The sequence below is a fragment of the Bacillus sp. SH7-1 genome (genome assembly GCF_008042405.1).
GTDB classification, from domain to species: Bacteria; Bacillota; Bacilli; order Bacillales; family Bacillaceae_G; genus Bacillus_A; species Bacillus_A thuringiensis_N.
The window spans coordinates 115,343-173,013 of the sequence record NZ_QNUD01000009.1; the positions used below are offsets into that span (position 1 = coordinate 115,343).

The window sequence follows — 57,671 nt, forward strand, 5'->3', positions numbered from 1 at the left end:
ATGCCTCTTCTAAAATTTCACGAGATAGACCATCGATTTTAATGTCCATTTGTAGTGCAGTTACACCTTGTGCTGTACCTGCTACTTTAAAGTCCATATCACCTAAATGATCTTCCATACCTTGAATATCAGATAAAATTGTGTAATGCTCACCAGTTTTAACTAGACCCATTGCAATACCTGCAACTGGAGCTTTAAGTGGAACACCAGCATCCATCATCGCTAAAGTACTACCACAGATACTTGCTTGTGAAGTAGAACCGTTTGATTCTAAAACTTCAGATACAAGACGTACTGTGTATGGGAAATCTTTTTCAGATGGAATTACAGGCTCAAGAGCACGTTCTCCTAGTGCACCGTGACCAATTTCACGACGACCTGGTCCACGCATCGGTCTTGTTTCACCAACACTAAATGATGGGAAATTGTAATGGTGCATAAAGCGTTTTGATTCCTCAACACCAAGACCATCTAAAATTTGTACATCGCCTAGTGCACCTAATGTACAAATACTTAATGCTTGTGTTTGTCCACGAGTGAACAAACCAGAACCGTGTGTACGAGATAAAATGCCAACCTCTGATGCTAATGGACGAATTTCATCACCTTTACGGCCATCTGGGCGGATTTTTTCAACTGTAATAAGACGACGTACTTCTTCTTTTACAATTTTATATAAAATCTCACTTACTTGTCCTAATGTATCAGCGTCAGCTTCCTGCGCTTCGTAATGCTCAATTACACGCTTTTTCACTTCGTTAATTGCATCTTCACGTGCATGTTTCTCATGTACTTGAATTGCAGAGTGCATATCCTTCTCAGCCATTTCACGTACAGCTTGGTTAAGATCAGCGTCAACTTCATAAAGTTTCACTTCTGATTTCTCTTTACCTACAGCTTGTACAATCTCTTCTTGGAATGCAATTAGACGTTTAATTTCGTCATGACCAAACATAATTGCTTCTAACATTGTTTCTTCAGGCACTTGATCTGCTCCTGCTTCAACCATGTTAATTGCATCTTTCGTACCAGCTACAACAAGGTGAATATCACTTTGTTCTTGCTGTTCTACTGTTGGGTTGATAACGAATTCGCCGTTAATACGACCAACTGTTGCACCCGCGATTGGACCTTCAAATGGAATATCTGAAATCGATAACGCTAATGAAGAACCAAGCATAGCTGCCATTTCAGAAGAACAATCTTGATCAACACTCATTACAATGCTGACAACTTGTACTTCGTTACGGAAACCATCTGCGAAAAGTGGACGAATTGGACGGTCGATTAAACGACTTGCCAAAATTGCTTTTTCACTTGGACGACCTTCACGTTTAATGAAACCGCCAGGAATTTTTCCGACTGCATATAAACGCTCTTCATAGTTTACTGTAAGTGGGAAGAAATCTACATTTTTTGCTTCTTTTGATGCAGTTGCTGTAGATAGAACCGCTGTATCGCCATATCTTACTAATACTGCTCCGTTTGCTTGCTTCGCAAGCTGACCTGTTTCAACTGTTAGCTGACGACCAGCTAAATCTATCGAGAAGACTTGCTTTTCTTGACTCATTTAAGTACCCCTCTCAATTTAAAGTATTCAATTCTTCTATGTAAATGGATAGTATATCACAATATTCTACCTCTAGTATTACCGAAAATGAAGTAAGCTATAAAGAGTAGAAGATATATTTTTACCTAACAAAAAAGCGGGAATATTCCCGCTTCTTTGACTATCGACGTAAGCCAAGCTTTGTGATTAATTCACGGTAACGTGTGATATCGCTATTACGAAGGTAAGTTAGTAAGTTACGACGTTTACCAACCATCTTTAATAGACCACGACGTGAATGATGATCTTTCTTGTGAGTACGTAAGTGCTCGTTTAGAGTGTTAATTTGCTCCGTTAGGACAGCAATTTGAACCTCTGGAGAACCAGTATCAGTCTCATGAGTTCTAAATTGTGCAATGATTTCATTTTTACGCTCTTGTGTTAAAGCCATCCTATTTCACCTCCTATTAATTAAACCCCCAATTACCTAGCAAGCGTCGGTGAGTCGCAATGCCAAGCAATGGTTGTCATAAAGTACATAACATAGAATACTACTTTTCATTTGAAAAAGCAAGTATATTCTTTTCGTTCGCAAAATATTCTTGTGCTGTTTTCTTATCTTTTGCGATTTGTTCAACTAACTCATCAATGCCATTGAATTTCTTCTCTTCTCTTATACGTATATGCCACTCTACCGTAACATTTTGATCATATATGTCGTTGTTAAATTCAAATAAATGCACTTCAATAGATAATTGACGCTCATCTTCTTTAAACGTTGGTTTATATCCAATATTACATACACCGTCGTACCATTCACCGTGAACTTTTAATCTCACTGCATAAACACCTACAGGTGGTAATAGATACTCATCACTTAAACCTACATTAGCTGTCGGAAAACCAATTTGACGTCCACGTTTATCACCGTGTACAACCGTTCCCCCTACTGTATATGCTCTACCTAAAATAGATGGAATTTGTTCCATTTCGCCATTTCGAATTAATTTTCGTAATGCTGTAGAACTTACTTTCTCTTCTTGAAATTCAACTTTTTCAATCACAGTCTGTGTAAACTCCCCTCTTGCATGAAATGGTAAAGTCTCCATCTTTCCTTTTCCTAAACGTCCATATGAATAATCAAATCCTGCTACTACATGCTTTACATTTAAACCAATAATATAATCATCTACAAATTGTTGTGGCAATAAGCCTGCAAATGATTCTTCAAATTTAACAACATATAATATATCGATTCCTAGGTTTTTGACTATTTTTTCTTTATCACACATTGGTGTAATATACTCGGCATGCGCTTCTTTTTTACCTAAAACAACAGATGGATGCGGGTAAAATGTCATAACTGCACTTTTATATCCTCGTTCATCCGCTATTTGTTTCGCAGTTCGAATTACACATTGATGTCCTAAATGAATGCCATCAAAAAATCCTAATGCCATTACAGTAGGTGGTAATTCTAATTTATTTTGTTCATGTGGATGAGTTAAATGAATAAGTTTCACGCTTGAATTCACCTTTTTCTGTAATAATCCTTCCAATAATTCATTATAGCTTTAGTTCTTGATTATTCACAAGTACTTTCATCGGCTTTAGCATACCAGGGTGTTTTGGATGGTGCTCATAAATTGCAAGACAGCGATCATTTTTATCAAACACTGTTATAAATGGCTCAGTTATTTGCAATTCATTTTTTAAAAACATACCATTCTTTATTTTCTCTGCTTGCTTTTCATCTACAACCATTTTCGGGAACTTACTTAATGCTTCATCAATTGAAATAAAGATAGACTCTACTGTTCCATTTTGCACGTTTTCTTCAATTTCTTCAAATGATATGCAATCTTCTAATATAAATTCACCAGAAGCCGTTCTTACAAGGTGAGACATATGTGATGGAAAACCAAGTTTTTCACCAATCATTACTGCTAGCGTTCTTACATATGTTCCTTTACTACACGTTACACGGAAACGGAATGAAATATTTTCTCCTTTAAATACTTCTCTATCGTCTAATAATACAAATTCATGAATTGTAATTGTACGAACTGGACGTTCAACCTCTTGTCCTGCTCTCGCATATTCATATAATTTTTTCCCGTTAACTTTTACAGCCGAAAACATCGGAGGCATTTGCTCAATCGTACCTGTTAATGCCGCAAGAACCTCTTCCACTTCCTTACGAGTAATAACACGATCTACATGTTTCGTTTCCACAACTTCACCAGAAGCATCTTCAGTTGTTGTTGAAAAACCTAATGTCACTTCGCCTTCATATGTTTTCGTTTCACTTGTTAAAAATTGTGCAATTTTCGTTGCTCGTCCAACACAAATAGGTAATACTCCTGTTACATCTGGATCTAATGTTCCTGTATGACCAATTCGTTTCTCGCGCAATATCTTTCTTAGTTTAAATACACAATCATGTGATGTCATGCCTTTTGGTTTATGTAATAATACTACACCTTCCATATATGTTCACCTCATCATAATTCTTTCATAGTAAATATCCAAAACTTATTTTGCATTGAAAAAATGGATAGACAATTGTCTATCCATTATTCTTCACGTTTACCTTCTTTATTAATTTCATGTAAAAGTGTATCAATTCGATGACCGTACCCAATAGACTCATCAAATTCAAAGGAAATTTCTGGTGTCTTACGAAGACGAATACGTTGGCCAATTTCTGAACGAATGAAGCCTTTTGCCTTCGCTAAACCTTTTAATGTATTTTCTTTCTGTTCTTCGTCACCTAAAACAGAAATATATACTGTAGCAATTTGTAAATCTCCACTCACTTGTACTTCTGTTACTGTAACAAATCCAACACGTGGATCTTTAATTTTACGACTGATAATGTCGCCTAATTCTTTTTTCATTTGCTCGCCTACACGGTTTGCACGTAATTTCATAACTCTTCACCTCATTCAGTACCATTCCAATTGTGTTATCGTACGTTCAATTTCAGGAAATGAATCGATGTACTCAAGTACACGATTCATTTCTTTTTCACAAATAACACGATTTGAGGATACGGAAACAATTGCAATTTCTGTACGTTGCCATACATCTTGATGCCCTACTTCTGAAACAGCAACGTTATAACGTTGCTTCACACGAGTTAGCACCCTTTGTAAAATTGCTCGTTTCTCTTTTAAAGAATGCACATCGTAAATCATACACTCGAATGAGAGTGAAGCGATAATCATCGCTTCACTTCTTCCATAATGTACGCTTCAATGATGTCCCCTTCTTTAAGATCATTATATCTCTCAATTGTAATACCACACTCATAGTTTTGTGCAACTTCTTTTACGTCGTCTTTGAAACGTTTTAACGTATCAAGTTGACCTTCGAAAATTACAATACCATCACGGATAATACGAACACCACTATCACGTGTAATTTTACCGTCTATTACGTAACAACCTGCGATTGTTCCCACTTTTGTTACCTTGAATGTTTGACGAACTTCCGCTTGACCGATTACTTTTTCTTCGAATTCTGGATCAAGCATACCTTGCATTGCTAATTCAATTTCTTCAATTACTTTATAGATAATGCGGTGTAAGCGAACATCAACGTTCTCTAATTCAGCTGTACGCTTCGCGTTCACATCTGGACGTACGTTAAATCCAATTACAATTGCATTAGATGCAGAAGCTAAAATAATATCAGATTCTGTAATCGCACCTACACCAGTGTGAATGATTTTAACTTTTACGCCTTCAACATCAATTTTACGAAGTGATGCTGCCATCGCTTCAACAGAACCTTGTACATCTGCTTTTACAATTAAGTTGATTTCTTTTACATCGCTCTCTTGGATTTGTTGGAATAAATCTTCAAGGCTTAATTTTGATTTCTCACCACGTTGTGCAACTAACGCTTCTTGTGCACGTGATTCACCAATTTGACGAGCTTTCTTCTCATCAGCGAATGCCATGAAACGATCTCCAGCCTGTGGTACTTCATTTAAACCTGTAATTTCAACAGGAGTTGATGGACCAGCAACTTTTACACGACGACCAATATCACTTACCATTGCACGAACACGTCCGAATGATGTTCCAACAACAATTGGATCTCCAACTCGAAGTGTACCGTTTTGAACAAGTAACGTCGCGATAGTTCCTTTACCTTTATCAAGCTGTGCTTCAATTACAGTACCAGTTGCATAGCGATTTGGATTTGCTTTATATTCTTCTACTTCACTTACAAGAAGAATCATTTCTAGTAAGTTGTCAATTCCTTCACCTTGAATTGCAGAAATTGGTACGAAGATTGTATCTCCACCCCATGCTTCTGGAACTAATTCATATTCTGTTAATTCTTGCATTACACGATCAGGATTTGCCGCTGGTTTATCCATTTTATTCACAGCAACAATAATTGGTACTCCCGCTGCTTTCGCATGGCTAATCGCTTCAACTGTTTGTGGCATAACGCCGTCATCAGCTGCAACAACAAGGATTGTAATATCAGTTACTTGCGCACCACGAGCACGCATCGTTGTAAATGCCGCGTGACCAGGTGTATCTAAGAATGTAATCTTCTTATCATTTACTTCAACTTGGTATGCACCAATATGCTGAGTAATTCCACCTGCTTCGCCTGCAGTTACTTTTGAGTTACGGATAGAGTCAAGTAATGTTGTTTTACCATGGTCAACGTGTCCCATGATTGTAACTACAGCTGGACGTTCTTTTAAGTTCTCTTCATCATCTTGCTCATCGATGAATGTCTCAAACTCAGTCTCGCTTACAATTACTTCTTCTTCTACTTCAATACCATAGTCCGTAGCAATTAACTCAATTGTATCTTTATCTAAATCTTGGTTAATTGTTGCCATAATTCCAAGCATGAAGAGCTTCTTAATAATTTCAGATGGCTCTTTGCTTAATTTTTTAGCAAGCTCGCCTACAGTAAGGCTTCCAGAGAAAGTAATTTTATCTGGTGTTTCTACTATTTGCGTTTGTTGTCTTCCAGCAAAGTTATCCTGACGTTTGTCTTCGTTTCCTTTGCCTTTTTTCTTTTTCTTATTGCTGTTCTTTTTACTACGAACAACTTTTTCTTCTACTTCAAACTCATCTGCAACAGAAGGTTTTTCAGTTTGGTATTCATTATCTAATTTGTTTACTACTTCATCTTCTAACATTGTCATATGATTCGAAACCTCGATATTCATCTCTTTAAGTTTTGTCATAAGATCTTTACTTGAGATATTATTTTTTTTTGCATATTCATGTACTCGAATTTTACTCATACCTTCACCCCCGGTAATTTGTATCGAGCATGCTACGTAGCTTTTTCGCAAAGCCTTCATCTAACACAGCTACAACGACTCGCTCGTCTCTCCCAATCGCATGCCCTAATTGTTGTCGATTTTCGACTTTTTTCATTGGTACATTGTAGTACGTCGTTTTATCAGTAATACGTTTAGTAGTGTTCGCTGACGCATCTTCAGAAAGCAATACGAGCTTTGCTTTACCACTTCGCACTTCTTTTAAAACGAGTTCTTCACCCGAAATAATTTTTCGAGCGCGATTTGCTAGTCCTAAAAACGATTTCCAATCGGACACTTATTTCGACTCCTTCTCAACAAGCTCGAGAAGCTCTTCGTACAGAGAACTGTCGATTTTCGCTTTTAGATGATGTTCCAAAATGTTTTTCTTTTGGGCTTGCATAATGCATTCTTTATCTTTTGACAAATATGCACCTCGTCCTGATTTTTTTCCAGATAAATCAATAGACACTTCGCCTTCTTTGGAACGAACAATGCGAACGAGCTCTCGTTTTGATTTCATCTCTTGCGTCGCAATACATTTTCGTAACGGAACTTTTCGATTGCTCATACTCATCACCTCTATTCGATTTCGTCTTCAACTGAATCGAATCCGAATGCGATTACGCTATCTTCTTCTGTCACAATTCCAAGTTGTTTCGCATCAGACTCACTTTTAATATCAATTTTCCAACCTGTTAATTTAGCTGCAAGACGCGCATTTTGTCCACGCTTACCAATTGCTAATGACAGCTGGTGGTCTGGAACAACAACAGTTGTTGCTTTTTCATCTTCATCTACAAGTACTTTAACAACTTGTGATGGGCTTAAAGCATTTGCAACATATTCAACTGGATCATTTGACCAGCGAACGATGTCAATCTTTTCACCTTTTAGTTCATCTACAACGCGTTGTACACGTTGTCCTTTCGGTCCTACACAAGAACCAACTGGATCAACATCAATGTTTTCTGCATGCACAGAGATTTTAGAACGATCTCCTGCTTCGCGCGCTACAGAGCGGATTTCTACAGTTCCATCATAAATTTCTGGAACTTCCATTTCAAATAAACGTTTTAAAAGACCAGGATGTGTACGTGATACGTAAATTTGTGGTCCTTTTGTTGTCTTTTCTACTTTTGTAATAAATACGCGAATACGATCATGTGGCTTATATTGCTCATTCGGCATTTGCTCACTTACAGGTAATAAAGCTTCTACTTTGCCTAAGCTTACGTAGATGAAACGAGCATCTTGGCGTTGTACAATACCAACCATAATGTCTTCTTCACGATCACTAAATTCTGAGTAAATAACACCACGTTCTGCCTCACGAACTCGTTGTGTTACAACTTGTTTTGCAGTTTGCGCTGCAATACGACCAAAATCTTTTGGCGTTACTTCAATTTCTAGTACGTCGCCATCTTGGTAGTTTGGATTAATTTGTCTTGCCTCTTCTACAGAGATTTCAAGACGTGGATCAAACACATTATCAACAACGTCCTTACGTGCTAAAACTTGGATTGTTCCCACTTCTGGGTTAAAGCTCACACGAACGTTTTGTGCTTGGTTAAAATTGCGTTTATAAGCAGAGATTAACGCTGCTTCAATCGCATCAATAATAATATCTTTGCTAATTCCTTTTTCTGACTCTAATACGAGCAAGGCATCTAACAACTCAGTGCTCATGAAGATCCCCCTTCTAACTAAAACGTAACAGCAAGTCGCGCATTTGCAACTTTGTCCATTGAAATTTGGATTTCTTTTTTACGTGTTTTAATTGTTAATAATAGTGTAATTGTAGTACCATCGTAGGAAAGTAGCTTTCCTTCAAACATCTTTTCACCATCAATCGGCTCATATGTTTTAATTGCCACTTGTTTTCCTACCGCTTGCTGGAAGTCTTTCTCTTTCTTTAATGGGCGTTCCGCTCCAGGAGATGATACATCCAAAAAGTAAAGATGAGGAATTGGATCCTCTTTATCTAAAGCTTCGCTTAAACGTTCACTTACCGCACCGCATTCTTCAATGTCGACTCCCTTTTCAGAATCGATGAATACGCGTAAGAACCAGTCTTGTCCTTCTTTCACATACTCTACATCTACAAGTTCAAGATTTAACTCTTCAACGATTGGCTGCGCAAATGCTTCTACAACTTCTGTGACTTTCTTATCCATAAACAGCCTCCTTCCTGCCGCCATGTACCATTTACAAGAAAAGACCCCGTCCACAGAACGGTCTATCTTATTCTTTCTCGTTAGCTAACAAAAGCCCCTGCCGGTTAAGCAGGGAATATCTGTCTTAGTATTACCAAATTTAAGAAGTAAAACTTGTAACAAAATATGTATATACGACAGAAATTTCTTACCTCTCTACATCAATAAAATGTAGAGAGTAACACGAAAGAGTGGGTTTCCCCACTCTTTTTTTCACACAATATACATGACATGGTTATCTCGGTTAATAGTATACCATAGCAAATATTGATTTGCAAAGACTTTTCCTACCTATTAGAACAGTGATAACTGGTTTTGATCCGGCAAATCTCCTAAACAACCTTGACTATCTAAATACTCAATAATTGTTTTCGAAACCTTACTGCGCTGCTGCAAGTCTTCTTTTGATAAGAAGTCTCCATTTTTGCGCGCTTCCACAATACTTAAAGCTGCGTTTGTACCAAGACCAGGTACGGCATTAAATGGCGGTATTAATGAGTCTCCATCAATAATAAAGTCTGTTGCATGCGAGCGATACAAATCAACCTTTTGGAATGAGTATCCACGCTCACACATTTCAAGTGTCATTTCTAGTACCGTTAATAAACTCTTCTCTTTCGGCGCTGCATCCAAACCTTTTTGCGCAATTTCATCAATTCTTACACGTATAGATGCTGAACCTTTCGCCATTGCCTCCACGTCAAAGTCATCTGCACGAACTGTAAAGTATGCCGCATAGAACAGAAGCGCGAAATGCACTTTAAAGTATGCGATACGTACGGCCATAAGTACGTAAGCAGCCGCATGGGCTTTAGGGAACATGTACTTGATTTTCTTACATGAATCAATATACCAACCTGGGACGTTATTACTTTTCATGTCCTCTTCCCATTCTTCTGGTACACCTTTACCTTTACGTACCGACTCCATGATTTTGAAGGCTAATGATGGATCTAAACCTTGATAGATTAAATAAACCATGATGTCATCACGACAACCGATAACTTCACTCAGCGTACATGTACCGTTATAAATTAACTCGTTTGCATTACCAAGCCATACGTCCGTACCATGTGATAATCCAGAAATTTGGACTAACTCTGAGAATGTCGTAGGTTTCGTCTCTTCTAACATCTGCCTTACGAATTTCGTACCAAACTCGGGTATACCAAGTGTACCTGTTTTACAGTTAATTTGTTCTTCCGTTACACCTAACGATTCTGGTCCGGAGAAAATTTTCATTACTTCTGGATCGTCCGTTGGGATTGTTTTCGGATCAATACCACTTAAATCTTGTAACATACGAATAACAGTCGGATCATCGTGTCCTAGTATATCAAGTTTCAATAAATTATCATGAATCGAGTGGAAATCAAAGTGTGTCGTTCTCCACTCAGCTCCTATTGAATCTGCTGGAAACTGTATTGGTGAGAAATCAAAGATATCCATGTAATCTGGCACAACGATAATACCACCTGGATGCTGTCCAGTTGTACGTTTTACACCGGTACATCCTGCTACTAAGCGGTCAATCTCTGCATTTCGAATCGTTAAATTATGATCATTTGCATAACCTTTTACATATCCATAAGCAGTTTTTTCCGCAACTGTACCAATCGTCCCTGCACGATATACATAATCTTCACCGAACAGTACTTTCGTATAGTTATGGGCACGTGGTTGGTATTCCCCGGAGAAGTTCAAATCGATATCGGGTACCTTATCTCCTTTAAATCCAAGGAACGTTTCGAACGGAATATCATGTCCATCTTTCACATACGGAATATTACATGTCGGGCATTCTTTGTCTGGTAAGTCGAAACCAGAACCTACCGAACCGTCATTAAAGAACTCGGATTGCTTACAATTCGGACATACATAATGTGGTGGTAATGGATTTACTTCTGTAATTTCCATCATCGTTGCAACGAATGATGAACCTACCGATCCACGCGAACCTACTAGATAACCGTCTACTAATGATTTTTTTACGAGTTTATGTGAAATTAAATAAATTACGGCAAATCCATGCCCAATAATACTTTTCAATTCTTTTTCTAAACGCGCTTCTACAATTTCAGGTAACTCTTCACCATAAATGCTACGGGCCATTTTATAACTCATATCACGCGTTTCATCATCCGCACCTTCAATTTTCGGTGTATATAAATCATCTTTTACTGGATGAACATCTCCAATTAATGACGCAACCTTTTGCGTATTCGTTACAACAATTTCTTTCGCTGTATCTTCACCTAAAAATGAGAAACACTCTAGCATTTCATCTGTTGTACGAAAATGTACAGGCGGTAATGAATGTCTGTTTAACGGATTTGCTCCGCCCTGTGAACTAACTAAAATTTTACGATACATTGCATCTTCTGGATCTAAGTAATGCACGTTCCCTGTAGCGACAACCGGTTTATCTAACGTCTCACCTAGTTTTACTAAGTTAGAAATAATTGTTTTTAATTGCCCCTCATCTCGAACAAGTTCACGCTCTACTAAATGACGCAACACCTCCGGAGGCATTACTTCAATGTAATCATAGAACTGTGCAATTTCTTCTACCTCTTCAGGAGCTTTTTGCATCATCGCCTCAAACACTTCACCTTTATCACAAGCCGTTCCTACTAAAATTCCTTCACGATATTTTTTTAATAGGGATCTCGGTACACGTGGTACACGGTAAAAGTAATTCAGGTGAGAATATGAAACAAGTTTATATAAATTTTTCAATCCAACATCTGATGTAGCAAGTAATGTCATATGACTTGGACGTCCGCGCTTGTACGCATCTCCTTGTCCCATGCTATCGTTTAATTGATCATGGTATTCAAATCCTTTTTCAATCACATCTTTTAACATTTTCACTAGTAAGTATCCCGTTGCTTCTGTATCATAAATCGCACGGTGATGCTGAGTTAATTCAATATCAAGCTTTTTACACATCGTATTTAATCGATGATTTTTCATTTCCGGGAATAAGAATCGCGCAAGTTCTAACGTATCAATAACTGGGTTATTCGTTTTTTCTAACCCCGCTTTTTTAAAACCTACGTTAATGAAGCCCATATCGAAACTTGCGTTATGAGCAACAAGTGTATGATCGCCCATCCATTCTTCAAACTTTTTAAACACTTCGTCTACTTCTGGTGCATCCGTTAACATATCATCTGTAATACCCGTTAATTCAATAATCGTCGCTGATAATGGTTGATGTGGATTTGCGAAAGATTCAAAGCGATCAATGATTTCGCCACCCTTTACTTTTACGGCAGCCAACTCAATGACTGTATCGTATACAGCTGATAAACCTGTCGTCTCAACGTCGAAAACAACATACGTTTCCTCTGCAAGTAAACGATGCGCTTCGTTATACGCTATTGGTACACCGTCATTAACTAAATTCGCTTCTACACCGTATATAACTTTAACTCCAGCCTTTTTACCCGCAGAATATGCTTCCGGGAACGACTGAGCCACCGCATGGTCAGTAACCGCAATAGCCTCATGCCCCCATTTACCTGCTTGGGCAACAAGTCTAGAAACAGGAGTAACAGCATCCATTTGGCTCATCGGAGTATGAAGATGAAGTTCTACTCGTTTTTCACCTTCTGGCGCTTTATCTTTACGAGACGGTCCTGTTATTTCATTAATATCATTTGCAATCATTACTAAATCTCGAACGAATGTATCATTTTGGACAGAACCACGAGCCTTCACCCACATTCCTTTTTTCAAGGATTGTAGCATTGGAATATCTTCTTTATCACGTGAGAACATTTTGATCATAATAGAATCTGTATAATCCGTTATTTTTAAAGTTAATAACGTACGTCCACTACGAAGCTCTTTTGTTTCCACATGGAAGACATATCCTTGAACCGTTTTTCTTCTTTCTTCATCTTGAATTTCTCGCATCGGTGTAATCTCTTCATCTGGCTTAATAAGATATCCGAGTGTGATCGGTCCTTCATGCACAACGCTACTTTCTTCAGCTTGCTTCTTCGCCATTTCTTCCATAGCTTGTATAACACGCTCACGGTCTTCTTGCTGCGTTTGCTCACGAAACTTTTGCATTTCTTCTGTATTTTGCTGTATATGTGTGTCTAACTGAAAACGTGGGAATCCAAAAGCTTCGTATTGATCCCCTACTGGTTTCGCAACATTTTTCTTTAAAGCAGTAGATTCTAGATCATTATTCACATTTATTAGCAACTTCACTCCATTCACCTGTGGAAGCTGTTTCTTTAAGTAAGCAAACATAGGTGAAACTGTAATTCGTTCCGTACAAAGCGGCCAATACGCCCTCACTTCTTCTTCTGTAAATTGTTTATTCTCTGTTTCTAATGCAAATGTTGTGCTTGCAATATGAGAAAATGATTGCTTAAGCTTTGTTTCTAGCAATTCATATAATTCTGTAGGCAAAATACGTGGCACTTGTAAATCAAAATGCCAACTTTTATTCGCTTTATCGATAACGAGCCTTTCAATACCACCGCCTTGTAAATATTGATTTATAAGGTCGTCTGGTATTTGCAACTGCTGGAGCAAAATTTGAAATCGCTCTTGTTGTTCATTTGTTAAAGACATAAGCACTCTCCTTCCATTTGCTATTATAAATTGAAACGTACTACAAAGAAAGATTTCTCCCTTCTTCTTTTACAAAATACGTTTACAAAGAAAGAGAAGGTACCCCGTTACGAGGTACCTCTTCTTATTTTAAAATATTTGCAATATATGTTTGAAGTCCTTCTACTTTTACTTCTTCAGACTCGCCTGTAGCGCGTACTTTCACTTCTACAATACCTTCGTCTGCTTTTTTACCAACTGTAACGCGAACTGGAAGGCCGAATAAATCTGCATCTGCAAATTTAACACCCGCACGTTCTGCACGATCATCTAGTAATACTTCATATCCTTGCTCTTGTAATGAGTTATAGATGTTTTCACCCATTTCACGTTGTGCATCAGATTTCATATTTACTGGAATTACATGCACATGGAACGGTGCTACAGCTTTCGGCCAAACTAAACCGTTCTCATCATTAAACTGCTCTGCAATTGCTGCCACTGTACGAGATACACCAATGCCGTAACAACCCATAATAAGTGGTTGTGTTTTTCCATTTTCATCCAGGAATGTTGCATTCATTGCTTCACTATAACGAGTTCCTAATTTGAATACATGACCAACTTCAATTCCGCGTGCGAAAAGAATTGTTCCGTTTCCATCTGGAGATTGGTCTCCTTCTTGAATGAAGCGTAAATCTGTATATTGATTTACTTTAAAGTCACGTTCTGGATTTACATTTACATAATGAAATCCTTCTTCGTTCGCTCCTGAACATCCGTTAACAATTGATGCTACAGCGTGATCAGCAATAATTTCGATATCACCTATTACACCAATCGGTCCTAATGAACCAACTTCACAATTTAATAATTCTTTTACTTCTTCATGAGAAGCAAGCTCAACAACTGAAGCGCCGTATACATTTTTCACTTTCACATCGTTTACTTCGTGATCACCACGAACAAGTACAACTACTAATTTCTCATCTACTTTAAATACCATAGACTTAATGCACTTGTCAGCTGCAATGTTTAAGAATGCAGATACTTCTTCAATTGCTTTTTGGTCTGGCGTTGCTACTTTTTCAAGTGCTTTCTCTTCTTCGTCACTCTTCGTATACGTAGCTACAACAGGAGCCATTTCGATGTTCGCTGCATAATCAGATGTATCAGAGTATGCAATTGTATCTTCACCAACATCAGATAATACCATAAATTCATGTGTATCTTTCCCGCCCATTGCTCCAGAATCAGCAATAACCGCACGGAAATTCAAACCACAACGAGCAAAAATGTTAGAGTATGCTTTGTATAAACGATCGTATACTTCATCTAAGCTCTCTTGTGTAGCATGGAAAGAGTATGCATCTTTCATTAGAAACTCTCTTCCACGTAATAAACCGAAACGAGGTCTTTGCTCATCACGGAATTTTGTTTGAATTTGGTATAATGTTAACGGCAATTTTTTATATGATTTCACTTCATCACGCACAAGATCCGTAATTACTTCCTCATGTGTCGCTCCTAATGCGAATTCACGAGCGTTACGATCTTTCATACGCATTAATTCAGATCCGTAAGAATACCAACGACCTGACTCTTGCCATAATTCTGCAGCTTGCATTGCTGGCATTAATAATTCTACCGCGCCTGCGCGTTCCATTTCTTCTCGAACGATTCGTTCTACTTTGTGTAGTACTTTTAATCCAAATGGTAGAAAACTATAAATACCAGAAGCATTTTGACGCATAAAACCTGCGCGAAGTAATAACTGATGACTTTTAATTTCCGCATCAGCTGGAACTTCACGTAATGTAGGACTGAATACCATACTTTGTTTCATTATTCGCACCTCTTCATTTTACTCTTACACGCAGTAAAACCCCTCACCTCGAGTTAGGTGAGGGATTTTATTCTACGAGCTCTATTTCATTATAAGTTTCACTTTATTTTACAAGAAAAACTTACGAATGTCATTCCAAGTTACAACTAACATAAGTAACATTAATAATGCAAAACCAATAAAATGAACCATTCCTTCTTTTTGACGGTCAATTGGTTTCCCGCGCAATGCTTCAATTAAGAAGAAGAACAAACGTCCACCATCTAAAGCTGGAACTGGTAATAAATTAAATAAACCAAGGTTAATACTTAATACTGCCGCTAAACTTAATACACGCGTAAATCCATAATCTACAACTTGATCTGTTAGATTATAAATCCCTACTGGACCTGACAACTCATTAATAGAGAATTGACCAGTTACTAATTTCACAAGAGACTCAAAAATTAGTTTCGTCCAATAGTATGTTTGTTCAAAACCTGATTTAATAGAACCCATTACTGTTTTCTCTACTGGAGTGTAAACACCAATTCTACCAATTTCTTCTTTACCTTCTTTATCAAGCGTTGGCGTTACTTTCACATTAAACTGTTCGCTATCACGCTTTACTTGTAACGTAATTTCTTTATTCGGATTTTCACGTACAATGGTAACAACATCTTTCCATGTGCTTGTGTTTTTCCCATCAATAGCTTGAATTGTATCATTTTCTTTTAATCCAGCTTGCTCTGCTGCACTATTCTCCATTACTTTTCCGACCATTGGCTTGTCAATAGGAACCCCTTGTACAAATCCAAGAATCACAAAAATAACAAATGCTAAAATGAAGTTCATTGCAGGACCCGCAAAGATCGTTAAAGCACGTTGACCTAATTTCTTAGAGCCAAACTGCCTATTATACGGAGCAATTTGAATTTCTTCACCGGCAGTAATGATACGAGCCTTCTCATTCACTCGAAATGTTTGCAACTCTTCCTCGTACTCTTCATAACCCGAAATTGTTAAGTTATGCTCTAAATCAGCTTGTTCGACTTCAATAACGCGAACATTTGGATACTTTTCATATCCATCAAAAACTAATTTTACAACTTCGTCTTTTTCGTTTAATACAAGGCCAACCTTTTTCCCAGGCTTTAACTCAACTGTATCTGCATCCTCGCCAGCCATTCTTACATAGCCACCAAGGGGCAGTAATCGAATCGTATACACCGTTTCATTCTTTTCAAATGAGAATATTTTCGGACCAAAACCAATCGCAAACTCACGGCATAAAATACCTGCTCTTTTTGCGAAATATAGATGCCCTAGCTCATGGAAAAATACGAGTGCACCGAAAATTAATATAAAGGCAATCGCTGTATTCAATTCCATACCACCTTTGCTAAATTTGTTCCATCACAAACCGTCTTGTGGTTGCATCAATTTCCAGAATTTCCTCTAAGCTCGGACGTGCAATGACATTGTGATGGTTCATTGCTTTTTCAATGAGGTCTTCCACTGTTAAGAAACCAATTCTCTTTTGTAAAAAAGCTTCAACAGCTACTTCATTCGCTGCATTCATTACAGCTGGCATACTTCCACCTGTTTTTCCAGCTTCATACGCAAAGCGCAAGCAACGGAAACGTTCTTGGTTCATTTTCTCAAAATGCAATGTACCCATTTCCCATAAATTTAACTGCTTTGTGTCTGAAAGAGGTAATCGATCAGGATATGTAAGTGCGTATTGAATTGGTACTCGCATATCAGGTGAGCCAAGCTGTGCCATCACACTACGATCTTCAAATTCAACCATAGAATGAATAATACTTTCTTTATGTAAAACAACATCGATTTGCTCATAAGGGATACCAAAAAGCCAATGTGCTTCAATTACTTCTAGCCCCTTATTCATCATTGTAGCAGAATCAATTGTAATTTTCGAACCCATTGACCAGTTTGGATGTCGAAGCGCATCTTCTACGGTCACATGATGCAATTCATCTCTCGTTTTATCACGGAAACTTCCACCAGAAGCCGTTATAATTAGTCGAGAAATTCTTTTTTCATTTTCACCATTCAAGCATTGAAAAATAGCTGAATGTTCACTGTCTACTGGAAGTAACGAAACATTATGTTTTCGCGCTGCTTCCATTACAAGATGCCCTGCAGTTACTAACGTTTCTTTGTTTGCAATTCCAATTGTTTTTTTCGCCTCAATTGCACGAAGTGTTGGTAACAACCCTACGCTACCTACAACAGCATTTACTACTATCTCCGCATCTGGATGTAATGCTACTTCTAAAAGTCCTTCACTACCATATACAATTTTGGTATTACCAGAGACAGCTTGTAATTTTAAAACATCTTCCTCTCTTTGCACAGAGACAATTTGCGGAGAAAATTCTTGAATGACCTTTACTGCGTAGTCAATATTTTTCCCTACAGAAAAAGCAACGAGACGGAATTGGTCTGGGTGCGAGCGTAATACATCTAAAGTTTGTGTACCAATTGATCCGCTTGCACCTAATAAACTAATGTTTTTCATGACTCCAACCCCTCGTTCATTTATTAATTGTATTGTAATAAGAAGTAGAGAATTGGTAAAACGAATAACCAACTATCTGTTCGATCTAATATACCACCATGTCCAGGTAAAATTGTACCTGAATCTTTTACACCATAATGACGTTTAAATGCGGATTGTACTAAATCACCAATTTGTCCAAAAATAGAAATGATAATTGTCAACACAATTAAAATTCCTACATTAGCCTCAACTGGGAAGAAAATATTGTAAACAAGTGCCACAACAATTCCACAAACGATACCGCCTAATGAGCCTTCAATCGTTTTATTTGGACTAATTTCTGGCCATAATTTTCTTTTTCCTAATGCTTTTCCTATGAAATATGCGCCTGAATCAGTAGCCCATATAACAAATAATGCGCAAAACACATATTTAATTCCTAATATTCTCGTTTCATTCAAATATAGGAATCCCATTGCAACATATGTCGTTGCCATTAGTAAAAATGAAGCATTGTCAAAAGTAAATGTATTCTTAGAAAGGACTGTATATGATAAAAGTAATAAAACAATCACAAATGTGATTTCTAATTTACCTAATCCAATCCAAGTAAACAGTTCTGATGCACTACTTGGAATTAAAATAACCCATAATAATACTGCAGCTAAAACTGTTGGTACTGAAATAAGCGTAAGCTTATTCATACGAATTAATTCATATAAACCTATAGAAGCCAGTGCATACACTAAAACCGTAAAAGGCACGCCACCGTAAATTACGATGGGAATGAATAGCGCGGCAGCAACCACTCCAGTAATAATTCTCTGTTTCACTACCAAACCCTCTCTTTCTACACGCCTCCGAATCTGCGCCCTCTATGTTGAAAGTCTGTGATCGCATTTAGCAAATGTTCTTCCGTAAAGTCTGGCCAATACACATCTGTAAACCAAAATTCCGAATATGCAATTTGCCATAACATGAAATTACTAATACGTAACTCTCCACTTGTACGGATTAACAACTCAGGATCAGGTAACGAGCTCGTCATTAAGTAGGAAGAAAGCATTTCTTCACTTACATCTTCAATACGAACCTTTCCTTCCTCACTATCTTTCATCATATGTTGCACAGCAGAAACGATTTCATCTCGACTTCCATAGTTTAACGCGAAATTAAGAATTAATCCCGTATTCTCTTTCGTGTCTTCCATGGCCTTCTCCATCGCTCTGCGTGTATGCGTAGGAAGACGATCTTGTTGCCCTATTACTCGGACTTGTACGTTCTCTTCAATCAATTCTGGTAAAAATGTACCTAGAAATTCTTCTGGAAGCCTCATTAAATAGTCAACTTCCTTTTTCGGTCTTTTCCAGTTCTCAGTTGAAAAAGCATAAAGAGTTAATACTTTCACATTAAGTTTGCTTGCAAATTTTGTGATTTTCTTTACAACTTGCATGCCTTCATGATGTCCCGCAATACGAGGCATCGCTCTCCTCTTTGCCCATCTTCCATTACCATCCATAATAATGGCAATATGTTCTGGGATGTATCCTTTTTTCACTTCTTCAACGAGATGATCAAACGATGCGACCTTTTTACTTTTAAAAAAAGGAAAGTTTTTAAACATCATTCATACCCTCCAGCAAGCAGACATATGCCTAAAAGTGTAAAAAGACCCCCTTAAGAAGAGGGTCATATTTGCGAAGGTATCGCTATTACACTTCCATGATTTCTTTTTCTTTGTTTTTTGCGATTTCGTCAACTTTTGCAATATATTTATCTGTTTCTTTTTGGATATCTTCAGTATATCCTCTTAAATCATCTTCTGTAATATCGCCAGCTTTTTCAAGCTTCTTAAGATCATCATTACCGTCACGACGTACGTTACGAACAGCAACTTTTGCTTCTTCAGCATATTTTTTCACAACTTTTACAAGATCACGACGACGCTCTTCTGTTAATGCAGGGAATGCAATACGAATTACAGTTCCATCATTAGAAGGATTTAAGCCTAAATCTGCTTTTAAGATTGCTTTTTCAATATCACCGATAGAAGTTTTATCATAAGGTTGAATTACAAGTAAACGTGCTTCTGGAACTGTAATGTTCGCTAATTGCACAACAGGTGTTGGTGCACCATAGTAATCAACTTGTACCTTATCTAATACAGACGAACTTGCACGACCTGCACGAACTGTTGCTAATTCACGAGAGTAAGCAGCAACTGCTTTTTCCATTTTTTCATTTGAAGACTTCAATACTTGTTGTCCCATATTTATTTCCCCCTTACAACTGTTCCAATATTTTCGCCTAAAACGGCACGTTTAATATTACCTTTTTCCATAACTGAGAATACAATTAATGGAATGTCGTTATCCATACATAAAGAAGAAGCTGTTGAATCCATTACACCTAAACCTTCTTTTAATACATCTAAGTAAGTAAGTGTTTCGTATTTCGTAGCTGTTGGGTCAAGAGATGGATCAGCATTATATACACCATCTACATTGTTTTTCGCCATTAAGATAACGTCTGCTTCGATTTCCGCTGCACGTAGTGCTGCTGTTGTATCTGTAGAGAAATATGGGTTACCTGTACCTGCTGCAAAGATCACAACACGTTTTTTCTCTAGATGACGAACTGCTTTACGACGAATGTAAGGCTCTGCTACCTGACGCATTTCGATTGAAGTTTGAACACGAGTTTGAATTCCAATGTTCTCTAGGCTATCTTGAAGAGCTAATGAGTTCATAACTGTCGCTAACATACCCATGTAATCTGCTCCAGCGCGATCCATTCCCATTTCACTTCCGATTTTTCCACGCCAAATGTTTCCGCCACCAACAACAACAGCAACCTCTACATCAAGTTCTGCAATTTCTTTCACTTGTTCCGCAACTGATTTAATAACAGCTGGGTTAATTCCAAATCCTTGCTCGCCAGCTAAAGCTTCTCCACTCAGCTTTAAAACGACACGATTATATTTCGGTTTACTCATAATGAACCTCCAATTGCTTACATCTTTATTTTAAAAAAGGGAACACAATGTGTTCCCTAATCTGTATTAGTTACTACCTTTTACTTGGTTCATTACTTCTTCAGCAAAGTTGTCTTCGCGTTTTTCGATACCTTCACCAACAGCGTAGCGAACGAATCCTTTTAATGTTCCGCCTTTAGACTCAACGAACTGACGAACTTTCATATCAGGGTTTTTAACGAATGCTTGGTCAAGTAAGCAAATCTCTTCGAAGAATTTGCCAAGACGGCCTTCAACCATTTTTGCAACGATTTTTTCAGGCTTGCCTTCGTTTAATGCTTGTTGTGTTAATACTTGACGCTCATGCTCAACTTCTTCAGCTGTTACAGCATCGCGGTCGATGTATTTAGGGTTAACTGCAGCGATGTGCATTGCAACATCTTTAGCAGCTGCTTCATCAGTAGAACCTTCAAGAACTGTTAGTACACCAATGCGTCCACCCATGTGTAGGTAAGCACCGAATGCATCTGCATCAGTTTTTGATACGATTTCGAAACGACGAAGTGTAAGTTTTTCACCAATCTTAGCGATTGCTTCGTTGATGTGCTCTTCAACTTTTTTACCGTTTTCCATCGTTTGAGCCATAGCTTCTTCAACGTTAGCTGGTTTGTTAGTTAATAAGTGAGCAGCTAATTCTTTAATTAATGTTTGGAAACCTTCGTTTTTCGCAACGAAATCAGTTTCAGAGTTTAATTCTAAGATTAAACCGTCGTTACCGTTTGTTTCGATGAAAGTTAAACCTTCAGCAGCGATGCGGTCTGCTTTTTTAGCAGCTTTCGCAATACCCTTTTCACGTAAGAAGTCAATTGCCTTCTCCATGTCGCCATTAGTTTCTGTTAAAGCTTTTTTGCAGTCCATCATACCTGCGCCAGTTTTTTCACGTAATTCTTTTACCATTTGTGCAGTGATTGCCATACTTTTCATCCTCCTAAAATATGTATTTATACCTTTTATAAAGGTGTTTATACCTTAAAAAAGGTGATAAAAGGCCGAACCCCTTATCACCTTTCCAACTTTGTTACGCAGTAACAGTTTCTTCACCTTGTTTTGCTTCAAGGATCGCGTCTGCCATTTTAGATGTAAGAAGTTTTACAGCACGAATTGCATCATCGTTTGCTGGGATAACGTGATCGATTTCGTCTGGATCACAGTTTGTATCAACGATACCGATGATTGGAATGTGTAATTTGCGTGCTTCAGCAACTGCAATACGCTCTTTACGAGGGTCTACTACGAATAATGCACTTGGAAGACCTTTCATATCTTTAATACCGCCTAAGAATTTCTCAAGACGCTCTAACTCTTTTTTAAGTTGAACAACTTCTTTCTTAGGTAGTACTTCGAAAGTACCATCTTCTTGCATTCTTTCGATGTCTTTAAGACGCTTGATACGCTTTTGGATTGTTTGGAAGTTTGTTAAAGTTCCACCTAACCAACGTTGGTTAACGAAGTACATACCAGCACGAGTTGCTTCTTCTTTAATAGCTTCTTGTGCTTGTTTTTTAGTACCTACGAATAAGATGTCTCCACCTTCAGCAGCGATGTCACGCATCGTTCTGTAAGCTTCCTCAACTTTTTTCACAGTTTTTTGTAAGTCGATGATGTAGATACCGTTACGCTCTGTGAAAATGTAACGCTTCATTTTTGGGTTCCAACGACGAGTTTGATGTCCGAAATGAACACCAGCTTCAAGCAATTGCTTCATAGAAATTACTGACATAATATAGTTCCTCCTAAATGGTTTTTGATATCCTCCGTTTACTTCATCTCTAAGCGAAACTACAAACGTAGCACCAACACTTAAATCAGTAAACGTGTGTACTTTGTACTGACACCACTGCTTACTATATCATACTGAAATATTACAATCAAGTCGAAAATGCGAACAATGTAAAACTTTCTTTATTCACACTCGAATTCTAGTATTACCAGCCTGTATTTCTTTTAAGCAAAAAAGTGAAATTCAAATAATAGTTTCTAAAAAACATGATTATGGCGCTGTTCACAAACAACATCAACCTCTTATATACAAAAAAACTCTCCTCAAGGGAGGAGAGTTTTTATAAATTAGTTTGTTTTTAATTTAGCAAGTTCTTGTAGAAACTTGTCGTTTAGCACTTTAATGTATGTTCCTTTCATACCTAAAGAGCGAGACTCAATAACACCAGCACTTTCTAATTTACGTAGTGCATTTACGATTACAGAACGAGTAATTCCTACGCGATCAGCAATTTTACTTGCAACAAGTAATCCTTCTGTTCCATTTAATTCTTCGAAGATATGCTCGATTGCTTCTAACTCACTGTAAGACAATGAGCTAATCGCCATTTGAACAACAGCTTTACTACGTGCTTCCTCTTCGATTTCTTCTGCTTTTTCACGTAAAATTTCCATACCTACTACAGTTGAACTGTATTCAGCAAGGATTAAATCATCGTCTAAGAACTCTTGACCAAGACGAGCTAACACTAATGTGCCTAGACGCTCACCGCCACCAACGATTGGTACGATTGTAGTTAAACCTTGACCGAATAATTCTCTATTTTCTACCGGGAATGCTGTGTAAGCACTGTTTACATCTAAGTTAGAAGATGTTTCTGTAATGTTGAATAAGCTTTGTGTGTATTCTTCCGGGAATTGACGCTCTGCAAGCATTTGTTTCATACGCTCATTCTCAATTTGTTGGTGAATTGCATAACCTAGTAATTTACCACGACGGCTTACTACGAATACGTTCGCTTCGATTACTTCACACATTGTGTCAGACATTTCTCTAAAGTTTACAGGCTTTCCTGCTGCGCTCTGTAATAAAGCATTTAATTTTCTTGTTTTTGCTAATAATTCCATTTCAAAAGTTCCTCCTACATGTTACTCACATATTTTTTCATCACTTGGAAACTAGGGCGAGTCACCTGATGACACAATTACAAAATAAACTGGCTCACATCTTTATTTTTAGCAATCGTTGCTAATTTCTCCTCAACGTATTGAGGTGTTATCGTTATTTTCTCTAACGTAATTTCAGATGCTTCAAACGATAAATCTTCAAGGAGCTTCTCCATAATCGTATGAAGTCTTCTTGCTCCAATATTATCTGTATCCTGATTAACTTGATAAGCAATCTCAGCAATCTTACGAATAGCTTCGTCTGAAAATTCAATTTCTATACCTTCAGTCGCTAATAAAGCCATATATTGTTTAATTAACGCATTGTCAGGTTCGATTAATATTTTAACAAAATCATCTGTAGACAATTTTGTTAATTCTACTCGAATCGGAAATCTCCCTTGCAGTTCCGGAATTAAATCCGACGGTTTAGACATATGAAACGCTCCAGCTGCAACGAATAAAATATAATCCGTTTTTACTGATCCGTATTTTGTCGCAACATTCGATCCTTCTACAATTGGTAAAATGTCACGTTGCACACCTTCACGTGATACATCTACGCTATTCGACTGCTTACCAGCAATTTTGTCAATTTCATCGATAAAAATAATCCCGAGCTGTTCAGCACGATAAACAGCCTCTTGTGTAACTTCATCCATATCAATTAAGCGCTGTGCTTCCTCATTTGTCAAGAGTTTTCTTGCTTCTTTCACAGAAAGTTTACGTTTTTTTGTTTTTTTCGGCATAAAACTTCCTAATGCATCTTGGAAATTCATTCCCATTTGTTCCATGCCAGTTCCTTGTAACATATCGAACATAGAAGACTGTTGCTCAGTCACTTCAATCGATACAATCTCATCTTCAAGAAGTCCTGCAGCTAGCTTTCTTTCTACATCTTGACGTTTCTTTTCAATTTCAACATCTTCCTGCTCATCTGATGTTTGATTCGAATTTTGAGCACCGCCAAATAGCATTTCTAATGGGTTTTTAAATCCAGATTGTTTCTCCGGACTCGGCACTAAAATTTCAACAAGACGTTGGTTCGCTTGCTCTTCTGCTTTGTCTTGTACTTTAATTACCATTTCTTCTTTCACGATACGAACTGACGTTTCTACAAGGTCACGTACCATCGATTCTACATCTCTACCTACATATCCAACTTCTGTAAACTTCGTAGCTTCAACCTTAATAAAAGGTGCTCCAACGAGTTTTGCCATTCGTCGTGCGACCTCTGTTTTACCAACACCTGTCGGTCCAATCATTAAAATATTTTTAGGTGCAATTTCATCACGTAGATTTTCAGCTAATTTACTTCGGCGGTAACGATTTCTTAAAGCTACAGCAACCGCTTTCTTCGCATCTTTTTGACCGATAATGTATTGATCTAATTTTTCCACAATTTGACGCGGAGTAAAATGTAAATGCATATAAAATGCCTCCCTTACGATTCTACAATTCTTCCACAATTATATTGTGGTTTGTATAAACACAAATATCGCCAGCAATGTCTAAACTCGCTTTCGCAATTTGCTTCGCTGTTAAATGTTCACTTGCATATTGCTTTAAAGCACGACCTGCAGAAAGCGCATAATTCCCGCCAGATCCAATTGCTAAAATACCATCATCTGGTTCAATCACTTCTCCTGTACCTGAAACAAGAAGCATAGTTGTTTTATCCATGACAATGAGCATCGCTTCTAGCTGACGTAACATTTTGTCGCCACGCCATTGTTTTGCCATCTCAACTGCAGCACGCTGCAAGTTCCCATTGTACTCTTCTAATTTCCCTTCAAACATTTCAAAAAGAGTAAATGCGTCAGCAACGGAACCTGCAAAACCAGCTAAAACTTTCCCTTGGAAAAGTTTACGGACTTTACGAGCTGTATGTTTCATTACAACCGCATTTCCCATTGTCACCTGGCCATCTCCAGCCATTGCACATTCTCCATTATGATGAACTGCAAATATCGTTGTAGCGTGGAAATTCCCCATAGAAAAAACTCCTTTATATGTTTTTATAGCTTTAAAAGCAATTTATGCCCGTGGGTGATGCTTCATGTAGACAGAACGCAATCTTTCTTTAGAGACATGCGTATAAATTTGTGTCGTCGACAAATTCTCATGACCGAGTAGCTCCTGTACAGTACGTAAATCTGCCCCTTCATCTAATATGTGTGTAGCAAATGTATGCCTTAACATATGGGGACTTATCCGCATTGTCAGTGAAGCCTTCTTAATGAGTTCATTTAATACATAACGTACCCCTCGACTTGTCAGCGGCGTGCCTTTCGCATTTAAAAATACCATATGAGAGTGTTCTTCAGTTTTTTGAGCTAACTGTTTTCTCCCGTTCTCTATATAAGTAATTAAAGCATCCTGCGCATAACTCCCGAACGGAATATATCTTTGTTTTTTTCCTTTTCCCATTACTAAAATTGTTCCCACCGCAAAGTCAATATCGGTAAGTTGTAAATTAACACATTCACTCACACGGATCCCAGTCGCATACATCAACTCTAATAAAGCTTGATTCCTTTGACCTAGCGGCGTTTCCGTGTCAGAAACTTCAAATAATTCCTCTAATTCTTCAGCATATAAAAACTTTGGGATTGACAATTCTTTTTTGGGGAGTGACGCAAGTGCAAACGGATTATCTTTCCGATAACCTTCACGCATCAAAAAACGATATAAACTTCGTAAGCTTGATACTTTTCTTGCGACAGATTTACGGGCTAACTTTTCATCGTGCAACGTCGTTAAGTACAAACGAACATCCGCGTATGTAATATCTAAAAAAGAGGATATGCCTTCTCGCTCCATAAATTGCACAAAATGTTCTAAATCATTTTGATAACTTGCAATTGTATATTTTGAATAATTTCTTTCAATTTGTAAATATCCAACGAATAATTGTAACAATTTCTTCACATTCACACAATTCACCTCAATAAAGGCTACTAAATCGTATCACAACTTAGTAGCCTTTGCAAGAAATTTAACTAAATATTTACAAAATTTTGAATCGTTTCTAAAGCGCGTGTTGCATAGGCTTCATTACGTTCTGCTTTCCTTTTAATTTTCTTCTCTAACGGTGCAAACAGACCGAAGTTTGCATTCATTGGTTGGAAGTTTTTCGCGTTTGTCGCAGTAATATAGTTCGCCATACTTCCCATTGCAGTTACAGGCGGTAATACAACTGGCTCTTCACCTTTCACAAGTCGAGCAGCATTAATACCTGCTAGTAATCCTGACGCCGCCGATTCAACATACCCCTCTACTCCAGTCATTTGACCAGCAAAGAATAAATCATCACGTTGTTTATATTGATATGTTGGACGAAGCAAGTTAGGTGAATTAATAAACGTATTGCGATGCATTACACCATAACGTACAATCTCTGCGTTTTCCAGTCCTGGAATCAACTGTAACACTTCTTTTTGTGGTCCCCACTTTAAATGCGTCTGGAAACCTACGATATTGTATAGCGTTCCCGCTGCATCATCTTGACGCAACTGAACAACAGCATATGGCGTTTTCCCTGTTTTCGGATCTTCTAATCCAACAGGTTTCATCGGTCCAAATACTAGTGTCTGTCTTCCTCTACTTGCCATAACTTCTACCGGCATACAACCTTCAAAGAAAATTTCTTTTTCAAATTCTTTTAAAGGTACTGTTTCAGCAGCGATTAAAGCCTCGTAAAAACGATCAAATTCCTCTTCTGTCATCGGGCAGTTTAAATATGCCGCTTCACCTTTATCATAACGAGATTTTAAATACACTTTATTCATATCAATGCTGTCTTTCTCAACAATCGGTGCTGCAGCATCATAGAAATAAAAATAGTCTTCACCTGTTAATTCTTTTAATTGTGCAGCAAGATCAGGAGACGTAAGTGGACCTGTCGCGATAACAGTAGGACCTTCTGGAATTTCAGTGATTTCTTCATTCATCACAGTTACGTTCGGATGGTTTTTCACATATTCCGTTACTTTTGCCGCAAATTCATGACGATCTACAGCTAAAGCCCCTCCTGCTGGTACAGAGCACTCATCAGCTGCACGAATAATAACTGAATCCATTAAGCGCATTTCTTCTTTAATAACACCAACAGCATTGGTTAAAGTGTTTGCACGAAGTGAGTTACTACATACTAATTCAGCAAATTTATCTGTGTGATGAGCTGGCGTTTGCCTTACCGGTCTCATTTCATATAATCTAACTTGGACACCACGTTTTGCAATTTGGTAAGCTGCTTCACTTCCTGCAAGACCTGCGCCAATGACGTTTACTACTTGTGTTGTCATTTATATCACCTTTCCTTTTCTTCCCGAAAAAAATGTGAGCAGTTACGCTCACATTTGTTGTTCTTCTTCATAATCGCACGAAATACATTGTACTTGCACGCCTTTTTTCAACTTCTTCTCTACAAGCATACCTTCGCACTTCGGACATTTACGGCCAATCGGCTTATCCCAAGATACAAAGTCACATTCTGGATATGTACCGCACCCATAGAAAAGACGTTTCTTTTTATTACTACGACGTTCAATAATTTGACCTTTATCACATTTCGGACAAGTAACACCGATTTCTTTCACAATCGGTTTTGTATTACGACAATCTGGGAAATTCGAGCAAGCCATAAATTTCCCGTATTTACCCATTTTAAAGACCATTGGGTGATCACATAATTCACAGTCTTCCCCAGCTGGTTCATCTTTAATTTCCACTTCACGCATTTCTTTTTCCGCTTTTTCTAAACGCGGTTCAAAGCCTACGTAGAAATCATCAACAATTTTCACCCAATTCGCATTTCCTTCTTCTACTTCATCAAGACTTTGCTCCATGTTAGCAGTAAATTCAATGTTAATAATTTCTGGGAAAAACTCTAAAATAAGTTCAATTACTATTTCACCAAGTTCAGTTGGAACGAAGCGTTTATTATCCAAACCTACGTATCCACGTTTTTGAATCGTTTCAAGTGTCGGTACGTAAGTCGACGGTCTCCCAATTCCAAGCTCTTCAAGTGTTCTTACTAGACGAGCCTCTGTATAGCGCGGCGGAGGTTGTGTAAAGTGTTGCTTCGGTTCTAAATCCTTAGAAAATACTGTTTCCCCTACTTCTAAAGGTGGTAACATCTTATCCTTTTCTTCAGCCCCGTCATCTTTCGATTCTACATACACTTTCATAAACCCTGGGAACTTTACAACTGATCCACTTGCACGGAACTGAACATTATTATTAATGAGCCTCGCTGTCACAGTATCCATTATAGCAGACGCCATTTGACTTGCAACAAATCGCTCCCAAATCAATTTATACAACCGAAGTTGGTCACGACCTAAGAAACTCTTTAGTTCCTCTGGCTTTCTCATTACCGAAGTAGGACGAATCGCCTCATGCGCATCTTGTGCATTTGATTTTTTCGTTTCTTTCTTCTTTTCTGTTCCTGTTCCTATGTATTCCGTACCATACGCCTCAGTAATGTAAGTACGAGCCTCTGTTTGAGCCGTTTCTGAGATACGAGTTGAATCGGTTCTCATATACGTAATAAGACCTACAGTTCCTTGTTTTCCAAGATCGATTCCTTCATACAATTGCTGCGCAAGCATCATTGTTTTCTTTGCTCGCATGTTTAACTTACGCGCTGCCTCTTGTTGCAAGGAAGATGTTGTAAATGGTAATGCGGGATTACGTTTTCGCTCTTTTCTCGTTACATTTTCAACTGAAAACGCATTTTCTTTCAGCTGTTCAATTATTTCATTCACTTGCGTTTCATTCGTTAATTGAACTTTTTCTCCATCTACACCGTAAAAGCTTGCTTCAAATGTGTCTTTCCCTTTCACAAATTCTGTCTTAATTGTCCAGAATTCTTCAGGTTCAAAGCTTTGAATTTCTCTTTCACGTTCGATAATTAAACGAACTGCTACAGATTGTACGCGTCCTGCACTTAATCCTTTTTTTACTTTCTTCCATAATAAAGGACTAATATTGTAACCAACAAGACGATCTAGTATACGTCTTGCTTGTTGTGCATCTACTAAATCCATATTAATCGCACGAGGATGTTTAAATGATTCTTTTATTGCATCTTTTGTAATCTCATTAAACACAACTCGACAATCTGATTCAACGTCCACATTTAACGTATTTGCTAAATGCCAAGCAATTGCTTCCCCTTCGCGGTCTGGATCGGCCGCGAGATAGACTTTCTTTGCTTTTTTTGCCGCTGATTTTAAGTCTTTTAAGACGGGACCTTTACCACGAATGGTAATATATTTCGGGGTGAAGTTGTTCTTTACTTCTATCCCCATTTGGCTTTTAGGTAAATCGCGAACGTGTCCCATAGACGCGACAACTTTGTATTTTTTCCCTAAATATTTCTCAATGGTCTTCGCCTTAGAAGGCGACTCCACGATTACGAGGTAATCTGACATGCTAGTGCCTCCTTAAGAGGTGGATTCAAGTCTTCATTAATCTTATTGATTTCTCTTGTTTTTGTCAATCAAGAATGAATATACCATACAGCGCCTATCTACCATTTGTCAATAATTGTTTAATAAAAACATAAAAATATAAGGTTAATTTAAAATCTCTTCTAGGATATCTTCTGCATTTCTTACTAGTTTCGCTCCTTGTTGAATTAGATGATTCGTTCCTGATGCACTCTCTATAAATATAGGTCCAGGAAGTGCAAATACCTCTCTATTTTGCTCTAAAGCAAGGTCCGCAGTAATAAGTGTTCCACTTCTTGATTTCGCTTCTACAACTAAAACCCCTTTACTTATACCACTAATAATTCGGTTCCTTTTTGGAAAATACCATTTTTTCGGTGCATAGTGCGGAGGGTACTCTGTTAATAACAATATATATTCATTCCACGCCTCATATAAATATTGATTCTCCTTTGGATATATATACGATAAGCCATGTCCTAGTATCGCAATAGTTGGGCAATGTCGTCTTACTGTAATTTCATGTGACATCGTATCTATCCCTCTTGCAAAACCACTTACAATAAGCCATCCTCTTTCTAATATTGGGTGTAAAATAAATTCTAAACTCTCCTGTCCATATAAAGTCGGTTCTCTCGTTCCAACAACCGCTAATTTATTCGATTTATTGAGAAAATCCTTCTTTCCTTTTCCATATAACACAAAGGGGGGATCTTGTATTTCACGTAAAAGTTGTGGATAATCTTCATCCCATATAGTCATATAAAAGATTCGATTTTTCTTTAAATAAGATATATATTGTGGGAGACTTGAACTTTGAAGAAAATTTACTAATTCTGAAGATTTTTGTGAGGATATTCCAGTATAATATTCAATTTGTTTTGCATTAAAAGCGTATATTCCTTTCAATTCTGGATCGACATATAATAGTCTTTCCATCCCCTTCCAATGATCTGCTAACAAGTAATGAAGATGTAATAATCGTTCTCTTTTCATCTCAAATCTCCTTACCCATAATTTTTATTATGTAAACAATAATTGTGTAAAAAGACACCTTCAAGCAAGAAGGTGTCTTTCAAAAGATTAATAGTTTTTACAAGTCTCAAATAGACCTTTTTCTTTTAAGACAGAGATTAGCGTTCCACCCATAACCGCTGGAGTTTCCGCTACTTTAATACCACAAGCTTCCATTGTTTTAATCTTTTCTGCAGCAGTTCCTTTACCACCAGAAATGATTGCCCCAGCATGGCCCATACGTTTGCCTTCAGGCGCAGTTTGACCACCAATGAAGCCTACAACAGGTTTTGTCATATTAGCTTTTACCCACTCAGCTGCTTCTTCTTCCGCTGTACCACCGATTTCACCAATCATAATTACAGCATGTGTTTCTTCATCTTCGTTAAATGCTTTTAACGCATCAATAAAGTCTGTACCGTTAACAGGGTCCCCGCCGATACCTACAGCAGTAGATTGGCCAATACCTTCTTGTGTTAACTGATGTACAGCCTCATACGTTAATGTACCAGAGCGAGATACGATACCTACATGGCCTTTTTTATGAATGTATCCTGGCATAATACCGATTTTACATTCATCAGGCGTAATAACACCCGGGCAGTTTGGTCCAAGTAAACGTGTATGTTTACCCGCCATATATCTCTTTACGTTTACCATATCTAATACAGGAATTCCTTCAGTAATACATACTACTAAATCAATTTCTGCATCAACTGCTTCCATAATTGCATCAGCCGCAAAAGCGGGTGGAACGTATACAACTGAAGCATTTGCGCCTGTTGCCTTCACTGCATCTTCTACTGTATCAAATACTGGTACACCTTCAATATCAGTGCCACCTTTACCTGGTGTTACACCACCGACAATTTTCGTACCGTATTCAATCATTTGCTTTGTGTGGAATAACCCTTGAGAACCTGTAATACCTTGAACAATAACTTTTGTATCTTTATTAACTAATACGCTCATTTTTCTCCCCCGCTTTCTATTAGCCCACTAGTGAAACAATTTTTTGTGCACCGTCTGCCATAGATTCTGCTGCAACAATATTTAAGCCAGACTCATTTAAAATTTTCTTACCTAACTCTACGTTTGTACCTTCAAGACGTACAACTAAAGGCAACTCAAGGCCAACTTGCTTTGTCGCTTCAATAACACCTTCTGCGATAACATCACACTTCATGATGCCACCAAAAATGTTAACGAAGATACCTTTTACATTTTTGTCAGAAAGGATAATTTTGAATGCTTCTGTAACTTTTTCAGCTGTCGCACCGCCACCAACATCTAAGAAGTTAGCTGGATCACCATGGTAATGTTTAATGATATCCATTGTAGCCATCGCTAAACCTGCACCATTAACCATACAACCGATATTTCCATCTAAAGGAATGTAGTTTAAGTCATATTTAGAAGCTTCAATTTCTTTTGCATCTTCTTCTTCAAGATCACGAAGTTCTAAAATGTCTTTATGGCGATATAATGCATTAGAATCAAAGTTTAATTTCGCATCTAATGCCATAACTTTACCGTCACCTGTTGTAACAAGTGGATTAATCTCAGCGATAGAGCAATCTTTTTCGATAAACGCACGGTATAAGCCCATCATAAACTTCACAGCTTGTCCTACAAGCTCTTTTGGAATATTAATGTTAAATGCGATTCGGCGCGCTTGGAAGCCTTGTAAGCCTACTGCTGGATCAATATATTCTTTAAAGATTTTTTCAGGTGTTTTTTCTGCTACTTCCTCAATTTCTGTTCCGCCTTCTTCAGACGCCATTAAAACAACTTGAGAAGTTGCACGATCTAACACAAGACCTACATAATATTCTTTTTTAATATCGCAACCTTCTTCGATAAGTAAGCGTTTTACTTCCTTACCTTCAGGACCTGTTTGATGTGTCACAAGTGTAGTTCCTAAAATGCTCTCTGCATATGTACGAACTTCATCTAAATTTTTTGCAACTTTTACTCCGCCAGCTTTGCCGCGTCCACCAGCGTGAATTTGTGCTTTTACTACACATACATCCGTTCCTAATTCTTTCGCTGCTTCTACAGCTTCTTCTACTGTAAATGCAACCTTCCCGTTCGGAACGCTAACCCCATAGCTTCTAAGGACTGCCTTACCTTGGTACTCATGGATATTCATGGTCCCATCCTCCCCTGTTTTCCTGTTTTACTCGAAAAGTTTTTTAATGTTTAAAAAACATTACATTGCCATTGTATAAGATGATTGGCACGCTGTCTACAATAAAGTGTCAGAAAACTGAAATCGCTTTATTCTTTTTTGAAAATAGTAATGTTTATATGTCAAAATAAAAAATAAGCTGCAAAAATACAGCTTATTTTTGAATCATATCTTTAATTGGCGCAAACGATTTCCGGTGTTCTTCTAATACTCCATGCACTTCAATCGCTTCTAAATGTTGTTTCGTGCCATATCCCATATGTTGTTCAAATCCATATGCAGGATACTTTTCTCCAAGCTCTTTCATCATACGATCTCTCGTTACTTTCGCAATAATAGATGCAGCTGAAATAGAAATACTTTTCGCATCACCTTTAATGATGGATGTTTGCGGAATTGGTGTAGGAAGTTTCATCGCATCAATTAATAAATGTTCTGGTGTACAAGATAAATTTGCAACAGCATCTAACATCGCTTGTTTCGTCGCTTGATAAATATTTATCTCATCAATAACTTGTGGTGATACAATTCCAACTCCAATCGCAATTGCTTGTGCTTTAATTTCACCATAAAAACGCTCTCGCTTCGCCTCACTCAGCTTTTTCGAGTCATTTAACCCTGGAATATAAAAACCTTCCGGAAGGACAACAGCTGCCGTCACGACAGGCCCAGCTAACGGTCCACGACCTACTTCATCTATACCTGCAATATATGTGTGGCCTTTTTCACGTAACGCATTTTCATACTTAGACATTTCTAGAAATTTTTCTTTTTCCTTTTGTGCTAACTCTTTTTGTTTATACCACCTCAAAATGAGTTTTTGTACCCCTTTTCGCTCATCCTTCATTAATACTTGAAAGCGGTCGTCCTCTTCATTCATAATTTCTTGCAGTAAATGTTCCGCTTCTTGAATCGTCACTTTTTGCATTCATGCCACTCCCTTTATATACAAAAAAGAAAAGACGTACAAACGCACGTCTTATACTTATTCTACTTTTTCTGCATCTTCTGTCTGCTCTGCAAACTCTTCTGGTGTTTCAAACGTCATTTTTCCAAGTTTGCCACCACGAAGCTCACGAAGTACAAGTTCAGATGTTTTATCATAATCAATCATTCCGCCGCCCATTAAGCAACCTCTGTTTTTTCCAATCGCATCAAATAACTCCACAATCTCTTCTGGAATGTCATTTAAATTATAGCGCTCTTTCAAACGTTCCGGATAATGTTTCTCCATAAAACGTAACGCATAAATAGCTACATCTTGCAGATTTAAAATAGAGTCTTTAATTGCACCCGTAGTCGCTAAACGAAGACCCACTAATTGATCTTCAAATTTAGGCCATAAAATACCAGGTGTATCTAATAATTCCATTTCTTTCCCAACTTTAATCCATTGTTGAGCTGTTGTCACACCAGGGCGATCTCCCGTTTTAGCAATATTTTTCTTCGCCAATTTATTAATCAACGTGGATTTACCAACATTCGGTATACCGACAATTAATGCACGAATCGCTCTTGGTCTAATACCTTTCGCAACCATTTTATCAAATTTTTCTTTCACCAACACTTTACAAGCTGCTGCAATTTCCTTCATACCTTGTCCAGCTTGTGCGTTAATTGAAATTGCCATATGGCCTTTTTCTTTAAAATATGCGATCCATTGCTTCGTTAAATGATCATCAGCCATATCAGCTTTATTTAAAACAACAAGCCTCGGTTTATGTGTAATAATCTCATCGATCATTGGATTTCGAGAAGATAAAGGTAATCGAGCATCTACAAGCTCAATTACAACATCAATTAACTTTAATTTTTCTGTTACTTGGCGTCTAGCCTTTGCCATATGTCCCGGGAACCATTGAATTACCATGTTGCCACCTTCTTTTTCTTTTATTTCACAATACGTGCATCTTTTAACGGCCAATATAGTATATTTGCTTTTCCAATTACTTGGTCCATTGAAATTGTACCAATTGAACGACTATCTTTACTAAAACGACGATTATCGCCTAAAACAAATAATTGACCTTCTGGAACAGTTTTCTTCCCTGTCATTTCTTCAAGAGTAAAATCATATGTAAGCGGTCCGTCAGCAATTTGTTTTTTCTGCTTGTCTAAATACGGCTCCTCATAAGGCTTTCCGTTAACATATAGTTTATCATTACGATACTCTATTTCATCGCCTGGCAGGCCGATAATGCGTTTAATATAATCTTTATCTTCCGTTGCTCGGAATACAATAATATCAAATCGTTTCGGATCTCCTATGTGATAACCAATTTTATTGACAATCATTCGATCGCGATCATGTAAAGTAGACGCCATCGATACCCCATCTACGAGAATTGGCGCAAAGAAAAACTGTCTAATAACACCCGCTAATACAACTGCAATCAAAATTGCCTTGATCCATTCCCAAAGTGAACTCTTTTCTTTCTTCATGCTTTTCCCCTCCACGATTATGTAAGCTGCTCGTATTATATCAAAATTTTATATAGATTGGAAAAAGGGAGCTTGTGCATTTACAAGCTCCCATACATGTCTTATCGAATTTCTTTAATACGTGCTTTTTTACCGCGAAGGTTACGTAAGTAGTATAACTTAGCACGACGTACTTTACCACGGCGAAGTACTTCGATTTTCGCGATTCTTGGCGTGTGAACTGGGAATGTACGCTCAACACCTACACCGTAAGAAATCTTACGAACTGTGAATGTTTCACTGATTCCGCCACCACGACGTTTGATTACAACACCTTCGAAAAGCTGAATTCTTTCACGAGTTCCCTCAACTACTTTTACGTGTACACGTAAAGTGTCTCCAGGACGGAATGAAGGAAGGTCAGTTTTTAATTGGCCTTTTGTAATTTCTGCGATTAATTGTTGCATATTAAATTCTCTCCTTTAAACAGATGCTCTTATAAAGTCTAAATAAATTACAGCGGAACATCGTTAATACGGCTACTGATTTCAGTAGCACAAGTGTTATAATAGCATATTGCTAGAACTGTTGCAATAGCAAATATATCAAGTCCTTATTTGCCTTCTTTAATCTGTTCTAACCATTTCTCTTCTTGCTTAGACAACTCTCGTTCTTCCAATAAATCTGGTCTACGCGTGTACGTACGACGTAGTGATTCTTTATGTCGCCATTCATCAATATTTTTATGATTTCCCGACATTAATACATCCGGCACCTTCATACCACGAAAATCAGCTGGACGTGTATAATGAGGATGCTCTAATAAACCTGTACTAAATGAATCCTCGACTTGCGAAGCATGATTCCCTAATACTCCTGGCAGGAGACGTACAACACTATCAGTAATAACCATAGAAGCTAACTCTCCACCGGTTAATACATAGTCACCAATAGAAATTTCATCTGTTACGAGATGTTCACGAATTCGTTCGTCATATCCTTCATAATGCCCACATACAAAGATTACATGTTCTTCCTCTGCAAGCTCTTCCGCTTTCTTCTGAGTGAATCTTTCACCCTGCGGACACATTAAGACAACTCTCGGCTTACGCTCTGTCTCTTTCGTTAAATCTTCTACAGCATCAAAAATAGGCTGAGGGGTTAATACCATCCCAGCACCACCACCATACGGATAATCATCTACGCTATTATGCTTACTCGTTGTATAATCGCGGAAATTGACAACACGAAGCTCTACCGCTTCTTTTTCTTGTGCTTTCTTTAAAATTGAAGATCCAAACACACCTGTAAACATATCTGGAAACAATGTTAAAATGTCAATTTTCATTATAGCAACCCTTCCATTACATGAATGGTTACTAATTTATTCTCAATGTTAACTTGAAGCACAACATCATCAATATAGGGAATTAACAGATCTTGACCTTTTGGACGTTTAATTACCCAAACATCATTCGCACCAGGTGATAAGATTTCTTTGATCGTTCCTAATGCCTCTCCCTCTTCTGTTACAACGTTACAACCAATAATTTCATGATAGTAGTATTCTCCCTCAGCTAGTTCACCTAACTGCTCTTCTGGTACTTTTATTAAAGAACCTTTAAATTTCTCTACTTCATCTACATTGTTGTATCCTTCAAATGTTAATAAATCAAATGTCTTATGTTGACGATGAGAAGTTACTTTCACTGGAAGGTAATCTGTACTTTTCTCATTCGATATGTATAAAGTGTTTCCTACTTTATATCGCTCTTCCGGAAAATCAGTACGAGAAATCACACGAATTTCTCCTCTTACGCCATGAGTATTTACAATTTTTCCTACATTAAACCATTTTGTCATAAATAGTATGTCCCCCCTGGTTTCCATATAAATTAAGCATCTCCATTTCACATATGGAACATGCAATTTGTCTTTAAATGTTAAAAAAGGGAGAGGATATAACTCCTCGCCCTTTTTACGTTTATTGAATTTCCAGTGTTACTTTTTCATCGTTATGATGTCCCACTGAATACAAGAGCATTCGAATTGCTTTCGCAACTGTCCCTTGCTTTCCAATGACTTTTCCAACATCCTCAGGATGTACAGTTAATCGATACTTTATCTCTCCGTTGTAAAGTTCCTGTGTAACTTTTACATCTTCAGGATGATCGACAAGAGGCTTGACAATCGTCTCGACTAACTTCTTCATAGTCATTGCCTCAATTACTTACCTTGTTTAGATAAGTGGAATTTCTCCATGATACCTTGGTTAGAGAATAAGTTACGAACTGTATCAGATGGTTTAGCACCATTTCCTAACCATTTTAATGCTGCTTCTTCGTTGATCTTAACTTCAGCTGGTTGAGCAACCGGATTGTAAGTACCGATTTCCTCAATGAAACGTCCGTCACGAGGAGAACGAGAATCTGCAACAACTACACGATAGAAAGGAGTTTTTTTAGCTCCCATACGTTTTAAACGAATTTTAACTGCCATTTATAAAGCACCTCCGAATTTATTTCACACAGATAATTATATTAGCAAAAAGACTATTGCTTTGTAAAGTATTTTTTCTTAACAGAGCCATCTTTTTTTCCTTACATGAATGGAAACTTCAATCCACCTAGTCCTTTTTTCTTACCTTTTTGCATTCCAGTCATCGTCTTCATCATTTTTTTCATATCATCAAATTGCTTGATTAGACGATTGATTTCTTGTACCGTTGTACCGCTACCTTTGGCAATGCGCTTTTTGCGACTAGCATTGATTATTTCCGGTTGTTCTCGCTCTAATTTAGTCATAGAACGAATAATTGCCTCAATATGCCCAATTTGTTTTTCATCAACTTGTGCATTTTTCAGCCCTTTAATTTTATTTGCACCAGGAAGCATTCCTAACAATTCGTCAAGCGGTCCAAGTTGACGTACTTGTCCAAGTTGTTCTAGGAAATCGTCAAGCGTAAACGAAAGCGTACGCATTTTTTGCTCAAGTTCTTTTGCTTTCTCTTCATCAACTGTAGCTTGCGCTTTTTCAATTAATGTTAAGACGTCTCCCATCCCTAAAATACGGGATGCCATACGTTCTGGATGGAACGCTTCAATTGCATCTAGTTTTTCACCCATACCAGCAAATTTAATAGGTGTGTTTGTTACAGCCTTAATAGATAATGCCGCACCACCGCGCGTATCACCATCTAATTTCGTTAATACAACACCTGTTAAACCTAACTGCTCATGGAAACTTTGTGCTACATTTACCGCGTCTTGTCCCGTCATCGCATCGACAACTAGGAAAATTTCATCCGGTTTCGCAACTTCTTTCACTTTCGCTAATTCATCCATTAGTTCTTCATCAATATGCAGACGACCTGCTGTATCAATTAAAACATAATCGTGATGATCTTCTTTTGCTTTTGCAATCGCTTGTTTCGCAATTTCAACTGGACTAACTTGATCTCCTAAAGAGAAAACAGGCATGTCCAATTGCTTCCCTAATGTTTCAAGCTGTTTAATCGCTGCTGGACGGTAAATATCCGCTGCAACAAGCATTGGTTTACGATTATGCTTTTTACGCAGTAAATTCGCAAGTTTACCTGTTGTTGTCGTTTTACCTGCACCTTGCAGACCAACCATCATTATAACAGTCGGTGGCTTATTAGCAACAGCAATTTTGCTTTGCTCTCCACCCATAAGTTCTGTAAGTTCTTCCTGTACAACTTTAATTACTTGTTGTCCAGGTGTCAAACTTTTCATTACATCTTGTCCGACAGCACGTTCAGACACACGCTTTACAAAATCTTTTACTACTTTAAAGTTAACGTCCGCTTCTAAAAGAGCTAGACGAACTTCTCTCATCATTTCTTTCACATCGGCTTCAGAAACTTTTCCTTTGCCGCGGATTTTTTGCATTGTCTGTTGAAGTCGGTCGGCTAATCCTTCAAATGCCATATTGCCGCCCTCCTAATCTAATTTTTCGATAGCTTCAACAACTTGTTTCATTTCTTCATTCACATGCTCTTCTTCGCTGATTAGCTGTTTTAGCTTTGCAACAAGTCGCTGTCGCTCTTGAAACTTTTGAAGTAATACTAATTTATCTTCATATTCTTCAAGCATCGCTTCAGTCCGTTTAATGTTATCATACACGGCTTGGCGACTTACATCAAATTCTTCCGCAATTTCACCAAGAGATAAATCATCTAGATAATAAAGCGACATATAACTTCTCTGTTTTTGCGTTAACAACGATTGATAAAAATCAAATAAATAGTTCATTCTCGTTGTTTTTTCGAGCATGTTGGATCATCCTTTGTTAAGTGATTTCCCTTTACATCAATTAGTTTACATGGAGTACAAAAGAGTGTCAAGTTTTTTTCTTAACATCACATATTTTTATAGAAAAAGAAGCGGGAAATACCGCTTCTTTCACTTATACTTCTTCTGTTTCTACTAAGTTCGCAAATAAACCATACACATATTGTTCTGGATCAAACTGTTGCAGATCATCCATTTGTTCCCCTAATCCAACGAATTTCACCGGTACATCCATTTCGTTTCGAATCGCTAATACAATACCACCTTTAGCAGTACCATCTAACTTCGTTAAAACAATACCAGTAACATTCGTTGCTTCACGGAATGTTTTCGCTTGACTTAAACCGTTTTGTCCTGTTGTAGCATCAATTACAAGTAATACTTCATGAGGAGCTCCTGGTACTTCGCGCTCAATTACACGCTTTACTTTCTCTAACTCTTTCATTAAGTTCACTTTATTTTGTAAACGTCCTGCTGTATCACATAGTAATACGTCTACTTTACGTGCTTTTGCAGCTTGTACAGCATCATACATAACCGCTGCTGGATCAGACCCTGATCCTTGTTTAATCACTTCTACACCAACGCGATCGCCCCATACTTCTAATTGTTCAATCGCTCCAGCACGGAATGTATCTCCTGCCGCCAATAGAACAGATTTACCTTCCGATTTAAATTTATGTGCTAGTTTACCAATTGTCGTCGTTTTTCCTACGCCGTTAACACCGACAAATAAAACAACTGTTAATTGATCCTCTTGCACATTAATTTCGTTACTAAAGTCACTGTCACCTTTGTAAATCCCTACTAATTTTTCTGAAATAACAGCTTGTACTTCTTTTGGATCTTGAATGTTACGACGTTGCACTTCTTCTTTCAATTGATCAATCAATTCCATTACTGTCGAAACGCCAACATCCGCACCGATTAAAATTTCTTCTAATTCTTCGAAAAAATCTTCATCTACTTTACGGTAACGAAAGACTAAATCATTTACTTTATCTGCAAACGAATTTCTCGTTTTTTCTAATCCGTGTTTAAACTTCTCTGTTACCGTATCTGTTTGTTTTGAAATTTTTTCTTTTAACTTTTTAAAAAAGCTCATACTGTCCCATCCTTCCTATTTGCTTGCAACTAGTTCTTCTCCATCATCTAAACGAACCGAAACAAGTTTGGATACCCCTGACTCTTGCATTGTTACACCGTACAATACGTCAGACTCTTCCATTGTACCTTTTCTATGTGTAATTACAATAAACTGTGTCTCATCACTAAATTTCTTTAAATACTGAGCAAAACGGGCAACATTCGCCTCATCAAGAGCCGCCTCTACCTCATCTAGTACACAGAATGGGACTGGGCGCACTTTTAAAATACCAAATAACAGCGCAATTGCTGTTAAAGCACGCTCTCCACCTGACAGTAAACCTAAGTTTTGCAGTTTCTTCCCTGGTGGTTGCGCTACTATATCAATACCCGTATTTAATAAGTCTTCTGGATTCGTCATGACTAAATCCGCCCTACCGCCTCCAAATAATTCAGAGAATACCGATTGAAACTCCATTCGAATTCCTTCAAACGTGGTAGAAAAGCGTTTTTTCATTTCTTCATCCATTTCAGTAATTAGTTGGTGCAATGTCGTTTTCGCTTCTTCTAGGTCATCTTTTTGCTCTAGTAAGAATGTATGACGCTCTGCTACACGCTCATACTCATCAATTGCTCCCAAGTTTACTGTTCCTAGCTCTTCGATGGATAGTTTAATTAGTTTCACCTTTTTACGTGCATCCTCGGCAGGCATCGTCATTGTATACTTCAGTTTTGCTGCTTCAAACGAAATCGTATATGTTTCACGTAAATGTTGTAATCTATTTTCTAACTCTACATCAAGTCGGTTTATTTTTACTTCTTGATCCTTCAACATCTCAAGAATGTATTTATGTTTACCTGTTGTTTCTTTCAGATTACGCTCTAAATGTTCTACTCTCTCTTGTAAAGATATACGTTGTTCACGACGAGAGCGAATTAACTCTGAAGTTTGATTACGATCATATGCTTTCTTCTCAATCATATTCGTAATTTGTTCTTCACCACTTGAATTCGATGTCATTTCTTGTTTTAAGAATGCTAAATCCTCTTTCGTTTTGACAAGCGTTGCATCCGTCTCTTCTTTTTCCTTCGTCAATCGTTCAACTTTTTCTTTCTGATTAGATAAGCGTTGTTGCTTTTCAGCCGCCAACACTTTTAATTCAGTCATTTCTTTTTGAACTTTTTCTTTCGAAGAATGCTGCTCACTTTTTTGTTTTGTTAAAGCTGCGATTTTGCTATCTAATTCTGTAATCTCTGCTTGAAGAGTCGCTAAAATCTTTTCTAGTTCTTCTTTACGCCCTTGTATTTTCACTTGATCTTGTAAGAAGCCTTCAATCTCTAAATCGTAAATAGATAAGCGATCATTAATACGGTGTTCTTCTAATTCTAAACGATTAATTTCTTCTCTTAAATTCTGCTCATCTACACGCTCTGTTTCTACACTTTGCCTTAGTTCGCGTATTTGCACTTCTTTTTCTTGAATCTCTTGTTTTACGGCTTTAACAAAGTTCTCTAACTTCGTTGTTTTTTCTTCCATATCAGTTAACTTGTTCGTCCACTCTTCTAATTCACGTTGACGTCCTAATAAAGAAGATTTCGCCTGTTTTACCGCTCCACCTGTCATAGAACCACCAGGGTTCACTACATCACCTTCGATTGTTACAATGCGATAACGGTATTGTAGTTGTTTCGCCAACTCATTCGCCCCGCGTAAATCTTTTGCAACAATAACAGTACCTAATAAATTCGAAACTACATTTTCATATTTATTGTTATATTGCACAAGTTCTGCCGCCACACCTACAAACGATGGGTGTTGATTTACAATACGTAATTGCTCAAATGATAACGATCTACCTTTAATAACAGCTTGCGGTAAAAACGTTGCTCGTCCATGTTTATTTTGTTTTAAAAACGCAATTGCATCACGAGCATGCTCTTCTTTTTGTACGACAATATGCTGCATAGCTGCACCTAGAGCAATTTCCATTGCAATTTCATATTCTTTCGGTACCGTTAGCAGTTCTGCCACAGCACCCTCGATACCTTGCAACTTATTTTCTCTAGCTTTTAATACTTCACGTACCCCTTGATAGAAACCGGAGTAGTCTTCTTGCATCTCTTCTAGCATTTCTTTTCGAGAACGTGCCTGTTGTACAAATTGATACGCTTGGTACAGTTTTGTTTCATTTTCACTATACTGTGCCTTGCATTTCCCAAGTGCTGCTTCTGTCTTTTGTATGTTCGAAAGGATACCAGCTACCTTTTCTTTCACTTGTTCATAACTTTCCACAAGTTTCGTCTTTTTCGCTGTAATTTCCATACGTATTTCTACATATTTCGCATTTTCTTCATCAAGGCGTTCATTTTTAGAGCTTTGTTGTTTAGATTGTTCTTCAATCATAGATAACTCATTACGATGACTAGCTTGTTGATTTAAAAGTTCAATATAATCACCTTTTAAATTCTCAATTTGTTCCTCTAAATTGTCAGCAAAAGTTGCAAGCAATCGCTCATTATCATGCAATTTTGTCTCCAAATCTTTCACTTGATTCACAAATTGCATCAACACTTCTGTACTTGATTCAATTTCACCATCATAACTTGTAGCTTTCTCTGTCAATTCAACAATTAACTGTTCGAGTTGTGCACAATGCGTCGTTGCATTTTGCTTTCTCTCTTTTAATAACTCACGCTGTCCCTCTAACTTTTCTAGTTCTTTACTAGAAAGAAGAAGTACTTCTTGTAAGGAATCTACAGACTCATCTACCGCTTGTAATTGTCCTCGTAATTCCTCAAGCTCTTCTTCACCTTTTTGTAAATCCGTTGACATTTTAGCTTCTTCGTTTTTATTATGCCCAAACTGATTTCGAAGCGCTTCCCATTTCTCATGTAATTCTTCAATTTCATGTACAATAAGCGCCGCTTCTACTTTCTCTAATTCTTCTTTTTTCTCGAGATAATCTTTCGCAATAGAAGCTTGTCTTTCTAAAGGTTCTACTTGACTACTTAATTCGTGAATTATATCTTGTACACGATTTAAGTTTTCTTGTGTGTCTGCTAATTTCCCTTCAGCTTTCTTTTTACGAAGTTTGTATTTCAGTACTCCCGCAGCTTCTTCAAATACACCACGACGTTCTTCTGATTTACTACTTAAGATCTCTTCAACTTTCCCCTGACTAATAATCGAAAAAGCTTCTCTTCCCATACCAGAGTCCATAAATAAATCAATAATATCTTTTAATCTACATGATTGTTTATTAATATAAAAATCACTATCACCAGAACGAGATACACGACGTGTTACACACACTTCATTATATTCAATCGGTAAACGTTGATCTTCATTATTTAAAGTTATTGTTACTTCAGCAACATTAACTGCTCTTCTCGTATCACTGCCTGCAAAAATAATATCTTCCATCTTTGCACCACGTAATGATTTTGCAGATTGTTCACCAAGTACCCAGCGAATGGCATCAGTAATATTACTTTTCCCGCTTCCATTAGGTCCTACTACAGACGTTACACCCGGGACAAAATCAACAGATACACGCTCAGCAAAAGACTTAAATCCTGCTATTTCTAATCTTTTTAAAAACACGAAAGGCCTTCCTCCTATTCTCCGTTACTATAAATGTTGTTTATACAAAAACAAGCTATTATACGGATTCACTTCCCTTTCATTTACAAATAAAAGGAAAGTTTCATTCTATACACAAGGAATCCCCCTCATTCAAAGGGGGATTCCTTATCGTTGCTCTTTTAACTTTTTCAAAGCTTCTGCAGCAGCTTGTTGCTCTGCTTCTTTTTTCGACTTGCCACTACCAAGACCTAAAGCCACGTTATTTAACGTAACACGTGACACAAATTCTCGATTGTGGGCCGGTCCTTTTTCTTGCAAAATTTGATACTCAATATTGCCACTACCATCACGCTGAATCAACTCTTGTAATTGACTCTTATAATCCATCACATGAGAAAAAGCACCTTCATTAATTTTAGGGTATACAATTTCTTTTAAGAATCCCCATACTGTTTCTAGCCCTTGATCAAGATAAAGGGCACCAATAAACGCTTCAAAGACATCCGCTAATAAAGCTGGTCGTTCACGTCCACCTGTCATTTCCTCACCTTTTCCTAATAAAACAAGGCTACCAAATGACAACTCATTTGCAAAACGAACAAGAGATGGTTCACATACAATAGCTGCACGTAGTTTTGTTAACTCTCCTTCGCTCATTGTCGGATATTTTTGAAACAGATACTGCGATACAGTAAGTTCCAATACTGCATCTCCAAGAAATTCGAGACGCTCATTGTCTTCATGCGGTTTTTTTCGATGCTCATTCACATACGATGAATGCGTAAATGCTTGAGTCAATAATTTTTCATCTGTAAACGTAATACCTATCTTTTCTTGAAATACTTTAAACGCTTCACGATATTTTGTTTCGTATTTTTTTTCTCTATATTTTCGGTACGGCATAGGTCCCTCCAGATATAAGCCGAGAAGCCCCGCTAAAAAACGGGACTTCATTCAAGCATTATAGATGACTCTCTATGTAAGTCACAGCATCGCCAACAGTAGCAATCTTTTCAGCATCTTCATCAGAAATTTCCATTTCGAATTCGTCTTCTAATTGCATTACAAGTTCTACTACATCTAGGGAGTCTGCTCCTAAATCTTCCTTGAAGCTTGCAGCTGGTACTACTTCAGTCTCTTCTACTCCTAAACGATCAACGATGATTTTTGTTACACGCTCTAAAACATCTGCCATTCCATTCACCTCCCCTCAAATATTATATTAAATATTGTCCAAAAAAACTAGCTGAAATCGATTCTTTTATTACATTACCATACCGCCATCAACATTTAACGTTTGACCTGTAATATATTTGCTTTGATCAGAAGCAAAAAACGTTACAGCATTTGCGATATCTTGCGCTTCGCCAAACTGAGCTGCAGGAATTAATTTTAACATCTCAGCTTTTATATTTTCATCCAATACATCTGTCATATCTGTCGCAATAAACCCAGGAGCAAGTGCATTTACAGTAATATTGCGGCTCGCTAACTCTTTTGCTGATGTTTTTGTTAATCCAATTACACCCGCTTTAGCAGCAACATAGTTTGCTTGTCCTGGATTACCTGTTACTCCAACGACAGAAGCGATATTAACAATACGTCCATGACGTTGACGCATCATATATCGAGATACTGCCTTCGTACATAAGAATACACCTTTTAGGTTTGTATTAATAACTGTATCCCATTCTTCTTCTTTCATACGCATTAATAAATTATCTTTCGTTACACCTGCATTATTTACAAGAATATCAACTTGTCCAAATGCATCTACAGTTTGTTTCACCATATTTGTAACGTCTTCAGCATTTGCAACATCTGCTCTTACTGCAATTGCATCCGAACCTAATTTCTTTATTTCATCAACTACTTCATTTGCCTTTTGCTCATTACCAGCATAATTCACTACAACATTTGCCCCTTGTTTCGCTAAATCAATCGCAATCGCACGGCCAATTCCACGTGAAGCGCCGGTTACTAATGCTACTTTCCCTTTTAACATCAGTTTTCTCCTCTCAAATTTGAAATGGTATCTTTTAATGTCTCTTCATCGTATATCGCATATGCTTTCACTGATGAATCAATCGACTTCATAAGTCCAGCAAGTACTTTCCCAGGTCCAATCTCAATAAATGTGTCTACCCCTTGATTCACCATGTATTCAATAGATGGGTACCATAAGACAGGCGAATAGAGCTGTTCGATTAGCTTTTCTTGAATATCTGCACCACTTGTAATAACGTCTGCTGTTACATTTGCAATAACTGGAATATTCGTATCCTGAATTGTAATTTCATTTAAGACACTTTGGAATTTCTCCGCCGCTGGCTTCATTAACGAAGAGTGGAACGGTCCACTTACCTTAAGCGGAATTGCTCTCTTTGCACCATTTTCTTTCGCTCTTTGAGAAGCAATCTCTACTCCTTGTTTTGTTCCAGAAATCACAATCTGCTTCGTACTATTCATATTAGCGATTTGTACTGCATATCCCTCACTTGTTACTTCTTCTGTAACTTGTTTCAACATATGTGGATCAGCACCTAAAATAGCCGCCATTGCACCTTCTCCGCCAGGAACAGCTTCTTCCATATATTCCCCACGTTTCCTTACAGCATATACAGCGTCTTCAAAAGTTAATGCACCCGCTGCTACTAGAGCGCTATATTCACCTAAACTATGCCCCGCGACAAAGTCTGGTATAATATCATACTCTTTTAAAGCTGTCAAAATAGCAAAACTCGTTGTTAATAAGGCAGGCTGTGCATTCGTCGTTAACGTAAGCTTTTCCTGCGGTCCTTCAAAAATCACTTCTGAAAGTGAATCTTTCAACACCTCATCTGCTTTTGCAAACACATTTGCAACCTCTTTATTATTCTCTGCTAACTGTTTACCCATTCCAACTGCCTGTGAACCTTGGCCCGGAAAAAGAAATGCTATTTTTCCCATTTCAAATCCTCCTCTTATTGGAGTGGCTCTTTCTCCATTACGCTTGAAATAGTAGGAATAACTTCTTTCGCTACCATTTCTCTCGTTTGACGAATCGCACTAAATATTGATTGGTCATTGGAAGAACCGTGAGCCTTAATGACAGGAGCTTTCAACCCAAATAACGCTGCTCCTCCATACTCCGAATAATCCATTTTATCTTTTAATACCATAAGTTTTGGCTTTAATACCGCTGCTGCTAACTTGCTCGTAAACGAACTCATTAACTGCTCTTTTAACATAGAGAATAGTGCGAGCGCTGTTCCTTCTAATGATTTCAGCGCTACATTCCCTGTAAACCCATCACATACAACAACATCTGCTACACCTTGCAATAAATCTCTTGATTCAACGTTCCCAACGAAATTAATCGGGGCATCCTTAAGCATTGCAAAGACTTGTTTTGAAAGCTCGTTCCCTTTTCCATCTTCTGTTCCAACGTTTAAAAGTCCAACGCGAGGATTTTTAATTCCCCTTACTTTCTCAGCGTACACAGATCCCATTACTGCATATTGATATAAATGAATTGGTTTTGCATCAACATTTGCTCCAACATCTAGCATAACAAAACCTTCTCCATCAACAGTTGGCATTGTAGGGGATAAAGCTGGTCGCTCAATTCCTTCCATACGACCTACAACAAACAATCCAGCCGCCATTAAAGCTCCTGTACTACCAGCTGATATACAAGCATCCGCTACGCCGTCTTTTACTTGCTGCGCTGCTAGTACCATCGAAGCTTGTTTTTTTCGACGAACCGCTCTTACCGGTTCATCTGTCGATTCAATTTTTTCATCTGTATGAAGTATAGTAATTCGTTCTTCACTCGTTAAGTATTGACGAATTTCCTCTTCTTTCCCTACTAACGTAATATGTAAATCAGAGTATTCTTTAATAGCTTTCATTGCTCCTAATACGACCGCCTTTGGAGCATGATCGCCGCCCATTGCATCTATTGCGATTTTCATAAGTTGTTACCTTCCTCACTATAATTACTAGATCGATACATTTCAAAAGTGCCTGTAAAAACAAGTTCTTCTCCAACGAAGCTACGCACTTTGACAACCGTCCGTCCTTTATCATTCTCTACATCTTCAACGCGCGCTTTTGCAACAACACGCTCTCCTAATTTTACAGGACGAATGTATCGAATGGTAGACTTTGCAGTTAAAGCTAATTCTTCATCAATAACCGCAACAGCTAGTGAGTTGGCTTGGGCAAACAAATGATGCCCACGGGCAATTTGATTTCTTTTAAATACGTGTTCTACCTTCACTTCAAAGATAGAAATCGCGTGTCTATCTAATTCTATATCAATAATTTCTCCGACAACCTCTTCTAACGGTAAAGATTTCACATCTTCTTCATGTTGCTTTGTAGCTACATGTTTAATTCTTTCTCTTAATTCAGGAATAGATAATTCCATACGATCAAGACGTACGGTTTGTATACTCACTTGAAATTTTTCTGCTAAATCTTCATCCGTAATAAAAGGATTCGTTTCTATAGTTTGTTGTAATAATTCTTGTCTTTCTTTTTTACTTCTTCTTTTTTTCATACCGCACCATCCATTTTTATGACTAGGTACTAACAGTAGTATATAATCATTAAAAGTAGAATGCAACAAAAACTTTTGTTGCCTCCCTTTAATCGAGCTTCTCTCCCTGGAACACACCTGTCCCGTCAAGATACGTACGCAGCGAAGCATATTGATCATTATGCCAAAATGCTTCTGAATCTACTAGTAACGCTGCATCTTGTCTAGCTGTTTCTAACGCTCGATAATCATGTACCATATCAGCAACCTTAAATTCTGGTAAACCACTTTGCTTACTTCCAAAGAAATCTCCAGGACCTCTTAACTCTAAATCTTTTTCTGACAATACAAATCCATCATTCGTTTCGGTCATAATACGCATTCGTTCTTTTCCCGTTTCCGATTTTGGATCCGCGATTAATAAACAATATGATTGTTCACTACCACGCCCAACACGCCCCCTAAGCTGATGGAGCTGCGATAAACCGAAACGCTCTGCGTCATAAATAACCATTACAGTCGCATTCGGTACGTTCACACCTACTTCAACAACTGTTGTCGACACAAGAATTTGCACTTTATTTTCACTAAATTGTCCCATTATCTCTTCTTTTTCTTGAGATGATAATCTTCCATGCATTAATCCGACTTGACATTTCCCTTGATAATGATGGGTCAGCATACTATGTAAGTCGATAGCATTTTGTACATCAAGTTTCTCAGATTCTTCAATAAGGGGACAAATTACATATGCTTGTCTTCCTTTTTTTATCTCTTTCTCCACAAAGCCGAGAACACGATCTAACATATCATGTTTTGCCCAGTATGTTTCAATTACCTTTCTACCAGCTGGCATCTCATCGATTATAGAAACATCCATCTCTCCAAATGCAGTAATTGCTAACGTACGCGGAATTGGGGTCGCCGTCATAAATAATACGTCTGGACTTTCACCTTTCTCCCTTAAAACTCGTCGCTGCGCTACACCAAATCGATGTTGTTCATCAGTAATAACGAGACCTAACCTATGAAAGATAACTTCATCTTGAATTAAAGCATGTGTTCCAACAAGGATATCTATTTCTCCTTGTTCTAATTTCGCCAAAATCTCTCGACGTCTCGCGCCTTTAACAGAACTTGTTAACAATTCAACCTTCATTCCAAAATGCGAGAACGTCTCTGCGAGTGATTGATAATGTTGTTCTGCTAAAATTTCCGTAGGAACCATTAAAGCACCTTGATAATGTGCTAATTTCGCTGCATAAAGGCCAATGGCTGCAACAACTGTTTTCCCAGAACCTACATCACCTTGCAACAGACGATTCATCCGATAAGGAGATGTCATATCGTTCATAATTTCATTTACAACCCGGCGTTGCGCGCCAGTTAACGGAAACGGAAGTGCATCGATAAACTCTTGCAATTCTGCTAAAGGGATTTCTTTTTTCGTCCCTTTCGAATTTTCCCTCTCCATTTTCCGTAATGTTTGCATTTTCAGCTGAAACAAGAAAAACTCCTCATATACAAAACGGCGACGTGCTTGTTTTAAATCTTCCTGCCCCGCTGGAAAATGCAACGCCCGAAGCGCTTCATAACGCGGCAATAATTTATATCGACTTAGCAATCCATCAGGTAACACCTCGGCTATAGAGTCTCCATACTCCTTTAACGCTTGTGCAATAAAACGGCGCATCTGTTTTACTGTAAGTTTCCCTTTCACTGAGTATACAGGCTCTACTTCTTGTTGACGTACTACTGGTCCAAAATGAAGCTCTGATACCGCAATCGTTTGACGGTGCTGATCCCATTTACCAGTAATCGTTACCGTTTCATCTAAATTTAACTTCTGCTTATAGTACGGCCTATTAAAACATACAGCTGTAATTAAATAACGACCGACGAGAACACGAACCGTAAGACGCGACTTCTTCTTCCCATAATATTGCAGCAAAGGAGCACTATGAACTTTCCCCTCAACTGTTACACGTTCATCATGCTTTACTTCAGCAAGATCTTTCATCGCATAATCTTCATAACGGTACGGAAAATGTTCTAATAGATGAGAAACTGTATAAATTCCCATCTCGTGTAGTAATTCAGATGTTTCTCCTCCGATTCCCTTTACATCCGTAACAGGAACTTGTACAACTTCATTCAAGATTCTCACGCTCCGTCACATTATTTTCTTTGATTCATTCCATTCATTATCCATTAACATGATTGACATCTGTAATCGCTCTCTTTCACCCTATATATTCTATCATAGGCATTCTAAGAGAAACTACTCAAATCCCTCATAAGCAACACGAAAGAAAAGAGCCTCACTTTTAGCAGCAAGGCTCTTTTTTATCTTCAATATGCTAGCCTTTTGAATAAAAACTAGTAATAAACTTCATATTACTACTTCTTATTCATTAGCAAGTAAGTAATCCATTTATTTTCAAAACGAATTTTTTCTTATTCTACAGAGAAGATGAAAGAATACACCGGTTGGTTTCCAGCATGTACTTCTACTTCTGCATCTTCAAAATTCGCTTCTACAAATTCAACTAGCGCAGCTACTTCTTCGTCAGTTGCATCTTCACCTTGTAGAATCGTTACGATTTCAGAATCTTCATCAATAAGTGCTTCTAGTAATTGCTTCGCAGCTCCTACTTTTTCAGCATTTGTTGATACGATTTTTCCATCTGCGATACACATGAAATCATCTTTTTGAATTGCTACACCATCAATTTCCGTATCACGTACAGCATACGTAATTTGACCGGTTTTCACATGAGATAAAGCTTCTTTCATGTTTTCTTCATTCTCTTCTAACGTTCCAACTGGATTAAATGCTAACATTGCAGCCATACCTTGAGGAACTGTTTTTGAACGAACTACAATCACTTCTTGATCCACAACTGATGCTGCTTGTTCTGCTGCCATCACAATATTCCCGTTATTCGGTAAAATAATGATTTTTTCAGCATTCGCTTCTTCAATCGCCTTCACAATATCCTCCGTACTTGGATTCATCGTTTGGCCACCTTCGATAACTTTCGTCGCGCCAATGCTCTCAAATAAAGTTTTGATACCAGATCCCATAGCTACAGTTACGATACCGTACGGCTGTTTCTCTTTAGACTGGCCAGTTGGCTCAGGCATCATAGCAGGCTCATCTAATAAAGCAGTATGCTGTTCACGCATATTCTCTACTTTAATCTTGATTAAACTACCGTAACGCTGTCCGTAGTTCATAGCGTCTCCAGGATGTTCTGCATGGATATGAACTTTTACAATTTCATCATCAGATACAACTAGTAGAGAATCACCATATACACTAATATCTTCACGGAATTTTTGTTCAGAGAAATTATGTTCTTTCACTTTTTCAGCTTCTAATTTCACCATGAACTCCGTACAATATCCATACTCAATATCTTCTGTACTCAATTGGCTTTGTACACTACGGTGATGTTCTGCGCGCACCATTTCATTCATAGATGGTTGCATCGGCGCATCAGAAGAGATTGTTTCTCCCTTTAAGTCAGCTAAAAATCCTTCGTATACAACAACAAGACCTTTACCACCGCTATCTACAACGCCAACTTGTTTTAATACAGGTAATAAATCTGGCGTACGATTTAACGATGCATTTGCTTCTTTCACAACGTCTTCCATAAACAAAACAAAGTCGCGCTGTTTTTTCGCAACTGTTACTGCATATTTACCCGTTTCTCTAGCAACCGTTAAAATCGTTCCTTCAATCGGTTTCATAACCGCTTTGTAAGCCGCCTCTACTCCAGCCTCTAAAGCTGCAGCAAAATCAACTGTTGTTAATTCTTCTTTTTGTTCAATGGATTTCGAGAAACCACGGAACAACTGAGATAAAATAACTCCAGAGTTACCACGAGCTCCCATTAATAATCCTTTGGCTAAACTTACGCCGACTTTACCAGCATGTTGTGAAGGATTTGCTTTCACTTCACGTGCGCCTGAAGTCATAGATAAGTTCATGTTTGTACCGGTATCGCCATCTGGAACTGGAAATACGTTTAATGCATCAACAAGCTGAACATTATTTGTTAAATTATTCGCTCCTTGCATGATCATTTGTGATAAACGTTTTCCATCAATTTTTTGAATTGACACAGATTTTCCTCCTTAATGCACATTACAAGTTTATTACTTTAACTCCTTGTACGTAGATGTTTACAGAATCTACTGCTAGTCCTACAGTTTGATCTAATGTATATTTCACTTTCGTCTGCACGTTATGTGCTACTTCTGAAATTTTCGTACCATAACTCACAATAATATACATATCAATATGTACTTCATCTTCATCTTTACGAACAATAACACCTCTAGTGAAGTTTTCTTTTCGTAAAATGTCTGTTAATCCATCTTTTAACTGATTTTTTGATGCCATACCTACGATACCGTAGCAATCTACCGCGGCACCTCCAGCAATTGTTGCAATTACATCTGTACTAATATCAATTTGACCGTACTTCGTTTTAATTTCAATTGACATCTCGTTTTCCCCCTTCATAAATGGTGAAAGTGAGTTAGACTACTTTAGTTACTATCATATAATCTTTTTAAAGAAAATTCCATCGTTCTTTCTTTTCACTCTCATATTTTATGTTTTAAATCACATTTTTTATGATGAGCAAAATAGTCCATTGTTATTATACAACATGTACCACTATAATATGTCAAGCAATTTTTCTTGATTTCAACTTTTCTTCATTAACATATAGTGTCAAGTAATTTTTCTTGATTTCTTTTTTCTACAGTGTTGCATTCTCTTTTTAGTTGTGTTAAATTATAGTAGTGTTTTTAGCATCGCATAAAAGACTAACATTGAAAAATTACGTATGGTAAGGTATCAAGGGAGGGAAATATAAATGGCTCGTGTTTGTGCTATTACTGGAAGAAAAGCTCGTTCTGGTAACTCTCGTTCTCACGCAATGAACGCTACAAAACGTAAGTGGGGCGCTAACCTTCAAAAAGTTCGCGTACGCATCGACGGAAAAGTTCAACGTGTTTACGTTTCTGCTAGAGCATTAAAATCTGGCAAAATCGAACGTGTTTAATAATAAAAAAAAGAGCCGCTAGGCTCTTTTTTTACTATACCAATGAAAAAAGCACCGGTAATAGGTGCTTTTTTTAATCTTTTTTGAAGGTATTTAACATGGCACGAACAATTCCACCAAGAAATTTAGGTAACTTAATTGTATAAAATCTCATGGTTTCCCTCCTAATCCCCATTACTCCACTTGTTCACTATATGATGTAAGGAGCAAAATTGTTTCTTCAATCAGTGCTTCTTATCACCATTAATATGCCAGAAGTAAATGAAAAAGTACCTTTTTCCTTAACGAGTTCATTACTAATACAAAGTGTTGATCCCCATTCTATTGTTTTATTAATTAGAGGATACTTAAAACCAAGTAATGTAATCCCTTCCACTATTTCAGTAACCGGTACAAAAGATACATAAGGGAAATCTTTATTTTCTTCAATTATATGTGTACCCACTTTTTTCACGCTTATTTCATTTTTATTGTCTACAATACACATTTCTATCTCTACTTCTAACCCTTTTAAAAGCATCTGTATATTCGCTAAACCGTGATCCAACCTTCCGCCGGTAGCACCAAAAATACGAATCAATGTTGGCTTTTGTTCTAAGGCCCAGTTAATCGCAATTTCTAAATCTGTTTGATCTTTTTCACGAGGAACAATATGTAAGTCATTTGTTTGCTGCCCCATCCATACTAATTCCTCTTCAGTAACCGAATCATAATCTCCAAACGCAACAGTTGGAGTAATTCCTCCTTTTAATAAACGATATACTCCTCTATCAACTGCCGCCCACACTACTTTCTCATTTTCATATCGAGAAAAATCTGCACAATATTCCGCAGGTCCGCCCGCTAAAATATGAATAATCATGTTTCCTTCCCCTTCTATTGTAAAAAGGCAATCTGCCATTCGGTAGATTGCCTTTTTACATATTTTTTCTCTATCCTTTATAAATAGTGAAAACTTACTACACTAGAAGATTCACTGGGATAAAGACTCGTTCATTCATTATCCACGAATGACACGAATTGCTTCACCGCGGTCTTTTTGATTGTATACTGCTGATCCAGCTACAAGTACATTTGCTCCTGCTTCAACACAAAGTCGTGCTGTTTCAGCGTTTACACCACCATCAACTTCAATTTCTACTTCTAGATTGCGCTCTTTAACCATTTCTGCAACTTGTTTAATTTTCGGTAATACAGAATGGATAAATTTCTGTCCACCAAATCCAGGGTTTACTGTCATAAGTAATACCATATCGATATCTTCTAATACATGCTCAATCGTTGAAACTGGCGTATGCGGATTTAATACAACTCCCGCTTTAATGCCGTGAGATTTAATTAACTGAATTGTACGATGCAGATGAGGGCATGCCTCTACATGAACAGTAATAATATCCGCTCCTGCTTTTGCGAAAGTAGGGATATAGTTATCAGGATTTTGAATCATTAAATGTACATCTAATGGTAACGATGTAATCGGACGGATTGCTTCTACAATTAATGGTCCAATCGTAATATTCGGTACGAAATGTCCATCCATTACATCAACGTGAATGTAATCCGCTCCACCTTTTTCTACATCTTTAATCTCTTCCCCTAATTTTGAAAAATCTGCTGATAAGATCGATGGTGCAATTTTAATCATAACTAATACCTCGGCTTTCTCTCTCTAATTTCTTCTACGAATTGTTTGTAATTCTTATAACGGTATTCTGTAATCTTCCCTTCTTCAACCGCTGCCTTCACAGCACATTTCGGTTCAGAAAGATGTGTACACCCTCTAAATTTACAGTATTGGCTCGCCTCTTTCAACTCTGGAAAACAATATGTAAGATCTTCTACTTCTATATCTATGAAATCAAGCGAACTAAAACCAGGTGTATCTGCAACTAGTCCGCTTCCAATCGCAATTAATTCCACGTGTCTTGTCGTATGTTTCCCGCGCCCTAAATGCGAGGAAATATCATTCGTTTTCAATTCTAACTCTGGACGTAAAACGTTAAGCATAGAAGATTTTCCAACACCAGATTGCCCTGCAACGACAGAAACACAACCTTCTAAGAATGGTTTTAAAATATCAATACTTTCCGATGTATTTATAGAAGTAAATAATACATCATATCCCATCTCACGATAATCATTTGCATAAGATTCAACAGTCTCTCTCATTTTTTCATCCACTAAATCCATCTTACTAATGCAAATAATCGGCTTAATGTTATGATATTCAATCAGCACTAAAAATCGATCTAACAGTCCCGGATTAAAATCTGGTTCTACTGCAGAGAAAACGAGAATTGCTTGATCAACATTAGAAATAGGAGGCCTAACAAGTTCATTTTTTCGATCAAATACTTCAAGCACGTATCCTTCACTTGGATTATCAGCTTGAAAGACAACTTGGTCTCCTACCAGTGGTGTAATTTTATTTTTTCTAAACACACCACGCCCGCGACATTGTGTAATCCCTTCTTCATGCTGTACATAATAAAACCCGCTTAGAGCTTTTACAATTTTTCCTTCTGGCATATAATTCTCCTTTATTTTGTATAAAGTGAAGCTGTAATTAATATGGGATGGATTAGAATTCTTTAAATAATGATTTCAAAACCTGTCATATATACAAGTTAATATATTTAATCTACCATCAAATTTAAAATATTATTTATAACAGTATCACTTTTATAGCTTTTTGAATCATATATTTTTGCCTGTTATACAGTCCACTATATGTAGACAGCATAACAGGCAAGAGTAATGAATTCCATCCTCTCTAGAACGAAAATGAAATTCATTATTATTGAGTTGGGTATGGTACTTCTTTGTCGATAATCGTTACACCGTCTCGTACAATTTTATAGTGTGCTTTTGTACCTTCTTGAATTACGAATTCTAATGAAATAGTTGCCGACTCTGAAATTGTTCTAGTTTCAATTGGTCTATCCATTTTTTGTTGCATATCTTCTTTATAAATTTCTATCGTTTGCGGTTTTTTCTCACCTATTATAGAAGACTCATACGGAATAGAAATATTATCTACTTTCACAGTTTTCGTTACTTTCGGCTTAGGACCATC

The 57,671-nt window shown here is 37.5% G+C and carries 57 protein-coding genes (2 of these 57 running past the window's edge); 1 reads left to right on the forward strand and 56 read right to left on the reverse strand.

The genetic code is table 11. The features are described 5' to 3' along the window. The 51 genes from pnp to DN390_RS09795 all read right to left on the reverse strand — a co-directional run. Window positions 1–1,570, reverse strand: the 5' portion of a protein-coding gene (pnp, locus tag DN390_RS09545; protein WP_097949879.1) for a polyribonucleotide nucleotidyltransferase. The gene continues 569 nt to the left of window position 1, outside the view; only the first 1,570 of its 2,139 coding nucleotides appear in the window; its start codon is at window positions 1,568–1,570; its stop codon lies off the left edge, out of view. Between the two features lie 160 nt (window positions 1,571–1,730). Continuing rightward, window positions 1,731–2,000 (reverse strand): 30S ribosomal protein S15, encoded by a 270-nt coding sequence (rpsO, locus tag DN390_RS09550; protein ID WP_001229392.1) that lies wholly within the window; start codon window positions 1,998–2,000, stop codon window positions 1,731–1,733. A 100-nt stretch (window positions 2,001–2,100) separates the two neighbouring features. Further along, window positions 2,101–3,072 carry a bifunctional riboflavin kinase/FAD synthetase gene (gene ribF / locus DN390_RS09555; RefSeq protein ID WP_147807259.1) on the reverse strand — a complete coding sequence of 324 codons (972 nt, stop codon included), beginning with the start codon at window positions 3,070–3,072 and terminating at the stop codon, window positions 2,101–2,103. Window positions 3,073–3,115: 43 nt separating this feature from the next. Beyond that, the gene (gene truB, locus DN390_RS09560; RefSeq protein WP_147807260.1) at window positions 3,116–4,039 is read right to left on the reverse strand and encodes a tRNA pseudouridine(55) synthase TruB; all 924 of its coding nucleotides are present in this window, start codon (window positions 4,037–4,039) and stop codon (window positions 3,116–3,118) included. A gap of 86 nt (window positions 4,040–4,125) precedes the next feature. Then, on the reverse strand, window positions 4,126–4,482 hold the full coding sequence (gene rbfA, locus DN390_RS09565; RefSeq protein WP_147807261.1) for a 30S ribosome-binding factor RbfA: 357 nt from the start codon (window positions 4,480–4,482) through the stop codon (window positions 4,126–4,128). 15 nt (window positions 4,483–4,497) lie between these two features. Then, window positions 4,498–4,779 carry a DUF503 domain-containing protein gene (locus tag DN390_RS09570; RefSeq protein ID WP_000582364.1) on the reverse strand — a complete coding sequence of 94 codons (282 nt, stop codon included), beginning with the start codon at window positions 4,777–4,779 and terminating at the stop codon, window positions 4,498–4,500. Next, window positions 4,776–6,836: a translation initiation factor IF-2 gene (gene infB, locus DN390_RS09575; protein WP_060631977.1), complete on the reverse strand. Its 2,061-nt coding sequence runs from the start codon at window positions 6,834–6,836 to the stop codon at window positions 4,776–4,778. Before infB ends, DN390_RS09570 begins: the two co-directional genes overlap by 4 nt. A 4-nt stretch (window positions 6,837–6,840) precedes the next feature. Beyond that, window positions 6,841–7,152, reverse strand: a complete 312-nt coding sequence (locus DN390_RS09580; RefSeq protein ID WP_001286522.1) for a YlxQ family RNA-binding protein — start codon at window positions 7,150–7,152, stop codon at window positions 6,841–6,843. After that, window positions 7,153–7,425, reverse strand: a complete 273-nt coding sequence (rnpM, locus tag DN390_RS09585) for an RNase P modulator RnpM (RefSeq protein WP_000071125.1) — start codon at window positions 7,423–7,425, stop codon at window positions 7,153–7,155. 11 nt (window positions 7,426–7,436) lie between these two features. Beyond that, the gene (gene nusA / locus DN390_RS09590; RefSeq protein ID WP_000102598.1) at window positions 7,437–8,543 is read right to left on the reverse strand and encodes a transcription termination factor NusA; all 1,107 of its coding nucleotides are present in this window, start codon (window positions 8,541–8,543) and stop codon (window positions 7,437–7,439) included. Window positions 8,544–8,560: 17 nt separating this feature from the next. After that, on the reverse strand, window positions 8,561–9,031 hold the full coding sequence (gene rimP, locus DN390_RS09595) for a ribosome maturation factor RimP (protein WP_000359096.1): 471 nt from the start codon (window positions 9,029–9,031) through the stop codon (window positions 8,561–8,563). A 333-nt stretch (window positions 9,032–9,364) separates the two neighbouring features. After that, entirely contained in the window at window positions 9,365–13,666 is a 4,302-nt protein-coding gene (locus DN390_RS09600; RefSeq protein ID WP_060631978.1) for a PolC-type DNA polymerase III, read from the reverse strand. A gap of 124 nt (window positions 13,667–13,790) precedes the next feature. After that, on the reverse strand, window positions 13,791–15,491 hold the full coding sequence (locus DN390_RS09605) for a proline--tRNA ligase (protein ID WP_147807262.1): 1,701 nt from the start codon (window positions 15,489–15,491) through the stop codon (window positions 13,791–13,793). Window positions 15,492–15,599: 108 nt separating this feature from the next. Next, window positions 15,600–16,856: an RIP metalloprotease RseP gene (gene rseP / locus DN390_RS09610; protein WP_060631980.1), complete on the reverse strand. Its 1,257-nt coding sequence runs from the start codon at window positions 16,854–16,856 to the stop codon at window positions 15,600–15,602. Window positions 16,857–16,872: 16 nt separating this feature from the next. Then, on the reverse strand, window positions 16,873–18,015 hold the full coding sequence (gene dxr / locus DN390_RS09615; RefSeq protein WP_000790363.1) for a 1-deoxy-D-xylulose-5-phosphate reductoisomerase: 1,143 nt from the start codon (window positions 18,013–18,015) through the stop codon (window positions 16,873–16,875). 23 nt (window positions 18,016–18,038) lie between these two features. Beyond that, the gene (gene cdsA, locus DN390_RS09620) at window positions 18,039–18,830 is read right to left on the reverse strand and encodes a phosphatidate cytidylyltransferase (protein ID WP_060631981.1); all 792 of its coding nucleotides are present in this window, start codon (window positions 18,828–18,830) and stop codon (window positions 18,039–18,041) included. A gap of 17 nt (window positions 18,831–18,847) precedes the next feature. Then, window positions 18,848–19,624, reverse strand: a complete 777-nt coding sequence (uppS, locus tag DN390_RS09625; protein WP_060631982.1) for an isoprenyl transferase — start codon at window positions 19,622–19,624, stop codon at window positions 18,848–18,850. Window positions 19,625–19,709: 85 nt separating this feature from the next. After that, the gene (gene frr, locus DN390_RS09630; RefSeq protein ID WP_000531504.1) at window positions 19,710–20,267 is read right to left on the reverse strand and encodes a ribosome recycling factor; all 558 of its coding nucleotides are present in this window, start codon (window positions 20,265–20,267) and stop codon (window positions 19,710–19,712) included. A gap of 2 nt (window positions 20,268–20,269) precedes the next feature. Continuing rightward, the gene (gene pyrH, locus DN390_RS09635; protein ID WP_060631983.1) at window positions 20,270–20,992 is read right to left on the reverse strand and encodes a UMP kinase; all 723 of its coding nucleotides are present in this window, start codon (window positions 20,990–20,992) and stop codon (window positions 20,270–20,272) included. Window positions 20,993–21,058: 66 nt separating this feature from the next. After that, window positions 21,059–21,946 carry a translation elongation factor Ts gene (gene tsf, locus DN390_RS09640; protein ID WP_060631984.1) on the reverse strand — a complete coding sequence of 296 codons (888 nt, stop codon included), beginning with the start codon at window positions 21,944–21,946 and terminating at the stop codon, window positions 21,059–21,061. Between the two features lie 103 nt (window positions 21,947–22,049). Continuing rightward, window positions 22,050–22,751, reverse strand: coding sequence for a 30S ribosomal protein S2 (gene rpsB / locus DN390_RS09645; RefSeq protein ID WP_000111485.1), 702 nt, complete (start codon window positions 22,749–22,751; stop codon window positions 22,050–22,052). Between the two features lie 347 nt (window positions 22,752–23,098). Next, complete coding sequence (gene codY / locus DN390_RS09650) at window positions 23,099–23,878, reverse strand: GTP-sensing pleiotropic transcriptional regulator CodY (RefSeq protein ID WP_000421290.1); 780 nt, start codon at window positions 23,876–23,878, stop codon at window positions 23,099–23,101. 77 nt (window positions 23,879–23,955) lie between these two features. Further along, window positions 23,956–25,347 (reverse strand): ATP-dependent protease ATPase subunit HslU, encoded by a 1,392-nt coding sequence (gene hslU, locus DN390_RS09655; protein ID WP_060631985.1) that lies wholly within the window; start codon window positions 25,345–25,347, stop codon window positions 23,956–23,958. 22 nt (window positions 25,348–25,369) lie between these two features. Continuing rightward, window positions 25,370–25,912 (reverse strand): ATP-dependent protease proteolytic subunit HslV, encoded by a 543-nt coding sequence (gene hslV / locus DN390_RS09660; protein WP_000526271.1) that lies wholly within the window; start codon window positions 25,910–25,912, stop codon window positions 25,370–25,372. A 42-nt stretch (window positions 25,913–25,954) separates the two neighbouring features. After that, entirely contained in the window at window positions 25,955–26,854 is a 900-nt protein-coding gene (gene xerC / locus DN390_RS09665) for a tyrosine recombinase XerC (protein WP_147807263.1), read from the reverse strand. A gap of 65 nt (window positions 26,855–26,919) precedes the next feature. Further along, window positions 26,920–28,224 carry an FADH(2)-oxidizing methylenetetrahydrofolate--tRNA-(uracil(54)-C(5))-methyltransferase TrmFO gene (gene trmFO, locus DN390_RS09670; RefSeq protein ID WP_060631987.1) on the reverse strand — a complete coding sequence of 435 codons (1,305 nt, stop codon included), beginning with the start codon at window positions 28,222–28,224 and terminating at the stop codon, window positions 26,920–26,922. A 48-nt stretch (window positions 28,225–28,272) separates the two neighbouring features. Continuing rightward, window positions 28,273–30,357: a type I DNA topoisomerase gene (topA, locus tag DN390_RS09675; protein WP_060631988.1), complete on the reverse strand. Its 2,085-nt coding sequence runs from the start codon at window positions 30,355–30,357 to the stop codon at window positions 28,273–28,275. A 144-nt stretch (window positions 30,358–30,501) separates the two neighbouring features. Continuing rightward, a complete protein-coding gene (gene dprA / locus DN390_RS09680) occupies window positions 30,502–31,371 on the reverse strand; it encodes a DNA-processing protein DprA (RefSeq protein ID WP_097949884.1) in 870 nt (289 codons plus the stop codon). Window positions 31,372–31,458: 87 nt separating this feature from the next. Then, window positions 31,459–32,361 carry a succinate--CoA ligase subunit alpha gene (gene sucD, locus DN390_RS09685; RefSeq protein ID WP_147807264.1) on the reverse strand — a complete coding sequence of 301 codons (903 nt, stop codon included), beginning with the start codon at window positions 32,359–32,361 and terminating at the stop codon, window positions 31,459–31,461. Window positions 32,362–32,380: 19 nt separating this feature from the next. Then, window positions 32,381–33,541 (reverse strand): ADP-forming succinate--CoA ligase subunit beta, encoded by a 1,161-nt coding sequence (gene sucC / locus DN390_RS09690; protein ID WP_001020788.1) that lies wholly within the window; start codon window positions 33,539–33,541, stop codon window positions 32,381–32,383. A gap of 193 nt (window positions 33,542–33,734) precedes the next feature. Beyond that, the gene (gene rnhB, locus DN390_RS09695) at window positions 33,735–34,508 is read right to left on the reverse strand and encodes a ribonuclease HII (protein ID WP_147807265.1); all 774 of its coding nucleotides are present in this window, start codon (window positions 34,506–34,508) and stop codon (window positions 33,735–33,737) included. Between the two features lie 57 nt (window positions 34,509–34,565). After that, window positions 34,566–35,450, reverse strand: coding sequence for a ribosome biogenesis GTPase YlqF (gene ylqF / locus DN390_RS09700; RefSeq protein ID WP_147807266.1), 885 nt, complete (start codon window positions 35,448–35,450; stop codon window positions 34,566–34,568). 20 nt (window positions 35,451–35,470) lie between these two features. Beyond that, window positions 35,471–36,022, reverse strand: coding sequence for a signal peptidase I (gene lepB, locus DN390_RS09705; protein ID WP_060631992.1), 552 nt, complete (start codon window positions 36,020–36,022; stop codon window positions 35,471–35,473). Window positions 36,023–36,123: 101 nt separating this feature from the next. Next, window positions 36,124–36,468 (reverse strand): 50S ribosomal protein L19, encoded by a 345-nt coding sequence (rplS, locus tag DN390_RS09710; RefSeq protein ID WP_001186516.1) that lies wholly within the window; start codon window positions 36,466–36,468, stop codon window positions 36,124–36,126. Window positions 36,469–36,614: 146 nt separating this feature from the next. Next, window positions 36,615–37,349 carry a tRNA (guanosine(37)-N1)-methyltransferase TrmD gene (trmD, locus tag DN390_RS09715; protein ID WP_060631993.1) on the reverse strand — a complete coding sequence of 245 codons (735 nt, stop codon included), beginning with the start codon at window positions 37,347–37,349 and terminating at the stop codon, window positions 36,615–36,617. Beyond that, on the reverse strand, window positions 37,349–37,864 hold the full coding sequence (gene rimM, locus DN390_RS09720; protein ID WP_060631994.1) for a ribosome maturation factor RimM: 516 nt from the start codon (window positions 37,862–37,864) through the stop codon (window positions 37,349–37,351). The genes trmD and rimM overlap by 1 nt, the downstream gene beginning before the upstream one ends. A 121-nt stretch (window positions 37,865–37,985) precedes the next feature. After that, on the reverse strand, window positions 37,986–38,213 hold the full coding sequence (locus DN390_RS09725) for a KH domain-containing protein (RefSeq protein WP_060631995.1): 228 nt from the start codon (window positions 38,211–38,213) through the stop codon (window positions 37,986–37,988). A gap of 14 nt (window positions 38,214–38,227) precedes the next feature. After that, window positions 38,228–38,500, reverse strand: a complete 273-nt coding sequence (gene rpsP, locus DN390_RS09730; RefSeq protein WP_000268750.1) for a 30S ribosomal protein S16 — start codon at window positions 38,498–38,500, stop codon at window positions 38,228–38,230. A 101-nt stretch (window positions 38,501–38,601) separates the two neighbouring features. Further along, on the reverse strand, window positions 38,602–39,951 hold the full coding sequence (gene ffh / locus DN390_RS09735) for a signal recognition particle protein (RefSeq protein ID WP_000863460.1): 1,350 nt from the start codon (window positions 39,949–39,951) through the stop codon (window positions 38,602–38,604). Between the two features lie 12 nt (window positions 39,952–39,963). Continuing rightward, window positions 39,964–40,296: a putative DNA-binding protein gene (locus tag DN390_RS09740; RefSeq protein ID WP_000891061.1), complete on the reverse strand. Its 333-nt coding sequence runs from the start codon at window positions 40,294–40,296 to the stop codon at window positions 39,964–39,966. A 133-nt stretch (window positions 40,297–40,429) separates the two neighbouring features. Next, entirely contained in the window at window positions 40,430–41,419 is a 990-nt protein-coding gene (gene ftsY, locus DN390_RS09745; RefSeq protein WP_060631996.1) for a signal recognition particle-docking protein FtsY, read from the reverse strand. Window positions 41,420–41,434: 15 nt separating this feature from the next. Beyond that, complete coding sequence (gene smc / locus DN390_RS09750) at window positions 41,435–45,004, reverse strand: chromosome segregation protein SMC (RefSeq protein ID WP_097949886.1); 3,570 nt, start codon at window positions 45,002–45,004, stop codon at window positions 41,435–41,437. Between the two features lie 147 nt (window positions 45,005–45,151). Next, window positions 45,152–45,889: a ribonuclease III gene (rncS, locus tag DN390_RS09755; RefSeq protein ID WP_060631998.1), complete on the reverse strand. Its 738-nt coding sequence runs from the start codon at window positions 45,887–45,889 to the stop codon at window positions 45,152–45,154. A 58-nt stretch (window positions 45,890–45,947) separates the two neighbouring features. After that, window positions 45,948–46,181, reverse strand: coding sequence for an acyl carrier protein (gene acpP, locus DN390_RS09760; RefSeq protein WP_000786062.1), 234 nt, complete (start codon window positions 46,179–46,181; stop codon window positions 45,948–45,950). Between the two features lie 69 nt (window positions 46,182–46,250). Beyond that, window positions 46,251–46,991, reverse strand: coding sequence for a 3-oxoacyl-[acyl-carrier-protein] reductase (fabG, locus tag DN390_RS09765; RefSeq protein ID WP_147807267.1), 741 nt, complete (start codon window positions 46,989–46,991; stop codon window positions 46,251–46,253). After that, window positions 46,991–47,935, reverse strand: a complete 945-nt coding sequence (gene fabD / locus DN390_RS09770; protein ID WP_147807268.1) for an ACP S-malonyltransferase — start codon at window positions 47,933–47,935, stop codon at window positions 46,991–46,993. Before fabD ends, fabG begins: the two co-directional genes overlap by 1 nt. A 14-nt stretch (window positions 47,936–47,949) precedes the next feature. Next, complete coding sequence (gene plsX, locus DN390_RS09775; RefSeq protein ID WP_000684108.1) at window positions 47,950–48,942, reverse strand: phosphate acyltransferase PlsX; 993 nt, start codon at window positions 48,940–48,942, stop codon at window positions 47,950–47,952. Next, the gene (gene fapR / locus DN390_RS09780; protein ID WP_000747352.1) at window positions 48,939–49,532 is read right to left on the reverse strand and encodes a transcription factor FapR; all 594 of its coding nucleotides are present in this window, start codon (window positions 49,530–49,532) and stop codon (window positions 48,939–48,941) included. The genes plsX and fapR overlap by 4 nt, the downstream gene beginning before the upstream one ends. 88 nt (window positions 49,533–49,620) lie before the next feature. Next, the gene (gene recG, locus DN390_RS09785) at window positions 49,621–51,669 is read right to left on the reverse strand and encodes an ATP-dependent DNA helicase RecG (protein ID WP_147807269.1); all 2,049 of its coding nucleotides are present in this window, start codon (window positions 51,667–51,669) and stop codon (window positions 49,621–49,623) included. Between the two features lie 299 nt (window positions 51,670–51,968). Next, window positions 51,969–53,645, reverse strand: coding sequence for a DAK2 domain-containing protein (locus DN390_RS09790; RefSeq protein ID WP_060632002.1), 1,677 nt, complete (start codon window positions 53,643–53,645; stop codon window positions 51,969–51,971). Between the two features lie 22 nt (window positions 53,646–53,667). Further along, complete coding sequence (locus DN390_RS09795; protein WP_000021109.1) at window positions 53,668–54,030, reverse strand: Asp23/Gls24 family envelope stress response protein; 363 nt, start codon at window positions 54,028–54,030, stop codon at window positions 53,668–53,670. A gap of 376 nt (window positions 54,031–54,406) precedes the next feature. Between DN390_RS09795 and rpmB the strand changes: the two genes are divergently transcribed. Further along, on the forward strand, window positions 54,407–54,595 hold the full coding sequence (rpmB, locus tag DN390_RS09800; protein WP_000124776.1) for a 50S ribosomal protein L28: 189 nt from the start codon (window positions 54,407–54,409) through the stop codon (window positions 54,593–54,595). Between the two features lie 73 nt (window positions 54,596–54,668). Here rpmB and spoVM read toward each other — a convergent pair whose 3' ends face one another. From spoVM to prkC, 5 genes are all read right to left on the reverse strand, one after another. Then, window positions 54,669–54,749: a stage V sporulation protein SpoVM gene (gene spoVM, locus DN390_RS09805; protein WP_001213599.1), complete on the reverse strand. Its 81-nt coding sequence runs from the start codon at window positions 54,747–54,749 to the stop codon at window positions 54,669–54,671. 66 nt (window positions 54,750–54,815) lie between these two features. Next, window positions 54,816–55,496 (reverse strand): thiamine diphosphokinase, encoded by a 681-nt coding sequence (locus DN390_RS09810; RefSeq protein WP_141439137.1) that lies wholly within the window; start codon window positions 55,494–55,496, stop codon window positions 54,816–54,818. Between the two features lie 99 nt (window positions 55,497–55,595). After that, complete coding sequence (gene rpe / locus DN390_RS09815; protein ID WP_060632004.1) at window positions 55,596–56,240, reverse strand: ribulose-phosphate 3-epimerase; 645 nt, start codon at window positions 56,238–56,240, stop codon at window positions 55,596–55,598. Between the two features lie 2 nt (window positions 56,241–56,242). Further along, the gene (gene rsgA, locus DN390_RS09820) at window positions 56,243–57,124 is read right to left on the reverse strand and encodes a ribosome small subunit-dependent GTPase A (protein ID WP_060632005.1); all 882 of its coding nucleotides are present in this window, start codon (window positions 57,122–57,124) and stop codon (window positions 56,243–56,245) included. 268 nt (window positions 57,125–57,392) lie between these two features. Then, window positions 57,393–57,671, reverse strand: the final stretch of a protein-coding gene (gene prkC, locus DN390_RS09825; RefSeq protein ID WP_097949890.1) for a serine/threonine protein kinase PrkC. Its footprint extends 1,695 nt past the window's final position; only the last 279 of its 1,974 coding nucleotides appear in the window; the start codon falls outside the window, past its right edge — the gene reads right to left on this strand; it ends in the stop codon at window positions 57,393–57,395.

Excerpts from the sequence above, each read along its gene's own strand:
- rpsO (WP_001229392.1), bottom strand. The coding sequence starts at position 2,000 with ATGGCTTTAACACAAGAGCGTAAAAATGAAATCATTGCACAATTTAGA.
- truB (WP_147807260.1), bottom strand. The coding sequence starts at position 4,039 with ATGGAAGGTGTAGTATTATTACATAAACCAAAAGGCATGACATCACAT.
- rbfA (WP_147807261.1), bottom strand. The coding sequence starts at position 4,482 with ATGAAATTACGTGCAAACCGTGTAGGCGAGCAAATGAAAAAAGAATTA.
- DN390_RS09570 (WP_000582364.1), bottom strand. The coding sequence starts at position 4,779 with ATGATTATCGCTTCACTCTCATTCGAGTGTATGATTTACGATGTGCAT.
- infB (WP_060631977.1), bottom strand. The coding sequence starts at position 6,836 with ATGAGTAAAATTCGAGTACATGAATATGCAAAAAAAAATAATATCTCA.
- rnpM (WP_000071125.1), bottom strand. The coding sequence starts at position 7,425 with ATGAGCAATCGAAAAGTTCCGTTACGAAAATGTATTGCGACGCAAGAG.
- nusA (WP_000102598.1), bottom strand. The coding sequence starts at position 8,543 with ATGAGCACTGAGTTGTTAGATGCCTTGCTCGTATTAGAGTCAGAAAAA.
- rimP (WP_000359096.1), bottom strand. The coding sequence starts at position 9,031 with ATGGATAAGAAAGTCACAGAAGTTGTAGAAGCATTTGCGCAGCCAATC.
- DN390_RS09600 (WP_060631978.1), bottom strand. The coding sequence starts at position 13,666 with ATGTCTTTAACAAATGAACAACAAGAGCGATTTCAAATTTTGCTCCAG.
- DN390_RS09605 (WP_147807262.1), bottom strand. The coding sequence starts at position 15,491 with ATGAAACAAAGTATGGTATTCAGTCCTACATTACGTGAAGTTCCAGCT.
- dxr (WP_000790363.1), bottom strand. The coding sequence starts at position 18,015 with ATGAAAAACATTAGTTTATTAGGTGCAAGCGGATCAATTGGTACACAA.
- uppS (WP_060631982.1), bottom strand. The coding sequence starts at position 19,624 with ATGATGTTTAAAAACTTTCCTTTTTTTAAAAGTAAAAAGGTCGCATCG.
- frr (WP_000531504.1), bottom strand. The coding sequence starts at position 20,267 with ATGGGACAACAAGTATTGAAGTCTTCAAATGAAAAAATGGAAAAAGCA.
- pyrH (WP_060631983.1), bottom strand. The coding sequence starts at position 20,992 with ATGAGTAAACCGAAATATAATCGTGTCGTTTTAAAGCTGAGTGGAGAA.
- tsf (WP_060631984.1), bottom strand. The coding sequence starts at position 21,946 with ATGGCAATCACTGCACAAATGGTAAAAGAATTACGTGAAAAAACTGGC.
- rpsB (WP_000111485.1), bottom strand. The coding sequence starts at position 22,751 with ATGTCAGTAATTTCTATGAAGCAATTGCTTGAAGCTGGTGTTCATTTC.
- codY (WP_000421290.1), bottom strand. The coding sequence starts at position 23,878 with ATGGAATTATTAGCAAAAACAAGAAAATTAAATGCTTTATTACAGAGC.
- hslU (WP_060631985.1), bottom strand. The coding sequence starts at position 25,347 with ATGCATTTACATTTTACTCCGCGTCAAATTGTGGAAAAATTAGATCAA.
- hslV (WP_000526271.1), bottom strand. The coding sequence starts at position 25,912 with ATGGGGAATTTCCACGCTACAACGATATTTGCAGTTCATCATAATGGA.
- trmFO (WP_060631987.1), bottom strand. The coding sequence starts at position 28,224 with ATGACAACACAAGTAGTAAACGTCATTGGCGCAGGTCTTGCAGGAAGT.
- topA (WP_060631988.1), bottom strand. The coding sequence starts at position 30,357 with ATGTCAGATTACCTCGTAATCGTGGAGTCGCCTTCTAAGGCGAAGACC.
- dprA (WP_097949884.1), bottom strand. The coding sequence starts at position 31,371 with ATGAAAAGAGAACGATTATTACATCTTCATTACTTGTTAGCAGATCAT.
- sucD (WP_147807264.1), bottom strand. The coding sequence starts at position 32,361 with ATGAGCGTATTAGTTAATAAAGATACAAAAGTTATTGTTCAAGGTATT.
- sucC (WP_001020788.1), bottom strand. The coding sequence starts at position 33,541 with ATGAATATCCATGAGTACCAAGGTAAGGCAGTCCTTAGAAGCTATGGG.
- rnhB (WP_147807265.1), bottom strand. The coding sequence starts at position 34,508 with ATGCAAAAAGTGACGATTCAAGAAGCGGAACATTTACTGCAAGAAATT.
- ylqF (WP_147807266.1), bottom strand. The coding sequence starts at position 35,450 with ATGGTAATTCAATGGTTCCCGGGACATATGGCAAAGGCTAGACGCCAA.
- lepB (WP_060631992.1), bottom strand. The coding sequence starts at position 36,022 with ATGAAGAAAGAAAAGAGTTCACTTTGGGAATGGATCAAGGCAATTTTG.
- rplS (WP_001186516.1), bottom strand. The coding sequence starts at position 36,468 with ATGCAACAATTAATCGCAGAAATTACAAAAGGCCAATTAAAAACTGAC.
- trmD (WP_060631993.1), bottom strand. The coding sequence starts at position 37,349 with ATGAAAATTGACATTTTAACATTGTTTCCAGATATGTTTACAGGTGTG.
- rimM (WP_060631994.1), bottom strand. The coding sequence starts at position 37,864 with ATGACAAAATGGTTTAATGTAGGAAAAATTGTAAATACTCATGGCGTA.
- DN390_RS09725 (WP_060631995.1), bottom strand. The coding sequence starts at position 38,213 with ATGAAGAAGTTAGTCGAGACGATTGTCAAGCCTCTTGTCGATCATCCT.
- rpsP (WP_000268750.1), bottom strand. The coding sequence starts at position 38,500 with ATGGCAGTTAAAATTCGTTTAAAACGTATGGGAGCTAAAAAAACTCCT.
- ffh (WP_000863460.1), bottom strand. The coding sequence starts at position 39,951 with ATGGCATTTGAAGGATTAGCCGACCGACTTCAACAGACAATGCAAAAA.
- DN390_RS09740 (WP_000891061.1), bottom strand. The coding sequence starts at position 40,296 with ATGCTCGAAAAAACAACGAGAATGAACTATTTATTTGATTTTTATCAA.
- ftsY (WP_060631996.1), bottom strand. The coding sequence starts at position 41,419 with ATGAGCTTTTTTAAAAAGTTAAAAGAAAAAATTTCAAAACAAACAGAT.
- rncS (WP_060631998.1), bottom strand. The coding sequence starts at position 45,889 with ATGCCGTACCGAAAATATAGAGAAAAAAAATACGAAACAAAATATCGT.
- acpP (WP_000786062.1), bottom strand. The coding sequence starts at position 46,181 with ATGGCAGATGTTTTAGAGCGTGTAACAAAAATCATCGTTGATCGTTTA.
- fabG (WP_147807267.1), bottom strand. The coding sequence starts at position 46,991 with ATGTTAAAAGGGAAAGTAGCATTAGTAACCGGCGCTTCACGTGGAATT.
- fabD (WP_147807268.1), bottom strand. The coding sequence starts at position 47,935 with ATGGGAAAAATAGCATTTCTTTTTCCGGGCCAAGGTTCACAGGCAGTT.
- plsX (WP_000684108.1), bottom strand. The coding sequence starts at position 48,942 with ATGAAAATCGCAATAGATGCAATGGGCGGCGATCATGCTCCAAAGGCG.
- fapR (WP_000747352.1), bottom strand. The coding sequence starts at position 49,532 with ATGAAAAAAAGAAGAAGTAAAAAAGAAAGACAAGAATTATTACAACAA.
- DN390_RS09795 (WP_000021109.1), bottom strand. The coding sequence starts at position 54,030 with ATGTCAATTGAAATTAAAACGAAGTACGGTCAAATTGATATTAGTACA.
- rpmB (WP_000124776.1), top strand. The coding sequence starts at position 54,407 with ATGGCTCGTGTTTGTGCTATTACTGGAAGAAAAGCTCGTTCTGGTAAC.
- spoVM (WP_001213599.1), bottom strand. The coding sequence starts at position 54,749 with ATGAGATTTTATACAATTAAGTTACCTAAATTTCTTGGTGGAATTGTT.
- DN390_RS09810 (WP_141439137.1), bottom strand. The coding sequence starts at position 55,496 with ATGGCAGATTGCCTTTTTACAATAGAAGGGGAAGGAAACATGATTATT.
- rpe (WP_060632004.1), bottom strand. The coding sequence starts at position 56,240 with ATGATTAAAATTGCACCATCGATCTTATCAGCAGATTTTTCAAAATTA.
- rsgA (WP_060632005.1), bottom strand. The coding sequence starts at position 57,124 with ATGCCAGAAGGAAAAATTGTAAAAGCTCTAAGCGGGTTTTATTATGTA.